We start from the raw sequence: 56,944 nt of genomic DNA, 5'->3' as shown, positions 1-56,944 counted from the left end.
TGCGCTTCGGCGCCACCGACCGGGCGTCGTGGACGGCGTCGCTGGCCAACGCCAGCAGGTCGACGCGGCGTCGCTCCATCGGACGTTGCGCGTCCAACCGCGCCAGCAACAACAAATCCTCCACCAGCAGACCCATCCGCTGGGACTCACTCTCGATGCGGTTCATCAGCAGTTCTACGTCGCGCGCAGCACCCTGTCGGTAGAGCTCGGCGAAACCGCGAATGGTGGTCAGCGGCGTGCGCAGTTCGTGGCTTGCGTCGGTGATGAAGCGCCGCATCCGGTCCTCGGAGGTACGTGCCTTCTCGGCCGAGGCCTCCGAGGAGGCCAGCGCCCGCTGGATCTGGGTGAGCATTCCGTTGAGCGCCAACGACAGTCGGCCCACCTCGGTTCGCGTGTCCCGTTCGGGAATGCGGCGATCCAGCTCGCCGGCCGCGATGGCGGCCGCGGTCTGCTCCACCTCGACCAGCGGCCGCAAGCTGCGGTGCACCACCGCAAACCCGGCGATGCCGAGTATCAGCAACACCGCGACGCCGATGCCCACCTGCGACCAGGTCAACGCACGAACCGTCGACGAAACGTCCGAGAGGTCGATTGCGACGGTGGTCAGCTCGCCGTGCAGACCGCGCACCGTCATCGCGCGCCACTGCACGTGCGAGTCGTCGATCGAACCCACGGTGACGGGCACCGGTCCGACGTCGTTGCTGTCGGGCAGGGCGGGTTCGGCGTCGCGGTCGTTGACCGCCATCCAGATGCGTCCGTCGGAGTCGATGCCACGGACGTAGAAGTCCGACGGCGGACGGGCGGGGTTGGGATCCTCCAGTGGCGTGGCCGGCATCCGGCGGGGAGCCTGGGCCCATCCGCGCGACGCGTCCAGCAGCGTCTCGTCGACTCGGTTGATCAGGGTGTGCCGGATGATGGACGTCACGGCGACTCCAGAGGCGAGCAAGCCGCAGGCCACCAGAACGAGCGTCGCGGCGACCAATCCGACCCGCAACGGGATACCGCGCCTCCGAAGACCCGTCATCCCCACATTGTGCAGAAAGCGCGGCCGTCGACGGGCGAACTCACGCATGTGAGCGCGCTAGCGCGGTTCGCGCAGAACGTATCCCACGCCGCGGAGCGTGTGCAGCAGGCGCTTCTCGCCGGTGTCGATCTTGCGGCGCAGGTAGGACACATAGGACTCGACGACGTTGACGTCGCCGCCGAAGTCGTAGCGCCAGACGTGGTCGAGGATCTTCGGCTTGGACAGCACCGTGCCGGCGTTGATGATGAAGTAGCGCAGCAGCGTGAACTCCGTCGGCGACAGCGATACCGGCTCACCGGCCTTCCACACCTCGTGGGTGTCCTCGTCGAGTTCGATGTCGGCGAAGGTCAGTCGCGCGCTGCGCGGCTCCTCGACGCCACGGCCGGAACGCCGCAGGATGACGCGCAACCGCGCGACGACCTCTTCCAGGCTGAACGGCTTGGTGACGTAGTCGTCGCCACCGAGGGTCAGCCCGGCGATCTTGTCCTGGAGTGAATCGCGGGCGGTGAGGAACAGCGCGGGCGCGTCGATGCCGTCGGCGCGCAGCCGGCGAAGTACGCCGAAGCCATCCATCCCCGGCATCATCACGTCGAGGATCACCGCGTCCGGGCGAATCTCGCGCGCCTTGTCCAGCGCAGCCGGACCGCTGGAGGCGGTGTGGACCTCGAAGCCCTGGAACTTCAGACTCACCGAGAGAAGCTCGACGATGTTGGTCTCGTCGTCGACGACGAGGATCCTCGCTTCGGGGATGAACTCCGGAACTGCAGCCATGGCCATGGGAACAATGTCCTCCCATTCCCATGGAATGACGCTGCAGAGGCGCTGTGAGAATCCTGTGAGTTGATTCCCAGACTCCTCCATGTGACCGTCGCCATAGGATGAGCACCATGAATTTCGGCAAAGCCCTCGTCGACGTGGTGACGGCACCGGCGCGCATCGGGCTCGCCGTCGCCGACATGAGCCTCGGCGTCGCCAGCGAGACCCTTCAGGTGGTCCAGCGAGGGCTCGGCGACGGCACGGTGCCCGCCAGCCGCTCGTCGTTGGCCCAGCTGCTGGGGCTCGAAGACGCCGTCGAACGCGCCAACCGGCTGGCCCGCCTGATGGACGACGACGCCCCACTCGGACGCGCGCTCGCCCCGGACGGACCCGTCAACAGGATGCTTCGACCGGGCGGGCTGGTCGACCAGCTCACCGCCGAAGGGGGCCTGCTCGACCGGCTGACCGCCGAGAACGGCCCCGTCACGCGTGCGGTCGCCCCCGGCGGATTGATCGACCAGCTCACCGCCGAGGGCGGCCTGGTCGACCGACTGACCACCGACGACGGCGCCGTGTCCCGGGTGATCGCACCCGGCGGCCTCGCCGACCAACTGCTCGCCAACGACGGACTGATCGAACGGATCCTGCGCGAGGACGGGGTCGCCGACAAACTGCTCGCCGAGGGCGGTCTGCTCGACACCCTCACCGCCGAGCAAGGCGCCCTCATGAAGCTCGCCGACGTAGCCGACACCCTGAACCGGCTCGCACCGGGACTGGAAGCGCTGACACCGACGATCGACGCGCTGCACGAAGCCGTCATCACGTTGAGCCAAGTCGTGAACCCGTTGAGCAACATCGCCGGCCGCATCCCGCTGCCCCGTGCGCGGGGGCGACGACCCGTCACACGGCCGATTCCCGCCCCGCGGGTCGTCGACGCCGAGGAGTGAGCCGATAGGCTACGGGGGCACAAGCCTCCTTAGCTCAGTGGTAGAGCTCCCGCCTTGTAAGCGGAAGGTCATCGGTTCAATCCCGATAGGGGGCTCCACCCTGACCCCGCCTCGTTGTCGGTGGGCGGTCGTAGCGTCACGCCCGTGAGGCAGTGTCGTCAATGCGGTTCAACGCTCTCCAAGCGCAGCCAGAAGGTCTACTGCGGTAATGCGTGTCAAGCCGCGGCCCGTCGCGACACTGGCGTCAAGCGTTGGCTCGAGACCGGTGAGGCCGCCGTCGACAGTCGCCGAACGCACTACATCCGGCAATACCTCTCCAACGCTCAGAACGGTTGCTGCGCGATCTGCGGAGGCGCGAACACGTGGCGAGGGGAACACCTGGCCCTGGTGCTCGACCACGTCGACGGCAATCCCACCAACAACCGCCGGGAGAATCTGCGGCTGGTCTGCCCCAGCTGCGACTCGCAGCTCGCCACCTACAAGAGCCGCAATCGCGGCAACGGGCGACACCTTCGGCGTCGGCGATATGCCGACGGCCTGTCGTACTAGATACTCACAGGCGGTGGCCGCGTGTCCGCCATAGCCGAGGAGGAATCGATGTCCGAAGCCGGAGTCTGGGTCGCCTGGGGAATACCCGCCCGGGGACGCGAACCGCAGGCGCTGGCGCTGCTGAAGTCGTCGCTCACCGGCTACCTCGAGCAACTGTCGAGCGAAGGCCGTATCGAACGCTATGACGCGGCCGTGCTCAAACCGCAGAGCACCGAGCTCGGCGGGTTCATCCTCATCCAGGGCTCGCACGCGCAGATCGACGCGCTGCGCACCGATCAGGGCTTTCAGGAGTGGGTCACCCAGATTCAGCTGGTGGCCGACAGGGTGGGGATCGTCGACGCCTGGGTCGGCGGCGGGCTGTCCGAGGCGTTCGATCTCTACGAGAAGGCCCTCGAGAAACTGAACTGATCCTGGTGGCCAGGTAACACCGCCGGCGCCCGCAGCGAATGCCCCATCAGTGAAGGTCCGGAAACTCGGCTTTCACCGATGAGCCCGGAGATAGTGCGATTCAATTGCTCTGCTCCATCGGGGAAGAGCAATTCAGCGCATCGGAAGGGCCAGCATGGGAGCCTCCAGGTACATCGGTCGCGTGGGCGGGCTAGCCGTGGCACTGGGGGTGGGCACCGCCGTGGCGACGGGGTACGGCGTCGCCCTAGCCGACGAGGGGTCCACCAACACCTCGAGCAGTCAGTCCTCCAGCACTGCTGGCGCCTCGGCCTCCGGTGCCGACGCCGCGCCGTCGCCGGAACCCGCGACCGGCGGCACGACGACCACGAGCTCGGGCACGTCCACCGGTACGAAGACCGACGACAAGCCCGCGGGCAGCACCGCGAGCACCTCGGGTGCGGCAGCCAGCGGAGTCGTCAGCGCTCAGACCAACACCGGTACTTCGGGCTCTTCAGCCGAACCGACGCCCAAACCGTCCTCCACGCCCGAACCGTCCTCCGCGCCTCAGCCGACGGAGACACCCGAGCCGACGGACTCGTCCGGGCCGGATGACCCACCAACGGCCACCCCTGCCACACCGTCGCCTGCGCCCACGTCGACCAAGAAGGCGAAGCCCGCCACCGCGGCCGCGGCCACCACGGGCACGACGAGCAACGCGCCGACACTCAAGACCGACACGACCACGCCTGGTAACGCCGCGGCCGCGCCGAGCGCGGCCAAGGTGACCGCCACCGACACCGCCCCCACGGTGACCACCAAACTCGCCGTCGTCACGGCGGCCGCCACGCCGAGCGCCGTCGCGTCGACGGCCGCGGTCACTGTCGTTCCCACCGCCCCCGCCCCACTCGCACCGCCGAATCCGCTGGCCGTCATCGGCGGCATGGTGTCCAGCGTCGTCACCTCGCTGCTGGCCCCGTTCATGGGCGCAGGGTCCACCTCACCCGCCGAGCCGCCGCTCGCGTGGTCGCTGCTGGCCTATGCACGCCGCGAGTTCGACGACTTCGTCGACGCCGTCACCGGACGCGTGTCGGCAGCACCAACCGCGGCCGTTCAGCCCGACGCCGCCAGCCTCTCGTTGGCCGCCGCCACCGCGGCCTTCGCGCAGGCGGCGGTACCGGCGGTCAACGTGCCAGGCTTCCCGCTCGCCGGCGCGCAGTTGAGCCCGTCGACCCAGTTCGTCCAGTGGGTCACGGGCAACTATCAGACCGGAAACCCCTTGATCGCCGACACCCTCAACCGCTTCGGCATCACGGGCACCGACGTCGGCGTCATCTGGGACAACGGCATGGTCGACGATCCCAGCACCCCGTACAACGAGCATCAGGTGTTGATGGCGTTCGGCGACACGTTCAGCGGTGCCAACATGACCGGTAACTGGCGCTTCAACGTCCTGCTCCGTAGTGCCGACACCGTTCTGTCCGACGGAATGACCATTCCCAACGGAGAATGGTTCAACGGCAACATGTTTGGCGGCACTCCCCTGAGCAGCCCCACGACTGCACGTCAGATCATCCATCCGGACGGTCTGCCGGCCGGCGTCACGCTGATCCCCACCGCAGGCGTCTCGATACCGACGCCGGGCACGCAGTTCGGGGTCACCCAGTACGTCAACTTCATGTCGGTGTCCAACTGGGGTGCGGCGGGCACGTGGACCACCAACTACTCGGCGATCGCCTATTCCACCGACAACGGCGAGAATTGGACCGTCGCGCCGACGTCGGTCAGGTACAACGACCCGTGGAGCGGCAACGCCAACTTCCAGCAGGGTGCCTACGTCCGCCCCGGCGACGGCTACGTGTACAACTACGGCACCCCGAACGGCCGCCAGGGTGCGGCCTACGTGTCGCGCGTCGCCGAGAAGGACATCCTCGACACCACCAAGTACGAGTACTACAGCGCCGGTACGGCCGGCGGCTGGTTTGGCTGGGGAGCCACCCCGGCGGGGTGGTACAAGAACCAACCAGCCAAGGCCTCGGCGGTCTTCGGTCAGGACACCGGTGCGTGCGGCGTCGCAAATCCTGGCAACCAGGTCAGTGAGATGTCGGTCCAGTACAACAAACAACTCAAGAAGTACGTCGTCCTCTACGGCGACCAGTTCAACAACATCGTGATGCGGACTTCGGACACCCCGCAGGGCGGCTGGTCGGGCGCCAAGGTGCTGATGGCCCAGCAACCAGGAGGCATCTACGCGCCCATGATGCATCCGTGGTCTCCGTCGACGATGGGCACCGGCACCGACCTGTACTGGAACCTCTCGTTGTGGTCTCAGTACAACGTGATGCTGATGAAGACCGACCTCACGAAGGTCTAGGCCGGCTCGTGCTGCGCACCGTCGCACTGGGGACGCTCGCCACGGCGCTCGCGCTGTCGTCGATCGCCGTGGCGAGCGCCGACCCGGCGCAGCCGCCGTGCACCGCGGCGACCAAGGATGCGTTGACCTGGCCGACCGGCGCCGCGGCGCCGCTGACGTGCGACGGCGCCACCTGGCAACCCGTCACCGACCCCTATCCGATGAGCGACGAATGGGCGAGCCCCGGACCGACGATGACGTTGCACGGCCAGGGTCGGCGCAATCCCATGCTCGAGTCCGGCCAGTGGACGGCCACTCCACTGGCACCCGACACAAGCTGTGCGGCAACGCAATTCGCGGTCGTCTCCGGGACGCCCACGCTGAGTGCGCCGCAATCCGACCGCGGCGAGCCGGGCCAACCGCTGAGCCTCGAGATGGTGCCCAGGCTCTTCACCGTGGAACTCAGCGGCGACTGCCTGTGGCGGCGCACGCCGTAAGACCCGTCACGGCGCGAAGAAGACCGAGCCCTCCGAGCAGCCGGTGACGACGTACCCCGGTGGAAACGACTTGGGATCGGCGTCGACGATGACCTCGTCGCGGTAGTAGGCCTGCGTCGCGTCGGCGGAGCATTCGAACGCGGCGTTCAGCACGCCGAAGGTGGCGCCGTCGGCGCCGGGGACGGGCTTGCCCATCCAGTAGCCGCGGCGGGCGTCCCGCGCGAAGGGGCCGTCGAGCACCTCGAAGGAGTCGACGTCGGCGTCGGCGACGCGGTCGGCGAAGTAGAAGACGCGAGAGTCGTCACGCGAGTACCCGCCCCCGAGCACCCGGAAGGTGGCCGGGTCGGCGCCGGCGACGAGGTTGCCGTTTACCTGGACGAAGCGGTCGTCCTTGGTGAAGAGGTAGTAGTCCGAGTCCGAGACGATGGCGAAGTGGGCGGGATCGTCCGACAGCACCCGCCCGTCGGACCAGTACACCGCCGCGGAGTCCTTGGTCAGGTTGCCGTCGAGCAACTCGAAGTTGGCAGGGTCGTCGCTGAGCACCGTGTCGCGCTGGTAGACGCGGGCGTCGTCCTTGGCGAAGTCCGGCCGGCCCAGCAGCTCGAAGGTCGCCGGGTCGGCGTCGGGAAGTTCGCGGCCGTCGACGTAGACCGTGGCTCGGTCCTTGGCGAAGGTCCGGTCGAGCGGCTGGAACGAGCCCGCATCGGCGCCGTCGACCTGAACGGCTCGACCGGGGAAGGCTTGGAGGAAGAAGACCGAATTGCCACGCACGTGGTAACCGGCGGAATCGAACAGCGGATTGGGCGACCCACCCCGGTCACAACCCGCCAGCACCGCCACGACGGCGACGCACAGGGCGGCAGTCAGCCGACGCATCGCGGTGCCGGAGGGGGCGGTCCCGTCATGGGGCAACGGTACTCGGCTCGACCTAGACTCGGGGCGTGCGCGACATTCTCGACGAGCTTCTCGCGGTGTGGCGCGCCGACGAGACCGCGGGCCTGGCGACCGTGGTTCGCACCATGAAGTCCGCACCGCGCGCCCCAGGGGCGGCCATGGTCGTCGCGCACGACGGCTCGGTGGCAGGGTCGGTCTCCGGCGGGTGCGTGGAGGCCGCGGTGTACGACCTGGCCGGCGAGGTCGTACTGACGGGTCGGCCACGGCTTCAGCGCTACGGAATCACCGACGACGACGCCTTCGCGGTGGGCCTGACATGCGGTGGGATCATCGACATCTTCGCAGAACCCGTGTCGCGCAACACATTTCCGCACCTGGGTGCCGTCGCCGACGCCATGGCCACGCACCGCCCGATAGCCGTGGCCACGGTGATCGCGCACCCCGACGTCGACTGGATCGGACGCCGATTGGTCGTCGGCGAGACGACCACCGACGGCACCCTGGGATCGGCCCGCGCCGACGACGCCGTGGCCGACGACGTCCGCGGACTGCTCGCCGCGGGGCGCACCGCGGTGCTGACCTACGGTCCGGACGGTCAGCGCCAAGGCGAGGGCATGGAGGTGTTCGTCGCCAGCCACGCGCCTCGACCGAGGATGATCGTCTTCGGCGCCATCGACTTCGCCGCGGCGCTGACCCGTCAGGGGTCGCTTCTGGGGTATCGCGTCACCGTCTGCGACGCGCGGCCCGTGTTCGCCACGCCGGCCCGTTTTCCCGCCGCTGACGAGGTGGTCGTCGACTGGCCCCACCGCTACCTGGCCGGGCAGCAGGAGTTGGGGGCCGTCGACGCGCGGACCGTCATCTGCGTGCTGACCCATGACCCCAAGTTCGACGTGCCGGTTCTGGCGGTGGCCCTTCGGCTGCCGCGCGTTGGCTACGTCGGCGCGATGGGGTCACGCCAAACCCACGTCGACCGAATCGAACGGCTTCGCGAGGTGGGTCTCACCGACGCCGACTTCGGCCGACTGTCGAGCCCCATCGGCTTGGATCTCGGTGCGCGGACTCCCGAGGAGACGGCGGTGTCGATCACCGCTGAGATCATCGCCAGGCGCTGGGGCGGCGGCGGCCGACCGCTCGCCGACCTGGAGTCCCGCATTCACCACGACGAGGTCGACGCCCGGCGGTAACACCGCCCCGCCACCCGGCGATACCCGGTTGACGCTTTGCTGGCGTAAGGTCGCCGGTACGTTTCGTCCGGATGGGGGTAGGCATGTGAACGCGAGGAACTTTGGTGCGGCGTTGCTCGCCGTGGTCTTGACGTCGGTGCCCCTGGCCGCGGCGGTCCCGGCCCAGGCCGACCCCACCGACGACGCCGGCTCACAACAGACCGACGCCGCGTTCCTCGCCGCCCTCAAGGACAAGAAGCTGAAGCTGTCCTCGGACGCCGACGCGATCGACCTCGCCCACTCGACGTGCGACGTGCTGGTCCGCACCGAGTCGGTCGAGACCGCGTTGCGGCACATTCAGAACGCCACCAAGTGGAAGAACCTCAAGGACATTCAGAACTTTGGCGGCCTTGCCGTGCAGGGTTACTGCCCGAAGTCGATGCCGAAGCAGTAGCGCTAGCCGACGACCCCGCGCAACCCGTCGGCGCCGAAGACGGGCTCGAGCATCGCCGAGTAGTCGGGGCCTCGGCGGACCAGTTGGCCGCCGTCGACGTTGATGACCTGACCGGTGATCCAGCTCGCGGCGTCGCTGAGGAGGAAGACCGAGGCATTGGCGATGTCGTCGACCTCGCCGACGCGAGGCAACGGTGTGCTGACCCGGTAGTCTTCGCTGAGCTCCGGCGAATCTAGTACGAGCGCAACGAGTTCCGTGCGAATCAGCCCCGGCCGGATCGAGTTGACCCGAACCCACGACGCGCCAAGCTCGTCGGCTCCGAGCTGCATCAGGTGATCGATCGCCGACTTGCTGACGCCGTAGGCGCCGAACCAACGATGGGTGTTGCTCGCCGCCACCGACGAGATGCCGACGAACGATCCACCGCCGCCACGCACCATCTGCTTCGCGGTGTGTTTGAGCACGTACATGGTGCCGTTGACGTTGAGGTCGACCGTGCGCCGCCACGCCTCCGAGTCGATCTGCGTGATCGGCCCGATGGTCTCCGACCCGCCCGCGCAGTGGACCACGCCGTCGAGCCGGCCGTTCCACGCGACGGCGGCGTCCACCATCCTCGTGACTTGGTCTTCGTCGGTCACGTCGGAGGGTTCGTACCTCACCCCGCCCGAGCCCTCGACCCCTTGCCCGGCGATCTCCTCCTGCGCGGCGGCGAGGCGGTCGGCGTTGCGCCCGACGAGTACGACGTCTCCACCGGCCGCGGCGATCGCCGCCGCCACGCCCTTGCCGATGCCACTACCGCCACCGGTGACGATGAAGGTCCGATCCGCCAGTGAGATGTGCACCTTTGCTCCCGTCACCAAAACTAGAACACGTTCTCGTCATGAAACCACACCGGCACGCCCCGGTGGCACAGCGAACGGCAAGCCGGCCCACAGAATCCGTACGCCCGCACCACTTCTGCGCCCAATCACGCCTGTTCTGGGGCTCGTCGGCGTATCGTCTGGGTAACGGACGGCTCCCGCGCACGACGGGTCCGCCTAACAGGAAGCGTGGCGATGACGACCCAACAGCTCTCAGCACGACGACTGCTCGTCGCCGGCGGATTCGCCGTCGCGATCGCCGCCGCCCCGGCGGTGGCCGCATTCGCCAGCCCGGCGCTCGCGCCGTCGTTCGGAGCCGCCTGCGCCAACGGCGAGACCGAGGACGTCTACACCAACGACTGCACCCCGGACCTGGTGCCGAACTCGCCGGTGCAGAGCTCGCCGGGCGGCCTTCCGTCGGTCGACGGCGTCCCCTGCACCGGCGGCAACTCGGGTCAGTGCATCGGCTTGTCCGAGGATGCGCCGCAGTACGTGCCACCGACGTCGTCGGTCGGATCCGATCCCACCATCACGGGTTCCACCAACTGACACTCGGCTCGTCGGCCACGAAGACACCTCGCAGTATGTGAGCAGATTCCTGCCAGCTTCCCTACAATCCACGCATGCCGCACATCGAGTTGTCCGCCCGTCGCCTCATCCTCGCCGGCGGGTTCGCCCTGGCCGTCGCCGCGGCGCCGGCCGTAGCCGCGTTCGCCGTTCCGCCGAACGCGGCCGGTATCCATCTGGCTGACGACTGCGCTCCGGGTGAGGACGCCGACGAATTCACCGGTTCGTGCGTCCCGTTCGCGGTGCCCAACTCACCGGCGCCCGACTTCACCACCCCCGCAGGAAACCCCGACATTCCCGAGATCGACGGCGTGCCGTGCACGGGCCGCGACTCGGGTGCGTGCATCGGTCTGGCAGAAGACGCTCCGCAGTACGTTCCCCCCACGTCCTCGGTGGGGTCCGATCCAACGGTCACGGGCTCCACCAACTGAGCGCGGTCACTCGGGGAGGAACGCGCGGAACTCGTGCAGATTCCCGGGGGCTTCCCTACAATTCCTGCGACGCACCGTCAATAAACAGAAAGCGTGACAATGCCGCATCTTGACTTCTCTGCACGACGAATCATCCTTGCCGGCGGATTCGCGCTCGCCTTCGCAGCCGCTCCCGCGGTGGCCGCCTTCACCGTCCCCGTCGCCGCGAACGCCGCGCCGGCCGCGTCGTGCCCGTCCGGTGAGGAGGAGGACCTCTACACCGGTTCCTGCCTGCCGCACACCGTGCCGAACTCGCCGACCAACAACGGCTACCCCGAGTCGAATGTCGACCAGTCCCCCGGCGGGCTGCCGTCCGTCGACGGCGTGCCGTGCACCGGCGGAAACACCGGTCAGTGCATCGGCCTGCAGGAGAACGCGCCCAGGTTCGTGCAGCCGCCGACGAGCATCGACGGCGGGTAACACCCATCGTGGGCGGGGTGGACCGCAGAGTCGCCTAGAGTTGGGTCATGGCTGCAAAACCAGATCCTGCCGAAATCGGTGACGTCGAGCCCCTGGCCGACAGCACCGCCCGCATGGCGAGGCGTGTCGTCGCCGCCTATGCCACCGATGCCGACGAGTGCCGGGTGTTCCTGTCGATGCTGGGCATCGGACCGGCGAAGCTCGAGGCGTAAGTGAGCTCAGGAGGAGGCCAACCAGCCGACTCCGGGCACCCTGAGCTCACGGAGGGCGAGTCCGACTTTGTCGTCGTCGCCAATCGGCTGCCGATCGACATGGAGCGGCGGCCCGACGGCACCACGTCGTACAAGCGAAGTCCCGGTGGACTCGTCACCGCGTTGGAACCTCTGCTGCGCCGACGGCGCGGGGCCTGGGTGGGGTGGCCCGGCATCACCGACGGGGACGAGGACCCGATCTACGAGGACGACCTCGAGATGCGACCGGTGGCCCTGTCCGCCGACGACTTCGCCGACTACTACGAGGGCTTCTCCAACGCCACCCTGTGGCCTCTGTACCACGACGTCATCGTCAAGCCGATCTACCACCGGCAATGGTGGGATTGCTACGTCGAGGTGAACCGGCGCTTCGCGGAGGCGACTGCCAAGGCCGCGGCCCACGGTGCCACGGTGTGGGTTCAGGACTACCAGCTGCAGCTGGTGCCGAAGATGTTGCGCATGTTGCGGCCGGACCTGACCATCGGGTTCTTCCTCCACATCCCGTTTCCCCCGGTCGAACTGTTCATGCAGATGCCGTGGCGCACCGAGATCATCGAGGGGCTGCTCGGCGCCGATTTGGTCGGGTTCCACCTGCCCGGCGGGGCGCAAAACTTCATGATCCTCGCGCGACGCCTTCTCGGCGCCAACACCTCCCGAGCCAACGTCGGCGTGCGCTCACGCCTCGGCGAGATTCAGGTGGGGTTCCGCACGGTGAAGGTGGGCGCCTTCCCCATCTCCATCGACTCCGAGGAACTCGACACCAAGGCTCGCCAGCGCAGCGCTCGCCAGCGGGCGAAGGAGTTGCGCTCCCAGCTCGGAAACCCGCGCAAGATCCTGCTCGGCGTCGACCGGCTGGACTACACGAAGGGCATCGACGTCCGACTGCGCGCCTTCTCGGAGTTGTTGGACGAGGGCCGGATCGACCCCGAGGACACGGTGCTGATCCAGCTGGCGACGCCCAGCCGCGAACGCGTCCAGAGCTACAAGGTGATGCGTGAGGACATCGAGCGGCAGGTCGGCCACATCAACGGCGAGTACGGCAGGGTCGGGCATCCGATCGTGCACTACCTTCATCAGGCGTTGCCCCGGGACGAACTGATCGCATTCTTCGTCGCCGCCGACGTCATGTTGGTGACACCGCTGCGCGACGGCATGAACCTGGTGGCCAAGGAATACGTCGCCTGCCGCAGCGATCTCGGCGGAGCGTTGGTGCTCAGTGAATTCACTGGTGCCGCAGCCGAACTGCGGCAGGCCTACCTGACCAACCCGCATCACATCGACGGCGTCAAGGATGCCATCGAGGCCGCGCTCGCGCAGACTCCCGACGAGGGCCGTCGGCGCATGCGGGCCCTGCGCAGGCAAGTGCTGGCCCACGACGTGGACCGCTGGGCCCGCTCGTTCCTCGACGCATTGGCCGACACCAGGGACGGGGACACTCCTAGATCGGAGTGATGTCCTTGATCCGCCAATCCGTGCCGACCTTCTGGTAGTCGACGCGCAACCGACTGCCGTCGTAGAGCGGTTGCTTGGTCTTGTCGGTCAAAACCCGGTTCATGAAGACCATCACCGACCCGGAATCGCGGTGTGCGTCGAGCATTCCGACGCCCACCACGTTCACCTGGCTGATGAGCTGGCGTTGGCGTGCCGCGGGGATGACGTTCTTGGTGGTGTCGTCCTCGTATTCGCGCCGGAAGTCCGGCGTCAGCAGCCGATAGGCCTCCGTGCGGCTGCGCTCGATCGTCTGATAGTCGAAGCCGAGGATGATCGGGATCTGCTGAGCCGCCAACTGGGGCAGTTCGGCCCTGGCTTCCTGCTCGCCGACCCTCTGGACACGGTTCCAGTACAGCGTGCCCCCGAATCCGGCGAGCGCGACGAAGCCCGCTGCGAGCAGCACGCCGACGAGCACCACGAACCTGGAGCCCCAGCGACCCATCAGTTGCCCCCGTCGGGATATTTGAGGTCGTAACCGGTCATGCGTCCGTTGTCGTCCTCGTGCACGATCACACGCAGCCGGTACGGCTTGGACGGCGCGTTGACACCGTCGATGTTGGTCACCGTCACGCGCACCGACACCAGCACCGAAGCGTTGTCGGCGGTCTCGTCGATCTTCTCCAGCGCGGAGCCGTTGACGACGGCTTCGGAATTGGCGTTGGTGTCGCGAAAGATGGCCTTGAGATTCTCGACGTTGTTGCCCTGACTCATCATGTCCCGCAACGGTCCACTGATGCCGTTGACGAACCGGTTCACGCTGTCGTCGATGTCGTTCTGGGTGTAGCTGAACATGTTGACCACGGTCTGCTGCGCGGTGTCGACGAACCGCTGGTCCCGCTCCGCCTCCGCGTTGCCTTGGCGCTGCTGGTGCAACAGCACCGCCACCACACCTGCCATTGCCGCGACCAGGACCAGTGCCACCCCAAGGGCGAGTCCGGTGACGAGAGTGCGATGCGGCTGACGTCGGGGCGGCGGACCGATCGGCGAGGTGCTGCGCTTCGTGGCCGCGGCAGGCGAGCCGACCACGACGTGCGCGGGCACCTCGGGTGCCGTGCCGGATGCCGGCCCAGCAGCTCGGGACGCACGTCGGCGTGCGGCGCCCTTCCTCGCCGACTCCGGTGTCTGCGTTGCCGTGTCACCGGAAGTCGTGTCCGTCATCAACCCTCCCGAGTCGCTTCGCTCTGCCGTCGGAAAGCCACTCGATCAAGCCTGCCTCGGATCCAACATCAGGTCCACCCACGTCTCTGCAGTGTCGACCTTGTCCATGCCGGCGGCGTAGACGCCGGTGCCCCCGGCGGGGTCGACGAAGACGCCGTTCTTCGAATCGTACGTTGCGGCAGCCGGACCGCTCGCCTGTGGCGGCACGGCCTCCGAGGGCAGCAGCGGCCCCTGGCCGGGCGGCAGCTCGGCCGGCGGTGGCGGTGGTGCGTCCGCCGGCGGTGGTGCGTCCGGTGGTGGTGGCGGGGTCCTGCCGTACGGCGGCACGATCTGATCCGGCGGCGCGTAGTACGGAAGCGGCGGTGGCGGGCCGTTGTCGTTGGGCGGCACCGGCAGCGGGAACGGAGCATTTGGCGCTGGGCCCGGTCCCGGGGGAACACCCGGCGGCAGCTGGACGACGGGCGGACCCGGGTCGTAGTCCGCCCCTGGCGGGATGTTGGGGAACTTGTTGGGCGGGGTGATGTTTCGCGGGTTGGTGACCGGGGTGTCATAGGGCACCGGCGGGCCGCGCCACGGGCTGTTGCCGATGGGTACGTAGCCGCGAGGGTCGCGGCACAACTGCACGGTCGGGGCTCGCTTGCCGGGGAACTCCTGGCACGGATAGTTGCGGGCGCCACGCACCACGGACGGATCGCTCTGGGCGACCTTGCAGTACAGGTCGGTGGGCAGTTCGCGCAGCGTCGTGTCCGCAGGCGACCGGATCAGCTGCGGCGGGATGAAACCCGTCGAGCAGGGCGGCGGATCGTTCAGGTCGACCTTGAAGTCCAGCTTGCCACCCTCGTCGGCGGGCAACCCACCACCGACGGTGATCAGCGCGGCGAACAGCGCAGGCAGGATCACCAGGGCCTGCTCGATCGACTTGCGGTAGATGACGCCGATGCGACCGGCGTTGGCCAGATTCGCCGCCAGCATCGGGAAGTTCGGGCGGATGCCGTCGAAGGTGGTGTTCGCGGCCTGGGCGGCACCCGGGGTGCTCTGCAGCACCGAGCGCAGCTGCGGATCGGCCTTGGCAACCTGGGTGCTGAACCGGGCCAAACCGTCGGCCAGGGACTTGATGTCGTCACCGCTGCGAATCTGCGAGTCGAGGAACGGCCCCGATTGGTCGATCAGCTGCGTGATTTGGCCGTAGTTGTCGTTGGCCTCGTCGACGAGTAGTCGCGTCGAGGAGATCATCCTGGCCAGCTCGGGTCCGGACCCGTTGAAGGCCTTGAACGTCTCCCGGAGCAGGTCCTGCACGCGGGCGTCGCCGATGCTGTTGACCAATGCCTCGGCCTGCGAGAGCAATTGGGCGATGTCCTGGCCGACCGCGGTGCGGTCGAGGCCGATGTTGGCTCCGTCGTGCAGAAGCTTGGACGACGGGTCCTGTGGCGGCACCAGGTCGACGTACTGCTCGCCGACGGCGGACACGCTCTTCACGGTCGCCGTCACGTTGTCGGGCACGTCGGTGTCGGTGTTGAGCCGCATCGTGGCGACCACGCCGGTGTCGTTGAGGCCGACGTTCTCCACCCGGCCGATGGTGACGCCACGGTAGGTGACATTGGCGTTCTGATAGAGCCCGCCGCCGGCCTTGAACTCGGCGGTGACGTGGTAGGCGCCGATTCCCACCGCCGCGGGCAGGTGCAGATAGAACGCCGAGATGGAGCCGACGCAGATGACGGTGACGATCGAGAAGATCGTCAGTTGCACGCGTGTCAGGCGATCCAACATCAGGGCGTCCCCCCGTCGTGTTGCGTCGCGGTTCCCGGCGGAATCTTGAAGGGGTCGGCGGCTTGCCCCGACAAGTTGGCCATCGCGCCGACGAGGAAGTCCGGCGGATTGATGATCTCGGACATGTGCTTCATGTTCGGGTCGAGACCCTTGGAGGTGGTGAACACCGTCTCACCCGTTCGGCGCAGGGTCAGGTCGAAGGTCACGAACACGTTGAGGTAGTCACCGCGGACCGCGTTGCGCAGGTACTTGTAGTGGAAGGGGAACGTCGGCAGGATCTCGAGATCCTTGATGAAGTCGTCGGCATTGTCGTTGAGCGACTTGATCACTGGGTAGAGGTCCTTGAAGTCGGCGACGAGGTCGACCTTGGTCTCCGACAGCACGTGCGACGCCACCCCGGCGAAGGTCCGCAGCGCGGTGAACGCGTCGATGATGTTGCTGCGGTTGTCGTTGAGCACCTTCAGTGCGGCAGGCAGCGAATCCAGCGCCCGGCCCAGGCTGTCCCTGCCGTTGGCGAGAATCCCGGCGAAGCGGTTCAGTCCGTCCAGCGCCGAGATGATGTCACCCGTCTGCTGCTCGAGGGACGAGGTCAGCTCTGCCAACCGTGGGATCAACTCGGCGAACTGGCCGGTGCGGCCCGCCACCGCGGTGTAGAACTCGTCGGTGATGTCCTGCAACGCTCCGAGGTTGCCCTTGTTGACCACCACGCCGAGGGAGGACAGCACTTCTTCGGTGGTGGGATACCGGCCGGCGCGCGCAAGCGGGATGTTGGAGCCCTCCCGCAGCTTGCCCTGTCCCGCCTGGTCCACCGGCGGGGCGAGGTCGATGTGCTGGGATCCGAGTAGCGACGTCTGGGCCACCTTGGCGGTCGAGTTCTCGGGCAGGTCGACGTCACCATCGAGCGACACCTTGACCGCCGCGTAGAACGTGCCGTCGGGCCGCTGCACGGCGTCGATTCCGGAGACGCTGCCGACGGTGACGTCGTCGACCATCACCGGTGAGTTCTGCGGCAACGTGGCCACGTCGGGCAATTCCACGGTGATGGTGTAGGAGCCCTTGCCGTGCCCCGCGGTGCCGGGCATGTCGAGGGAATTCAACCCGCCGAAGGCGCAGCCCGACACGAGGACCGCACCGGAACCGATCGCCACCGTGATGCGCCCGATTCGCAACGCCTTGGCGGAGAACGTGTTTCGCGTGATCGTCACGGCTACCCACCTCCCACTTCGGCTGGCAACGGTGGCCCTGGTGCGGGCGCCGGCGCCGGTCCGGGCAGCGGGCCGCTGCCGTCCGGCGGGGTGCCGTAGCCCTCGGCAGGGGCACCGACCTGTGACACCTGGCCTGGCACCGGTGGGGGCGGCAGCAGCAGATCACTGAGCCTGCCGTCGGGTCCGACGGTCGGCGGCGTCACCCCCGGCGCGGGCTGCCACTGCAGATACGGCACCGGAGTCTGCGCCTTGGCCTCGGTCTCCGGTGTGTCGTAGATGATCTGGCCCTTGTAGGCCGTGATGCTGTTGATCGGGTGGAACAGGATCGGCGGGTAGTTGACCGCCAGACGCTTGAGCACCGGCCCCATGCGCTGGCGGCAGATCTCGGCGCGCTTGTAGTTGTCGGGCGAGGCGCCCACGTCGAACGTGCCGCCGCAGATGAACTGCACCGGGTTGGCGAAGTTGGGCAGCGACAGCAAGCCACCGACGGTGCCCTGGGCTGGGTTGTAGATGTTGTAGAAGTTGGCCAAGCCATTCGGCGTGATGTGCAGAACCTGCTCGATGTCGTCGCTGTGCTCGGTCAAGAGGTTGGTGAAGTCGGTCAACTTGCCGATCTGCGCGATCAACGCCGGGTTGTTGTCGTTGAGGAAGCCCTTGACGTCCGACAGCGCTTGATTCAGTGCCCCGAGGGTTTGGTCCAGATCCTTCGAGCTGTCGGCCAGCACCTGCGACACCGAAGCGACGTGGTTGGAGAACTGGACGATCTGCTCGTTGCTGTTGGCCAGGGCGTTGACCAGCACCTGCAGATTGCGCACGGTGCCGAAGAGGTCGGTGCGGGAGTCCCCGAGCCGGCCGGCCGTCTGCGACAGCTCCCGCAAGGCGTTTCGGAAGGAGTCGCCGTTGCCGTCGAAGGTGTCGGCAGCTTGGTTGACGAACGCCGCCAGCGGCCCCTGCATGTCACCCTGCTTGGGTCCGAGTGAGGCACTGAGCTGGGTGAGCTGCCCCTTGACGTCGTCCCACTCCACCGGCACGCCGGTGCGATCCCGACCAATCTGCGCGCCGTCGGCCAGAGTCGCCCCACCGGTGTAGGCCGGGGTGAACTGAATGAACCTCGCCGACACCAGGTTCGGCGCGATGATGATGGCGCGCGCGTCGGCGGGCAGCTTGACGTTGCCGTCGACGGTCATCGTGACCTTGACGTCCTCGGCACGTGGCTGGATGGACTTGATGGTGCCGACCGGCACACCGACCACGCGCACGTCGTCACCCGGGTACAGGCCGACCGTGGACGGGAAGTAGGCGACGACCTCGTGACCCTTTGCCGACGGCCACACCACGTACACGCCGCCGATCAACGCGGCCGCCAGCATTGCCACCGCGGCGAATCGCAACCACCGATGGCGTGAACCAGTCGAACTTTGATGCGTCATGGCGACTTCGGCCTGATCACGAGGCGCTCGGTGATGAACCCGCGCAGGTAGTCGGCCAGGCTGTCGGGCAGTTTGCCCGGCTGGAAGTAGGTGTCCAGCAAGACCTCCGACAGCGTGGCCGGCGGCAATCCGTACAGGTTGATGTTGAAGCCGGGGCCGTTGCCCACGACCTCGCCGAGCGCGGTGGCGTACGGCGGCAGCCTGCGCAGCGCCTCCCCGATGTGCTCCCGTCGCTCCAAGAGATTGTCGAGCACGGCATTCAGCTTCTGCAGTGCCGGCCCGAACTCGCGCTTGTTGTCGGCGACGAATCCCGAGAGCTGTTCGGAGACGGCCTGAATGCCGCCGATCAAATTGCTCAGCGCCTGTCGCCTGTCGTCGAGTTCGGCGAATAGCAAGTTTCCGTCGGTGATCAGCTGGTTGACCTGGCCAGCCCGCTGGGCGAGTGTGTCGGACACCTTCTTGGCGTGCGCGAGCAACTGCTCGAGCGCCTCGTCGCGCTTGTTGATGCTGCGCGACAGGTTGGCCACGCCGTCGAGCGCCCCGCGCAGCTGGGGGGTCGCATCGCGCAGCGTGTCGGTCAGCACCGCCAAAGCCTGCTCGAACTTGGGCTTGTCGAGCTCACCGGCGTTCTGGCCGAGATCCTGCAGCGCGGTGTTCAGCGTGTACGGAGTGGTGGTGCGGCCCAAGGGAACCACCGTCGTGCTGCCGCCGCCCTTCGGCGTCACGGCAAGCGACTTCTGGCCGAGCACGGTGTCGGTCTTGATCGCGACCAGGGACTGGTCGCCAACCCGAACCTTGCGGTCGACGGTGAACTTCACCAACGCCGAATCCCCGGCCAACTCGACGGAGTCGACCTTGCCGACCTTGATGCCCGACACGCTGACGTCGTTGCCGGGCGTGATTCCACCCGCGTCGGTGAAGTACGCCTCGTAGTTCTTGCCCTGCGGCCAGAACGGCAGACCGGTGTAGCCGAACGACACCAGCACCAGGCACGTCACCAGGGCGATACCAAAGACACCGGTCCGTACGGGGTTGCTCTCGCCGGGCCTAGCCATTCTCCGAACACCTCCCCTTCGTCGGGTCCGAGGGGCCACCGAACGGAATGAGGATGTCGCTGCCCGCAGGTCCGTTGATCTTCATGCGGATCGAGCAGTAATAGATGTTGAAGAACGCACCATAGGCGCCAAGTGCGTTGAGCCGCAAGTAGTTCTCGGCGAGCGGCTCGATGACCTTGTTGACGTCGCCCTTGCGCTCGTCGAGTCGCTGGGCCAGCGGCCGCAGATTCTCCACGACGCCCTGGATGGGACGCCGTCCCGTTTGCAGCAGCTCGGTCAGGTCGTTGGTCGCCGAGGCCAGCGGCGGAATGGCCCCGGCGATCGGATCGCGGTTCTGGGCCAATCCCGTGATGAGCTGTTGCAGCTGGTCGACTGCGGTGTTGAACTGAGCGCCCTTCTCGTCGACTGTGCCCAGCACGGCATTCAGGTTGTTGATCGTGTCGCCGATCAGCTGGTCCCGGTTGGCGAGGTCCTGGGTGAACGTCGACGTGCTGGCCAGCAGCGTCGACAGCGATCCGCCTTGCCCCTGCAGCAGTTCGATCACGGCGTTGCTGACCTCGTTGACCTTGCTGCCGTCCAGTCCCTTGAGCACGGGGCGAAGCCCACCGAGCAGGGCGTCGAGATCCAACGCGGGCTGGGTGTTCTCCTTGGAAATCGTGGCGCCGGCCGGCAGCTTCCGCAGTTCCCCAGGGCCGGAGGTGATTTCGAGGTATCGGTCGCCGACCAGGTTCTGGTAGCGCACCACCGCCCGCGTGGAGGTGTAGAGCTGGTAGCGGCCGTCGACGTCGAAGGCCACGTCGACGGTGTTGTCAGGGTTGAGTTCGACGTCCTTGACCGAACCGACCGGCACACCGGCGATCCGGACGTCCTGGCCCGCCTTGAGACGCGACGCCTCGGTGAACGTGGCGTGGAACGTGTTGCCGGAACCGAAGCGGAACTGACCGAAGACGACGACGAGTCCCGCCGCCACCAGCAGCATGGCGACGGTGAAGATGCTGACGTAGACGACCGTCTTGTCGCGTTTCATCGTTAGAAGTCATCCCTTTCCGCGTACGCGCCGTGGAACAGGAACTGCAGCGTCGAGGGTGCGTCGAACTGCAACTCGGTGTTCGGCTGGAACGGGACGTAGGCGTTGTCGGTGACGAGGAACGGTGAGCGGTACCAGGATCCGCCGTACTGCTTGCTCGGCATGTTGGGCAATCCCCGGCAGTTGGGCCCGCCGGAGGCGTTCACCATGGGCAGGCTCTCCGGGTAGGTGTACGCCGGCGCGCCGGGAATGAAGCTCGAGGCCACGAACAGGCCGGGGCGGATGCCACCGATGACCGGTGCGAACGTGTCGACCGCGGTGGAGATGCCCTGGAGCAGACATCCCAGTTCGGGCGAGTAGTCGCCGAGGACCTTGAGCGGTGCGCGCAGTCGCTGCACCGCGGCGATGAGGTCCTCGGCGCCGGGCTGCAGGGTCGCGGTGCCGTTGTTGGCCAAACCGGTGGCCGCCAACAGCGTCGCATTCAGGTTGTCCTGCTGGTCGACCAGGGTGTTGCTGATCGTCGGAGTGTTGTCGAACACCGTCACCAGGTCGGGTGCCGCATCGGCATAGATGTTGCCGACGACACCGGTCTTCTGGAACACCTGCTGAAGCTGTGGCAGCTTCGGGTTGAATTGGGCGAGATAGCCGTTCAGCCCCGACAGGGTTGCACCGAGGTCGTCACCGTGGCCGCGGAGGCCCTCGCCCAACGCGCTCAGCGTCGCGTTGAGGTTGACCGGGTCGACCTTCTGCAACGTGTCCGTCAGCGACTGGAACAGAGTGTTCACCTCGAGCTGCACATCGGGAGCGTTCACCTGCGTGCCGGGCCGCAGCGAGCCGCCCGTGGGCTCGTCGGGTGTCAAGAATTCGACGGCCTTGGCGCCGAACACGGTCGTGCCCGCAATGCGCACCTTGGCGTTGGACGGCACGAACTTCATCTGACTGCTGTCCATGGCCAGCGTCAGCTTGGCCTGATCCCCGGCGTATTCGATGGACTCGACCTTGCCGATCTGAATGCCCCGGTACTTCACCTTGGCGTCGGTCTCCATCACCAGACCGGCCCGCGGCGCGGTCACCGTCACCGTGTCGGTGCGGGTGAACGCCGCGGTGTAGGACAGGTAGGTGAACACGACCGCCGCCAGCAGGACAGCCGCAAGGATCGCAGCAGCGATCCTCACGTGACTGCGCTTGGCGTTGTGCATGATTCGCCCCGCCTATCCCGACAAGTTGAAGTTGCCCGAGGCGCCGTAGGCGGCCAGGGAGATGAACAGGGTGATGGTGACCACGACGATGAGCGAGGTACGCACGGCTTGACCGACCGCGATGCCCACGCCGACGGGACCGCCGGATGCGTTGTAGCCGTAGTAGGTGTGCACGAGCATCACCGCCACCGACATCACGATGGCTTGCAGGAAGGACCAGAGGAGGTCGGTCGGCACCAGGAACGTGTTGAAGTAGTGGTCGTAGAGGCCGGCGGACTGACCGTTGATGAAGACCGTCGTGAACCGTGCGGCGAAGAACGCCGCCAGCACCGACAGCGAATACAGCGGGACGATCGCAATCAGCCCGGCGATGATTCGGGTCGAGACGAGGTAGGACACCGAGTGCACCGCCATCGCCTCGACGGCGTCGATCTCCTCGGCCACCCGCATGGCCCCCAGTTGCGCGGTGGTGCCGGCACCGATGGTGGCGGCCAGCGCGATCCCCGCGATCACCGGAGCGACGATGCGCACGTTGAGGAATGCCGAGAGGAAGCCCGTCAACGCCTCGATGCCTATGTTCCCCAGCGACGAATACCCCTGGACGGCGATGACGCCACCGGAGGCCAGCGTGAGGAACGCCGCCACGCCGACGGTGCCGCCGATCATCACCAGCGCGCCCGCGCCCATCGTCATCTCGGCGATGAGTCGGATGGTCTCCCTGCGGTACCGGGTCAGCGCGTTGGGGATGTAGCGCACCGACTCGCCGTAGAAGAGCGCCTGCTCCCCGACCGTGTCGATCGCCTTCGGTACGCCGCGGAAGAATCTGCGAATGCGCAGTGTCGCGTCGTAACTCATGGCAGCCCCGTCATCGTCGTCTGCTCCGCGCGAGCGCTCATCATCGCGCCAGCACCCTGACCCCGACCGCGGTCAGAATCACGTTGATGACGAACAGGCAGATGAAGGCATAGACGACCGTTTCGTTCACCGCGACCCCGACGCCCTTGGGACCGCCCTTGACCGTGAGTCCCCGGTAGCACCCGACGAGTCCGGCCATCAGTCCGAAGAGCAGCGCCTTGAACATGGCGAGCACCAGCTCGCCGAGCCCCGTCAGAATGGTCAGCCCGTTGATGAACGCGCCGGGGTTGACGCCCTGCAGGAAGACCGAGAAGACGTAGCCGCCGGCGATGCCGATGGCGCACACCAGACCGTTGAGCAGCAGCGCCACCAAGGTCGAGGCGAGTACGCGAGGGACGACGAGGCGCTGGATCGGGTCGATGCCGAGGACGCGCATTGCGTCGATTTCCTCGCGGATGGTGCGGGCGCCGAGGTCCGCGCAGATCGCGGTGGCGCCGGCGCCCGCGACGACCAGCACCGTCACCACCGGACCGAGCTGCGTGATGGTGCCAAATGCGGTGCCCGCACCGGAGAGGTCGGCGGCGCCAAGTTCACGAAGCAGGATGTTGAGCGTGAACGCCACCAGAACCGTGAAGGGGATGGCGACGAGCAGCGTCGGTACGAGGGAGACGCGCGCGATCATCCACGTTTGTTCGAGGAACTCGCGAAATTGGAATGGCCTGCGAAAGATCTTGACGAACGTGTCCAGCGACATCTCGAAGAATCCGCCGACGGCCCGCGCCGGAGCCGTCAGCTGTTCCTTCAACCTGGACTCCGTTCTCGGGTCGGGGGTCGACATTCGTTGACGGCGAATTCTTCGGGATTACGAGCCGCTACACACTTCGAACCACGCGGTGCTGTGCCGCTCTTAGTGAGCCGGCTCATATTAACTAGAACACGTTCACAGTGTCAAAGAACGGTGAAATTGGATAAAACGGAGGTATCGTTGCAGGTCAGAGCCACTGTGACACAGGTCATTCTGTAACGTGTTCTAGTCCGATTCAGGCCGTGACAATCAAGACTGTCAGTCTCGCGACGACATCAACCCGTTGGCTGAGAATCCCAGCTCGGGGTCACGATCAGCAAAGTACTCCCCCATCGTCGCGTCCAGGTCGTCAATGGCCCAGGCGTCCGATTTCGCAGTGAACTGCTTCTCCGCCGTCGGCGCCGCCACCAGCGTCACGGTTGGACCATAGACGATGAAGAGTTGTCCGTTCACGCCTTCGGACGCCGGCGAGGACAGGTACTGCACCAGGGTCACGACGTGCTCCGGGGAGAGCCCGTCGACCTGGCCCTCGGCCAGCGGCGGTGCGTCCCCGAACACGTCGGCCGTCATCGCCGTCCTTGCCCGCGGCGCGATCGCGTTGGCGCGGACCCCGTAGCGGGCGAGGCCACGGGCCGCGGTCAACGTCAGGGCGGTGATGCCCGCCTTGGCGGCGCCATAGTTGGCCTGCCCCACCGGGCCCGCAAGACCAGCCTCGGACGACGTGTTGACCAGACGGCCGTAGACCGTGCCGCCGTTCTCCTTGGCCTTGGCCCGCCAATACGTCGCGGCGTTGCGGGTCAGCAGGAAGTGGCCACGCAGGTGCACGGCGATCACGGCGTCCCAGTCTTCGTCGGTCATGTTGAACAACATCCGGTCGCGGGTGATGCCCGCGTTGTTCACCACGACCGAGAGTCCGCCGAGGTCGTCGGCGGTCGCGACCAATTCGTCCGCGGTAGTGCGGGCACTGATGTCACCGGCGACCGCGACGCCCTTGGACCCCGTGGCGGCGATCTCGTCGAGCACGTCGGATCGGTCGAGCGCGCCGGCGACGTCGTTGACGACGACCGTCGCGCCGGCCCTTGCCAAGCCGATCGCCTCGGCGCGACCAAGTCCGGCTGCCGCCCCGGTCACCACGGCGACCAGTCCGGACAAGTCAGTGGAGTTGCTCTGCGTCATCGTGCTCCTCGTGTCCGCAGCGTCATGATGCTCCTCGTGTCCGCAGTGTCCTCAATCTACGAATGCCTCTAGTCTCTTCGGATGAGGGCAGCACGCGGACACTCGGCCACCGACTGCTCGGCGAGGTCCTCCTGCCCGGGCGGCACCGGGTCGGCCTTGACCACCGCGTAGTCCTCGTCGTCCAAATCGAACAGGTCCGGGGCGATCCCGACGCACACGGCGTTGCCCTCACAGCGATCACGATCGACTTCGACTCGCATTGACTGCCTTCCTCGAAACCCGGTGCGCACCCGCCCGGCGTCGGATCAGAATAACCACGCCTGGATTCCAAGACTAGAACGTGTTACAACCGGGGAGGGCCATGGGTCTCCCGGACACGTGCGGAACACAGTGAGGACGGCAGCGATGCGGATCGGCTACAGCCCCGAGCAGGAGGAGTTGCGCCGCGAGTTGCGCTCGTACTTCACGAAGTTGATGACACCGGAGCGCACCGAGGCACTCAGCGCCGGGGACGGCGGCGAGATGGGACGCGGCAGCGTCTACCGCGACACCGTCAAGCAGATGGGCTCGGACGGGTGGCTGACCCTCAGTTGGCCCAAGGAGTTCGGCGGCCAGGAACGCTCCCCCATGGACGGTCTCATCTTCAACGACGAGGCGTCGATCGCGAACGTGCCCGTGCCGTTCCTGACGATCAACAGCGTCGCACCGACGATCATGCACTTTGGCTCCGAGGAGCAGAAGAAGTTCTTCTTGCCGAAGATCGCCGCGGGGGAACTGCACTTCTCCATCGGGTACTCCGAGCCGGGAGCGGGCACCGACCTGGCGGCCCTGCGCACGACGGCGGTCCGCGACGGCGATGACTACGTGGTCAACGGTCAGAAGATGTGGACCAGCCTGATCGCGTACGCCGATTACGTGTGGTTGGCGGTGCGCACCAACCCCGAGGCCAAGAAGCACCGCGGCATCTCGATGCTGATCATGCCGACCACCGCCGAGGGGTTTTCCTGGACACCGGTGCACACGATGTCCGGCGTGGACACCAGCGCCACCTACTACCAGGACGTCCGGATCCCGGCGACCAACCTGGTGGGCGAGGAGAACGCCGGCTGGAAGCTCGTCACCAACCAGCTCAACCACGAGCGCGTCGCCCTGGTGTCGGCTCAGCCGATCTTCGCCGCGCTCGGCGCGGTTCGCGAGTGGGCACAGAACACCAAGGACGCCCGCGGCAACCGGCTGATCGACTCCGAGTGGGTGCAGCTGAATCTCGCTCGCGTGCACGCCAAGGGCGAAGTCCTCAAGTTGATCAACTGGGAACTCGCGTCCTCCACCGACGAGGCACCGTCGCCCGCCGACGCGTCGGCGGCCAAGGTCTACGGCACCGAGATGGCCACGGAGGCGTACCGGCTCCTGATGGAGGTGATGGGAACCGCCGCGACGTTGCGCACCGATTCCCCAGGAGCGCAATTGCGTGGGCGGATCGAACGGATGCACCGGTCCTGCCTCATCCTGACCTTTGGCGGTGGCACCAACGAGATTCAGCGCGACATCATCGGCATGGTCGCCCTCGGCCTGCCCCGAGTGAATCGTTAAGGGAGCGAAGACGTCTCATGGACTTCACGACAACTGAGGCAGCGACCGATCTCGGTGGCCTCGCACGTTCGATCGTCGACGCCGTCTGCACCCCCGAACGGCAACGCACGTTGGATCAGCAGGACGAGCGCTTCGACCAAGAGCTGTGGTCGAAGCTCGCCGACGCCGACGTCCTGTCCACCACGGCACCGGAGTCGTTGGGCGGCGGTGGTTTCGGCGCCCTCGAAGAGACGGCGGTACTGGTCGCCCTGGGCCGCCAGCTTGCGGCCGTCCCGTACCTGGAGTCCGTCGTGCTCGGTGCGGGTGCGCTGGCGCGGTTCGGATCGGAGTCGCTGCAGCGCGAGTGGGCCACCCCGGCGGTCGGTGGCGAGAAGATCCTCACCGTCGCACTCGACGGCGACATGGGCGAGGGACCGGTCCAGGCTCAGTCCGTCGGCACCGGATTCCGCCTCACGGGGTCGCGTGCCCTCGTCGGCTTCGGACCGGTGGCCGACGCGTTCCTGGTGCCCGCCGACACCGAGTCCGGCACGAAGGTCTTCCTCGTGTCGGCCTCCGATCCCGGAGTGTCGGTCACCTCGTTGAATACCACCGGGCACGGTAGCGTCGGCCATCTCGACCTGCGGGCCACCGGACTGGATGCCGACCGCATCGTCGGCGACGACGACGTCGTGGCATGGTTGACGACTCGAGCCACGCTCGGGCGCAGCGCATTCCAACTTGGCGTCGTCGAGCGCGCACTGGAGCTGACGGCGCAGTACGCGCGGGAGCGCGAGCAGTTCGACCGACCGATCGGCAGTTTCCAGGCGGTGGGACAACGGCTCGCCGACGGGTACATCGACATCAAAGGTCTGCGCTTGACGGTGACGCAGGCGGCGTGGCGTCTGTCGGAGGACTTGCCCGCCGACCTCGAGGTCGGGACCGCGGCGTTCTGGGCGGCCGAGGCGGGTCACCGGGTCGCCCACACCGCGGTTCACGTGCACGGCGGCGTCGGCATCGACGTCGACCATCCCGTGCACCGGTACTTCCTCGCCGCCAAGCAGGGCGAGTTCGCCGTGGGCGGCGCGACCGGTCAGCTGCTGCGCATCGGTCGCGAGCTGGCCGAGACGCCCGCCTAGCAGCCTGGGCGAGCGAAGCGACGGGGATCAGCAGGTGTTCGACGACCACCCGACCGTCACCGGTCTGCTCGCACCGCTGGTCGACGTCACCGGCCGGGGTATCTACGAAGGTGATTGCTTCGTCCCCTGGCACGATCACCTCCGCGACGGCGCTCGGGTCGCGGCGGCACTGACCGCACGCATGGACCCGGCGAGGCCCATGCACGTCGGGGTCATGCTCGGCAATACGACGTTCTTCTCGTCGGTGCTGGTGGCAGCCGGCCTCTCGGGTCTGGTCACGGTGGGACTCAACCCCACCCGGCGAGGGCCGGCGTTCGCCCGCGACGTCGCCCGTTCGGACTGCCAGCTGGTGCTGACCGACGACCCGGCGGCGCTCGGCGAAGCGGTCCCCGACGGGGTACCCGTGGTCGACGTCGAATCATCGTCGTGGGCAGCAGAACTGGCGACGTATCGAGACACGCCGGTCACGTTCGCCGACACCCGCCCCGACGACCTCTTCATGCTGATCTTCACCTCCGGCACCAGTGGTGAGCCCAAGGCGGTCCGGGTGACGCACGACAAGGTCGCGTTCCCTGGTTCGATGTTGGCCGAGCGGTTTGGGCTGGGCCCGACGGACACCTTCTACCTGGCGATGCCGCTGTTCCACTCCAACGCCATCATGGCGGGCTGGGCCGTGGCCGTCGCCGCCCGCGGTTCGATCGCGTTGCGCCGCAAGTTCTCTGCCTCCGGGTTCATCTCCGACGTTCGCCGGTACGGTGCCACCTACGCCAACTACGTCGGCAAGCCCTTGTCCTACGTCCTGGCCACCCCTCCCCGTGACGACGACGCCGACAACCCCCTGCGCTTCATGTACGGAAACGAAGGCGCGCCGCGCGACCTGCCCCGCTTCGCCGCCCGGTTCGGCGCCTACGTCGTCGACGGCTTCGGCTCGACCGAGGGCGGCATCGCCGTGGCGCGCACACCGGACACGCCAGAGGGCTCCCTGGGGCCGGTGACCGACGAGGTCGCCGTCGTCGACGTCGAGACCGGCGAGCCATGCCCGCCCGGTAGGGTCGGCGAGCTGGTGAACCCCCTGGGACCCGGCTGGTTCCGTGGTTACTACGGCGACGAGGCCGCCGAGCACGAGCGCATGCGCGGGGGGATGTATCACAGCGGCGATCTGGCCTACTACGACGACGGTGGGTATCTCTTCTTCGCCGGTCGCCTAGGCGACTGGATGCGCGTCGACGGGGAGAACTTGGGCACGGCGCCGATCGAACGAATCCTGTTGCGGCACGACGATGTCCTCGAAGCTGCCGTGTACCCCATCCCCGACCCCGCCGTCGGCGACCGGGTAATGGCCGCACTGATACTCGTCGACGGGGCGGTGTTCGACCCGGAGGCCTTCACGACCTTCCTCGCCCAGCAGCCCGACCTGGGTCCCAAGCAGTGGCCGTCCTTCGTACGCGTCGGCACGACGCTGCCACGCACCGAGACGTTCAAGGTGGTCAAGCGCGTGTTGTCGGCCCAGGGACTGGAGTGCGACGACCCGGTCCACCCCTTGTCCGGGCGTGGTGCGAGTGCTCGTAGTCACGCTGAACAGCGGCCGTCTTGAGCTACGCTTCGCTCCGACAGCCCACCGCTCGCCAGCACTCTTCACGCGCGAAGTATCCGAACACAGGAGTCAAGGCATGAGAACTTCGGCACTCGTCGGTGTGGCCGCGGCCGTCACCGCCCTCTGCGTCGCGCTGTCCGGTTGCGGCTCGGACGACGAGACCACCGCGTCCAGCAGCTCCTCGACGCCGACGTCGTCGGCCACCTCCACGACGCGCAGTTCCACCGAGAATCCCGGGCAGGCCGCGGGCCCGCATCAGACGATCGCGGACTACATCAAGGAGAACGGCATCCAGGAGACGGGCGTCAAGATGGGCGATCCCAACGCTCCCGCGGTGAACCTCCCCGTTCCGGACGGGTGGCGGCCCCTCAAGCCGGAGGAGACGCCCGATTACGCCTATGGCGCGATCGTCTTCGACGGTCCGGAATTCAAGGCCGATCCGCCCAACGTCGTCGCCCTCATGTCGAAGCTGAGCGGCGACGTCGACCCCCAGAAGATCATCGACCTGGCGCCGGGCGAGCTCGAGAATTTGCCGGGCTACAAGCCGGGCAACGAAGGTGAGACCAGCACCCTGGGCGACTACCCGGGCTACGTGCTCGGCGGCACCTACACGCGGGACGGCGGGACGCGGTTCATCGCTCAGAAGACGGTCGTGATTCCGACCGCCGACGGTCTGTACGTGCTGCAGCTCAACGCCGACGGACCCGACGCGGCGGGCGACGTGCTGGCCTCGGCGACCGAGAAGATCGACAGCGACACCACGATCGGCTAGCCGCGCATGCCGTCCAGGCGTCTGGTGGCCTCGTCGAAACCACTGACCAGTTCGGCCATGATGTCGGCCACCGGGCGGATCTCGTTCATCCGCCCGACGATCTGACCGACGGGCATGGCGACCGCGGTGGGGTCCTTCGCCTCGTTCATGCGTTGGTGGGCTTCGCTGACGAGGATGTTCTGCAGCGGCATCGGCAGCGGTTCGGGTGCACCCTCGGCGTCCCATGCCTCGGTCCACCGCGACTTCAACAGCCGAGCGGGCTTGCCGGTGTAGATCTTTCGACGGACGGTGTCACTCGAGGTCGCGGCGAGCATCGCCTCCTGGATGACCGACACACCCGACGAGCCACGCACACCGAGGTCGTATTCGGCCGCGGTGAGGAACGCCGAGCCCATCCACACGCCTTGGGCGCCGAGGGCCAACGCCGCCGCCACCTGTCGGCCGGTCCCGATGCCGCCGGCGGCCAATACCGCAGCCGTGCCGTCGAGGGCGTCGACCACTTCGGGGACCAGGACCATCGATGCGATCTCGCCGGTGTGGCCGCCCGCCTCGTGCCCCTGGGCGATGACGATGTCGACCCCGATGTCGCGGTGCCGCAGCGCATGCTTGGCGCTCCCCGCCAACGCCGCCACCGGAACGCCGGCCTCGTGCACCTGGTCGATGACGTCCTTCGGCGGCGTACCCAGCGCGTTGGCGATCAACTTGATCGGATGCTTGAGTGCCACCTCGACGTGCGACCTGGCGACCGAATGAAGCCATCCCAGAACGCCTTCGGACTTCGCCTCGTCGTCGGGCAGCGGCGGCACTCCGAGGTCGGCGAGCGTCTTGTCGACGAATTCGCGATGCGTCTTCGGAATGAGCTTGTCGATGTCGACCGCGGTACCCTCGGTGGGCACCTTGGCGGGCATGACGATGTCCACGCCGTACGGCTTGCCGTCGGTGTTCTCGTCCATCCACTGCAGGACCCGCTCGAGGTCGTCGGCCTGGTTGAACCGCACGCACCCGAGCATGCCGAGACCGCCGGCGCGGGTGACGGCGGCAGCCACCTTCTCCGATGGCGTGAAGACGAAGATCGGGTACTCGATGCCGAAACGTTGGCACAGTTCGGTTTTCACGTGGTTGCTCCTGCATGCTTGGCGTGAACGTCGTCGGCCGGCCGTTCCTCTGTGGTGTCCTTGGCCCAGCGGTAGTCGGGCTTGCCCGCTGGGGACCGCTTCACCTCGTCGACGAGCCACAGGCTGCGCGGCACCTTGTATCCGGCGATCTCGGTGCGCACGAAGGCGTCGAGTTCGGCCAGCGTCGGGCGGGTGCCCTCCCTGGGGTGGACGACGGCCGCGACGTGCTGCCCGAAGCGCGGGTCGGGAACCCCGACCACCAGTGCGTCGAACACGTCGGGGTGACCCTTGAGCGCGGCCTCGACCTCTTCGGGATAGATCTTCTCGCCGCCGCTGTTGATCGACACCGACCCACGGCCCAGCATCGTAACGCTGCCGTCGGCGTCGACCTCAGCGTAATCGCCCGGAATCGCGTACCGCACACCGTTGTACGTGCGGAATGTCTCGGCGGTCTTCTTCTCGTCCTTGAAGTACCCGACCGGAATGTGGCCACACTTGGCGATGATGCCGCGCACACCCGAACCCGGGACGACCTCGTTGCCGTCCTCGTCGAGCACCTTGGTGTTCTTGTCGATGGTGACCCGGGGACCGCCGGTGTGCGACTGCCCCTTGGCCACGATGCTGGTCCCGCCGAACCCGGTCTCCGACGATCCGATCGAATCGGTGATGATCCGGTTGGGCAGCAGCTCGAGGAACTTCTCCTTCAGGCTGGTGGAGAACAGCGCGGCGGTGCTGGCAAGCAGGAACAGGCTTGACAGGTCGATTTGATCGGAACCCTCGGCCTCCTTTTCCTCATGTGCCAGCAGCGCGTCGAGCAGCGGCCGGGCCATCGCGTCACCGGTGAAGAACAGCAGGTTGACCTTGTGCTCGTGGATCATTCGCCACACCTCGTCGGCGTCGAACTCCGGTGCGAGCACCACCGTTTGACCGGAGAACAGCGACATCCACGTGGCCGACTGAGTGGCGCCGTGGATCATCGGCGGGATCGGCAGCCGGATCATGGGCGGATTCGCCGCCGCGGCCTTGGCGAGGTCGTACTCGTCGGCGATGGGCTCGCCGGTGGCAAAGTCGGTGCCGCCGAACAGAACCCGGTAGATGTCCTCGTGGCGCCACATGACGCCCTTCGGGAAGCCGGTGGTGCCACCGGTGTAGAGCAAGTAGATGTCGTCCTCGCTGCGCGGACCGAAGTCGCGCTCGGGTGATCCCTGCTCGAGCGCCGCGTAGAACTCCAGGCCGCCGTACCGCTGGTAGTCGTCATCGGTCCCGTCCTCGACCACCAGGATGGTCTTGACCTTCGGCGTCTCGGGCAGCACGTTCGCCACCCGATCGGAGTAGCGCCGTTCGTGCACCAGCGCGACCATGTCGGAATTGTCGAAGAGGTACTTCAGCTCGCCCTCGACGTAGCGGAAGTTGACGTTCACCAGAATGGCGCCGGCCTTGACGGTGCCCAGCATCGCGATGACGATCTCGATGCGGTTGCGGCAGTAGAGGCCGACCTTGTCGTCCTTCTGAACGCCGTTGTCGATCAGATAGTGCGCGAACCGGTTGGCCTTCTCCTCCAACTCCGCGTACGTGAGTCGCTGGTCACCGGAGATCAGGGCGACGCGGTCTGGCACGGCATCGATCGCGTGCTCGGCTAGGTCGGCGATATTCAGGGCCACGAGACCTAAACTAGAACCTGTTACATTTTCTTTCAAGTGACCCAGTGTGACAAGCTCCGACGCTGAAAGGCAGATCCCCGTGACCGAGCCCAAGAATGAGCCCGATGCACTCATTGAGCAGCGCGGACACACGCTGATCCTGACACTGAACCGGCCGGAGGCGCGCAACGCGCTGTCGACTGAGATGCTCTCGATAATGGTCGAGGCGTGGGACCGCGTCGACTCCGATCCGGAGATCCGTTCGTGCATTCTGACCGGGGCCGGCGGCTACTTTTGCGCGGGCATGGATCTCAAGGCCGCGACCAAGGCGCCACCCGGTGACTCCTTCAAGAGCGGCGGCTTCGACCCCACGCGCATCGACGGACTGCTGAAGGGTCGACGGCTGACCAAGCCCTTGATCGCCGCCGTGGAGGGCCCCGCGATCGCCGGCGGCACGGAGATTTTGCAGGGCACGGACATTCGCATCGCCGGCGAGAGCGCCAAGTTCGGCATCTCCGAGGCGAAGTGGAGCCTGTACCCGATGGGCGGGTCCGCGGTGCGGCTGCCGCGCCAGATCCCGTACACGATCGCCTGCGACCTGCTGCTGACCGGGCGCCACATCACGGCCGCCGAGGCGCTTTCTTACGGCTTGATCGGGTACGTGGTGCCCGACGGGTCGGCGCTGGACAAGGCGCTCGAGATCGCCGAGCTGGTCAACGCGAACGGGCCGCTGGCGGTGCAGGCCATCCTGAAGTCCATCCACGACACCGAGGGCATGCACGAGCTCGACGCCTTCCAGGTGGACACCAAGATCGGCATCGGCGTGTTCATGTCCGCCGACGCCAAGGAAGGTCCGCTCGCGTTCAAGGAGAAACGGGCTCCGAACTTCCAGATGAAGTAGCGCAAGATGGGCGCGTGGCTCAGACGAACGACGCGCTGCTCGCCGACATCGGCCGACGACTCGACGACCTACCGGTCGGCCCCATGCATCGCAGGGTGGTCGTCGCGGTCGGCCTCGGATTGTTCTTCGAGATCTACGAGATCTTCCTGTCGAGCACCATCAGCACGACCCTCAAGACGCAGTACGCCCTTGGCGGCACGGAGCTCAAGCTGCTGCTGTCCTCGACGTTCCTCGGCATGTTCATCGGCTCGGCATTGCTCAGCGGGCTTGCCGACCGCATCGGCCGACGCCGAGCCTTCCTGTTCAACCTGATCTGGTTCTCTCTGTGGAGCCTGATCGGCGCGTTCTCCGTCAGCCCCCTGATGCTGGTCGCGACCCGGTTCCTGGCCGGCCTCGGCGTCGGCGCGGAGTATCCCGTCGCCGACGCTTATCTGTCCGACGTGCTCCCCAAGTCCGATCGCGGTCGGCTGGCAGCGTGGGCGTACACGTGTTCGTTCGTCGCGGTGCCCGTACTGGGCTTCATGTCGCTCGGCCTCACGGAGCACTCCCTGCTCGGCATCCCCGGGTGGCGCGTGCTCCTGGTGATCGGCTCTGTCGGCGCCGTGGCGGTGATGCTGCTGCGCCGCGGCCTGCCGGAGTCGCCACGGTGGCTGGCCGGCGTCGGCAGGTCCGACGAAGCGATGGCAGCGCTGCGCCGGTTCGAGACGAACCCGACGCCGGCGACGGTGACCGCCCCGCCCCGCGAGCCGGCCTCCACGACGCCCGTCGGGACCACCAAACCGTGGCAGCGGCTTGGCATCTCGCCCTACCGCCAGCGGCTCGGCATGCTGGCGGTGTTCCACGTCTTTCAGTCGTTCGGCTACTACGGGTTCGGCACGCTCGCCGCCTTGGTGTTGGTCAGCCGCGGTTACGACGTGACCACCTCGCTGCTCTACACCTCGCTGTCCTACCTCGGTTATCCCGTCGGCTCGGTGCTGGCCATACCGCTGCTGAGATGGTTCGAGCGCAAATACCTCGTGATGGCGTCGATCGGGGCGCTGGCGGCCTTCGGATTGCTGTTCGCCACGGTGCCCCAGACGGTGTTGATCGTGGTGTTCGGCTTCTTGACCACGGCCACCAGCAATGTGTTCTCCAACGTCTACCACGTCTATCAGGCAGAGATATTCCCCACCGACGTGCGGGCGACGGCCGTCGGGTTGACGTACTCGCTGTCGCGATTGTCAAGTGCGGCACTCCCATTCGTGCTGATTCCCGTGCTCGACGACTACGGCGCCACGGCGATGTTCGGCGTCGTGCTCGGGGCGCTGGCGATCGCGACGGCTTCCGTCGCGTGGGTGGGCCCGAAGACGTCGCGCCGCAACCTCGAGGAGATCAATCCCGCCTGAGCGCCGTGCTCGTGAATCCTCTGCGGTTTCACGGCCACTTCACCGCAGAGGGTTCACGACCGCCGAATGTCGGTGCCCGTCGGCAGACTCCGGCCATGGGACAGCCGTTCATCGGTCGCGAGGCACTCGATGCCGGTCGCCTCACGTCGCACCGATTGCGCACGAATCACACCATCCTCTTTCCCGGGGTGTACGTGGCGGCAGACGTTCCGGTCACGGCGCACACGAAGGCACGGGCGGCGCATCTGTGGTCGCGACGTCGCGGCATCATTGCCGGCTGATCGGCAGCGGCACTGCACGGGGCGAAGTGGGTGGATTCCGCGGCGCCTGCACAGTTGATCTACCCCAATCGACACCGACCAAGAGGGCTGCAGACCTGGGCGGATGCATCGGCGACGACGAGATCCAGGTCATCGACGACATCCGTGTGACCACCGCAGCGCGCACTGCCCTCGACATCGCGAGTCGTCAGCCGACCGACCGCGCCGTCCCGGCGATCGACTCCTTGGCCAGGGCCACTCGCCTCCAGGCAGCCGATGTCGAACTGCTGGTGGACCGCTACCGCGGGCGCAATGGAATTCGTCGCGCCAGAGCCACCCTCGACCTCGTCGACGCCGGCGCCGAATCACCCCGAGAGACCTGGCTGCGACTCCTCATCGTGCGATCGGGGCTGCCGCGTCCGCGCACTCAGATACCGGTTCTCGACGAGTACCGCCAACTCGTCGCGCGCGTAGACATGGGTTGGGAAGACTGGAAGATCGCCGTGGAGTACGACGGTGAGCACCATTGGACCGACCGCCGGCAGATGACGCGCGACATTCGCCGGACCGAGCAGCTTGGCGACCTCGGGTGGATCGTCATCAGGGTGACCGCGGACGACACTCCGGCGACGATCTTGCACCGCATCGGCACGGCGATCGCTCGCCGCTCGTCGGTGAGCGCCGCTACTCGAGCACGCGCGCAGTTGGGGTGAACACCACCGGCATCGACTCGGGCCCGCTGACGAAGTTGGCCGGCCGCAGCGGCACCGTCGCGTCGTCGGCCAAACGCAAGTCGGGAAGTCGTTGCAGCACGCGCTTGGTCATCATCGACAGTTCCAGGCGCGCCAGTTGATTTCCGAGACAGAAGTGGGAGCCGAAGCCAAAGGCCAGGTGGCTGTTGGGGGTTCGATCGATCCGGAACGAATCCGGATCCCCGAACACGGCCTCGTCGAAGTTCGCGGACTCGAACATCAACATGATCTTCTCGCCCTCCCGCAGCTCCGTGCCGTGGAAGGTGGTGTCTGCCGTCAACGTTCGGCACATGTTCTTCACCGGTGACGTCCAGCGCAACATCTCCTCGATCGCCGAAGGAAGGAGCCCGGGCCCGGCCTCCTGGTCTTCGCGCAAGCGCTCATCCGCCACCAGCGCGTCCCACTGATCACGATGTCGCAGAAGCTGTTCGGTGCCCCCGGAGAGGGTGTGCCGGGTCGTCTCGTCACCACCGATGAGGATCAGCAGGGTCTCCATGACGATCTCGTCATCGGCCATCCGTTGGCCCTCGACCTCGGCGTTGACCAGGATGGAGAACAGGTCCTCGGTCGGCTCGGCCCGCCGCTTGCCGATGATGTCCATCGTGAACGCCGTGTAGCCGGCGAAGGCCTCCATCATGGCCTGAGCCGAGGTCTCGTCGATGTGGGAGCTGAGACCCTTGACCAGGTCGTCGGACCACTCGAGCAGCATGCCCCGTTCCTCGGGCAGCACACCGAGCATGTCGCCGATGACGGCCATGGGCAGCGGTGCGGCGATGTCGCGGACGAAGTCACACTCCCCCGCTTCGCACACCGAGTCGATCAGGGTGTCGCAGAGCGTGGCGATCGACGGCACCTTGTCCATGACGCGCTTGCGGGTGAATCCGGCGTTGACGAGCTTGCGCCGCAACACATGTGCGGGATCGTCCATGTCGATCATGTAGGGCATGCCCGGCGTCTCGGGCCGGATGCCACCGGTGTTGGAGAACAATTCGGGGTTGCGTTCGGCGTCGAGCACGGACTGGTAGCTGGCCGCGGCGGCCAGCCCGTTGCGGTCGCGGAACACGGGCTGGTTGGCCCGCATCCACCGGTAGGCCTCCCGTGCGCCACCGTCGGCGTAGAAGGTGCCGTCGGTGAAGTCGACGTCGGGCAGGACCTGAGTCATGCGATCTCCTTGGCATCGGCGAACGTCATCTCGACGTTGGCGGCGGAACTCGACACCATCGCGCGTGTCGGAAACCCTAGCGACGCCAGCTCCGCGGCGTAGGGGTGTTGGCCAAGCCGGACCCGCACTCCACCCGGCCGGTACCGGACGCCGGACAGCCTCATCTCCCCCGCGGTCTCCCTGGTGACACCGTCGAGGTGGGAGTAGGTCGGGTGCACCTGGGTCTTCGACGTCAGTGCCGACGGCACGGTAAGGCCAGTACGGAAGTCCATCCCCACCGCGAATTGACCGTCGATCGTCACGTCGAAGGAGAAGCGGCGGCCGTCCCTAATCGTAAAGTCCGCCAGCACCTTTGGATAGCCCCAGATCGTCCTGCCCGCCTCGCACGTGAACGCGCCGTCGACGGGCAGGTGATGGATGAAGGCGCCCGCAGACTGCAGTGCCTTGAGGCCTGTGGCATCCGACCCCGGCGGGTTCACCATCACGTTGGTGCCGTACTCGAGGTACTGCCCGAGATCACCGTCGACGTAGTGCATGAGCATCAGGACGACGGCGGCGCGCCGTGGCCGGTAGCGGCACACCTGCAGACCGCTGTAGTCGATCATCTTCTGCGCCGCGTCGGCGTCCACCGAGAACATCGCCATGTGTTGCGTCGCGGCCCGGATGCGGACGGGCATCTTCACGACTGATCCTGCGATGGTGTGGTCGGTCACGCGCCAAATCTAGAACGCGTTCTAGACACTTAGCAAGAAGTGTCTACACCAGCGCGGCGAGATCCTCGATCTGCTCCGACGAACGGGCGCCCACGACCATCATGGTGACCCCCGCCGCCTCCCACGCCGAGATCTGCTCCTTCACGTAGGCCAGGTCACCGACGATCGCGGAGTCGTCGACGAGCTCGTCGGGGATGATCTTCGCCGCCTCGTCCTTGCGGTCACTGCGGAACAGCTTCGTGACGTCGTCGACCACCTCGGCGTAGCCCATCCGCCGATAGACGTCGGCGTGAAAGTTGGTGTCCTCGGCACCCATTCCGCCCATGTAGAGCGCCAGATGCGGCTTCATCAACTCCATCACCGCGGGCCGGTCGTCGGTGACCACCACTTGCGCCGTCGCGCAGATCTCGAACGTCTCACGCGTGCGCCGCGCGCCCGGCCGGGCGAAGCCCTCGTCGAGCCACTCGTCGTACATCGCACCAATCCGCGGTGAGTAGAAGATCGGCAGCCATCCGTCGCAGATCTCGGCAGCCAGCGCGACGTTCTTGGGGCCCTCGGCACCGAGCATCACGGGGATGTCCGCGCGCAGCGGATGGGTGATTGGTTTGAGGTTCTTCCCGAGGCCGGTGGTGCCCTCCCCGGTCAGCGGCAGCGGGTAGTGCGGGCCGTCGCTGTGCACCGGAGCCTCGCGCGCCCAGACCTGGCGCAGCACGTCGACGTACTCACGGGTGCGGGCCAGCGGCTTGGGAAACTTGGCCCCGTACCAGCCCTCGACGACCTGCGGGCCGGAGACGCCGAGTCCGAGGATGTGCCGTCCGCCGGAGAGGTGGTCGAGGGTCAGGGCCGCCATCGCGCACGCCGTGGGCGTGCGCGCCGACAGCTGCACCACCGACGTACCCAGCCGCATCCGGGTCGTCTCGCGACCCCACCACGCGAGCGGGGTGTAGGCATCCGAACCCCATGCCTCGGCGGTGAAGACGGTGTCGAAGCCCGCTTCCTCGGCAGTCGCGACGAGTTCGGCGTGATTGGTCGGCGGTTGCGCGCCCCAGTATCCGAGTTGCAGTCCGAGTTTCACGAGCTCGCCTTTCGGGACATTCTTGCGACGATTGTTAGAACCTGTTCTACTCGATGCGTGAGCGCCAGCCAAAGTAGCCCGGCCAGTATCGATGAGCACGAGCCGCCTCTTTCGGCTCCTCTCAAACTCTCATTCGACTACACCCGTTCAGTCGGCGACGTCCTCGGTCGGTTCTTCACCGAACTGCGCGGACGGCGCGTCGTCGGGGTGCGCGGATCGGACGGCCGGGTGCTGGTGCCGCCTGCCGAGTTCGACCCCGTCACCTACGAGCGGCTGACCGAGATCGTACCGGTGGCCAGCGTCGGAACCGTGATGTCGTGGGCGTGGCAGCCGGATCCGTTGGACGGTCAGCCGCTGGATCGTCCGTTCGCCTGGGCGCTGGTCAAGCTGGACGGCGCCGACACCCCGCTGATCCACGCCGTCGACGTCGGAGCGGCAGGACCCGCCGGAATTCAGACGGGCGCACGGGTGCACGTCCATTGGGCCGACGAGCCCGTCGGCGCGATCACCGACATCGCGTACTTCGAACTGGGCGACACTCCCGAGGACGTGCCCGAGCAGACCGACGACCGCGAGCCCATCACCATGATCGTCGTCCCGTCGCAGATCGAGATTCAGCACACCGCGTCGCAACCGGAGAGCACCTTCCTGCGCGCGCTGGAGGAGGGCAAGCTCGTCGGCGCCAGCACACCCGGCGGAAAGGTCTACTTCCCTGCGCGCGAAGCGGATCCGGCCACGGGGCAGCAGCTGACCGAGTTCGTCGAGCTCGCCGACAAGGGCACGGTGACGACGTTCGCCATCATCAACATCCCCTTCGCGGGACAGCGCATCAAACCGCCCTACGTCGCGGCGTACGTGCTGCTCGACGGTGCGGACATCCCGTTCCTGCACCTCGTCACCGAGATCGACGCGGCCGACGTTCGCATGGGCATGCGGGTGGAGGCAGTGTGGAAGCCCAAGGAGGAGTGGGGACTTGGCATCGACAACATCGACTACTTCCGGCCGACGGGCGAGCCCGACGCCGATTACGACACCTACAAGCACCACCAGTAAGGGCGGCGCATGACTGAAGTAGCAGTGGTCGGATTCGCCCATGCCCCGCACGTGCGACGCACCGACGGCACCACCAACGGCGTCGAGATGCTCATGCCGTGTTTCGCCGAGTTGTACGCGGACTTGGGCATCGAGCAGACCGACATCGGGTTCTGGTGCTCAGGCTCCTCCGATTACCTGGCCGGGCGGGCATTCTCCTTCCTCTCGGCCATCGACTCCATCGGTGCCGTGCCGCCCATCAACGAGTCGCACGTCGAGATGGACGCCGCGTGGGCGCTGTACGAGGCGTACATCAAGATCCTGACCGGGTCGGTCGAGACGGCGCTGGTGTACGGCTTCGGCAAGTCCTCGGCCGGCGTGCTGCGCCGGGTCCTGGCCCTGCAAACCGACCCCTACACCGTGGCACCGCTGTGGCCCGACGCAGTGTCCACCGCCGGTCTGCAAGCCCGCCTCGGACTGGACTCGGGCAAGTGGACCGCCGAGCAGATGGCGCAGGTAGCACTGGACGCCATGAACGCCGCGCCGCGCACCGACTCGCTCGAATCGGCGTCCACCGTCGAAGAGCTGCTGGAGCGGCCGTACTTCGCCGATCCGTTGCGCCGCCATGACATCGCCCCCATCACCGACGGCGCGTCGGCGGTCGTGCTGGCCTCCGGCGACAAAGCGCGCGAGCTGCGCGAGAACCCGGCCTGGATAACGGGTTTCGAGCACCGCATCGAGACTCCCGTCCTCGGCGCCCGTGACCTCACCACCTCGCCGTCGACTGCGGCGTCCGCCGCGGCGGCCACCGGCGGTGACCTGGGCTCGATCGACGTCGTCGAGCTGTACGCGCCGTTCAGCCACCAGCAGCTGATCCTCACCGAAGCGATCGGGCTGAACGGGTCGACCCGGATGAACCCGTCGGGCGGAGCGCTGGCAGCCAACCCCATGTTCTCGACGGGCTTGGAGCGCATCGGCTTCGCGGCCCGGCACATCTTCGACGGCAGCGCCAGACGGGTGCTCGCGCATGCGACGAGTGGCGCTGCGCTGCAACAGAATCTGGTCGCGGTCATGGAGGGCAAATAACATGGCGGGACAACGCGCGGCGGTGCTCGGCACCGGGCAGACGAAGTACGTCGCCAAGCGCAAGGACGTGTCGATGAACGGCCTCGTCCGCGAGGCGATCGACCGCGCTCTGGAGGATTCCGGCTCGACCTTCGACGACATCGACGCCGTCGTGGTCGGCAAGGCACCCGACTTCTTCGAGGGCGTCATGATGCCCGAGCTCTTCATGGCCGACGCCGTGGGTGCGACGGGTAAGCCTCTGATCCGGGTGCACACCGCCGGTTCGGTCGGCGGGTCGACCGCGATCGTGGCGGCCAGTCTGGTGCAGTCGGGCAAGTACCGGCGGGTGCTGACGATGGCGTGGGAGAAGCAGTCGGAGTCGAACGCCATGTGGGCGTTGAGCATTCCGGTGCCGTTCACCAAGCCGGTCGGCGCGGGCGCGGGTGGTTACTTCGCCCCGCACATTCGGTCCTACATTCGCCGCTCGGGCGCACCGAACCACATCGGCGCGATGGTCGCGGTGAAGGACCGGCTCAACGGGGCGAAGAACCCGCTGGCCCACCTGCACCAGCCAGACATCACCCTGGAGAAGGTGATGGCGTCGCAGATGCTGTGGGATCCGATCCGCTTCGACGAGACCTGCCCGTCGTCCGACGGCGCCTGCGCGCTGGTCATCGGCGACGAGGAAACCTCCGACCGGCGCGTAGCCGACGGCCACCCGGTGGCGTGGATCCACGCCACCGCATTGCGCACCGAACCGCTCGCATACTCCGGCCGCGACCAGGTCAACCCGCAGGCCGGCCGCGACGCGTCCGCCGCCCTGTGGCGCGACGCGGGCATCACCTCCCCCATCGACGAGATCGACGTCGCGGAGGTGTACGTCCCCTTCTCGTGGTTCGAGCCGATGTGGTTGGAAAATCTCGGCTTCGCCGCCGAGGGCGAGGGCTGGAAGCTCACCGAAGCCGGCGAGACGGCGATCGGCGGGCGCATCCCGTTCAACCCGTCGGGCGGCGTGCTGTCGAGCAACCCGATCGGCGCCTCGGGCATGATCCGGTTCGCCGAGTCGGCCATTCAGGTGATGGGCAAGGCCGGGGACCATCAGGTCGACGGCGCCCGCAAGGCCATGGGTCACGCGTACGGCGGCGGTTCGCAGTACTACTCGATGTGGGTGGTGTCGGCCGACAAGCGGTGACGCGTAGGTTGGAGGGGGATGTCGTTCTCCAACCCGCGCGCGCTCCTGCCCACGTTCTTCCTCGCCGTCGTGTCGACCGTCCTGGTCGTCGGAGTCGGCGGTTGTACGCCCCCCGACAACGGCAGCGGGACGACCGCGCAGAGCAGCACTGCGCCCACCCTGCCGACCATCCCCTACGCGCCGACCACGTCGACGACGACTGCGGCGTCGGCCGACGTCGACTACCGCAGCTTGCTCCTGACGGCTTCCGACCTCACCGACGCCGAAGACACGTTCGTAGAGCGCTCGCGGGAGTCGCAGCCCGACGGCAGCCCGGGTGCCAGCGCCTTCTTCGTCAACGGGGATGACAACCGGGCGATCATCGACACCTTCATGGTCTATCCGGACGCGGCGACGGCCACTTCCACCTTGAAGCAGGCGGCAGGCACCCTGCCGACGCTGGTTACGGGCGGCCAACCGCAGCCGTTCCCCGTCGGCACCGACGGGGTGGTCGTGTCCGGTACGGCGCCCGACCAGGACAAGGCGATCACGCTGATCTTCTTCGCCGAAGGCAAGGCGTTGGTCCGGCTGGAGTTCCAGAGCGCGGTCGGTGACGACACGACGAGTCAGTTCGTGACCAACGTCGCGAAGATGCAGCAGATCGCCCTTCGAGTCGGATTGCCCGACGCGAAGTAGACCTACGGGTCGATCGGCTCCAGACCGTCGAGGTAACGCCGCGCCAGCTCCTGGTAGGCCGCGGGATTGGCGTCGACCCATAGTTCGGCGCCCGTGCCCGCGATCGGGCCGCGGACCTTGGCCGGCGATCCGGTGACGAACACCTCGTCGGGAATCTTGGTGCCGCCGGTGACCAGGGAATGCGCGGCGACCAGGCTGCGCCTGCCGACCACGGCCCCGTCGAGCACGGTCGCGTGGTTGGCGATGACCGCCTCCTGGCCGACGTGGACGCCGTGGATGACGCAGGCGTGCGCGATGGTCGCACCGGGTCCGATGTCCACCGGGATGCCCGGCGGTGCGTGCAGCACGCTGCAGTCCTGCACGTTGGCACCCTCGCGGACGATGATGGGAGCGAAGTCGGCCCTGAGCACGGCGTTGAACCACACCGATGCACCCGCCGCCACGTGGACGTCGCCGATCAGGGTGGCGGTCGGAGCCACGAAGGCACCGGGGTCCACGACGGGTGACCGGCCTTCGAAGGCAAACAGCGGCATCGTCTAGATATACCTCAGCCAGCGACACTCACATTGCGCGTACTGCGCCGAAAACTGTAACGTGTTCTAGTTAGAGGGCAATCGAACGGGAGGCCAACCGTGAGTACCGAGACAACCGCGGTGTCCGCGAACATTCGCGAGATCGACACCGGAGCTCTGCCGGACCGCTACGCGCGGGGTTGGCACTGCCTCGGACCGGTCGCCAACTTTGCCGACGGCTCGCCGCACTCGGTCGAGATATTCGGCACCAAGCTGGTGGTCTTCGCCGATTCGCACGGTGACCTCAAGATCCTCGACGGCTACTGCCGCCACATGGGCGGGGACCTGTCGCAGGGCACGGTCAAGGGCGACGAGGTCGCCTGCCCGTTCCACGACTGGCGGTGGGGCGGCGATGGCAAGTGCAAGCTGGTGCCCTACGCCAAGCGCACCCCTCGGCTGGCCCGCACGCGCGCCTGGGAGACCGACGTCCGCAATGGGCTGCTCTACGTCTGGCACGACCACGAGGGCAATCCACCGCCGCCGGAGCTGCGCATCCCGGAGCTGCCCGAGTACGGCAGCGCCGACTGGACGGACTGGCGCTGGAACTCGATGCTCATCGAGGGTTCCAACTGCCGCGAGATCATCGACAACGTCACCGACATGGCGCACTTCTTCTACATCCACTTCGGCTTGCCGACGTACTTCAAGAACGTCTTCGAGGGCCACGTCGCCTCGCAGTATCTGCACAACGTGGGCAGGCCCGACGTCGACGACCTCGGCACCGCCTACGGCGAGGCGCATCTCGACTCCGAGGCGTCGTACTTCGGCCCGTCGTTCATGATCAACTGGCTGCACAACAATTACGGCGGCTTCAAGGCCGAGTCCATCCTGATCAACTGCCATTACCCCGTCACACAGGATTCGTTCGTCCTGCAGTGGGGCGTCATCGTCGAGAAGCCCAAGGGCATGGACGAGAAGATGACCGAGAAGCTGTCCAAGGCGTTCACCGAGGGCGTCAGCAAGGGCTTCCTGCAGGACGTGGAGATCTGGAAGCACAAGACCCGGATCGACAATCCGCTCCTGGTCGAAGAGGACGGCGCGGTCTACCAGATGCGCCGGTGGTACCAGCAGTTCTACGTCGACGTCGCCGACGTCACCGCCGACATGACCGATCGGTTCGAAATCGAGGTGGACACCACGGCGGCCAACGAGAAGTGGGCCGTGGAAGTCGACGAGAATCTGCGCAAACGCGCGGAGGAACAGCCGGCGACATGACCGACGCGCCGGATGCCGACCAGCTGGCGCGCTCCATGCTCTCCCTCCTCGGTCATGATGACGACGAGCATCCCGCCGCGGACGGTCGAGCTGCCGGAACCTGGTCGAAGGCACCGGATTTCGCCTCCGACCCGGCCCGCGCGGCGGCCGTGAAGGAGGCGTCCGCGCGGGACCGCGAGCGCTACCTGACGGCCGGGTTGGTCCCGGTCGACTGCCGGTTCTGCCACGTCACCGTGGCCGTCAAGAAGCTTGGTCCGCAACACACCGCCGTGCAGTGGAGTTCGGAGGCCACCGCGCGCTGCGCAACGTTCGCCGAGGTGCGGGCCTCCGGCGGAGACAGCAGTCGCGCCCGGTCGTGCCCCCGACTCACCGACAGCATCCGCCACGCCGTCGCCGAGGGTTGTCTCGAGGAGCAGTCGACCGCACCGTCACCCGGCGACGGCTAGTCCACTTCTCGGCTACAGCCCCGCGAAGCGTTCCTTGACCTGCTCGTCGGTCAGCCCATAGTCGGCCAGGGAGTAGGTGTGCTTGGGCGCCCGCGGACCTTGCTGACTCTCGGCGTGCATCGCCATCATCGACTCCCGTGCGGCGTCGGTGAATTCGAGCCCAAACTGCCGGTAGATCTTCTCGACGACTGGGATCGGATCCTTGATGAACTCGAAGTAGTCCAGGTCGTAGAACTGCGCCGCATCGTGTTTGGCCCGCTCGGCGTTGAACAACTCGAGCCCACGCGACCAGGTCTCCAGGGAGTCCTGTCCGATGACGTCACCGGTGAAGACGGTCGACCAGCCCTCGGTCGTGTGCTGCGCCAGCGAGCACATCGACGCCATGATCGTCTCGGCAGGCCGATGGCACTGCACCACCAACGCGTCGGGGTACGTGGCGAACAGTGCGTCGAGGGCGAACAGGTGGCTTGGATTCTTCAACACCCAGCGCTTGTCGGCGTCGTTCAGCCCGATCAGCTGGAGGTTCTTCCGATGACGCTCATAGGGTTTGGTCCAGTCCTGCTGGGAAAGCCATCGCGAGTAGGTAGGTACGTGCGCCAGCGTCTCGTAGGAGACCGAGTGCAATGACTGGCGGAGCAGTTGCCAGCATTCCTCCACTTCGTCGGCCGTCATGTAGTGCAGTCCGGTGTAGTCCGGGTTCTCCTCGTGCGCCTTGCTGAACTGCGCGTCGAGCCGTTGAAACACCGGGTTGTCCGACCAGGTCTCGCGCGGCGGCCGGGGCTGCGGGAACTCGGCCAGCCACAGCTCGAGCCCCTGGTGCGCGGGATCGGCGGTCAGCAGGCGGTGGATGGCAGTGGTTCCGGTGCGCGGCAGCCCGGTGACGAAGATCGGACGCTCGACCGGCACGTCCACGTGCTGCGGGTACTGCTCGAAGGCCGCCTCCGACACCAGCCTGGCCACCAGGGCGTTGCGGACGAAGAAGCGTTGCATCTTGCTGCCGAATTCGGTCAGTTCGGCGTCGCGGGCGAACGAATCCAGCAGCACGCCAAGGGCTTCGCGATAGTTGTCGTCGTCCACCCCGAAGTCCTCGAGCCCACAGGCCTTCACCGCCGAAGCGTGAAGGTCGTCGACCGTTCCCACGTTGGTCCTCATGCCTTGTACTCCCCGCAGTTGACGTCGAGGGCCTGGCCGGTGATGCCGCTGGACAGATCGCTCGCCATGAACAGGATCGCCGAGGCGACCTCATCCTCGGTGGGCAGCCGCTTGAGGTCGCTGTTGACCGCTGCCGCCTTGTAGATGTCGTCGACGGTGGTGCCGTACTTGCTTGCCTGATGTTCGAAGTAGCCCTGCAGTGTGCCGCCCCAGATATAGCCCGGCAGAATGGAATTGACGCGGATGCCGTCGTCACCAAGCTCGGTAGCCAGGGATTGCGACATCGCCAGCAGGGCCGATTTCGCCATCTTGTACGCCCCGTACTTGGCCTGAGAATGGCGGACCACCATCGAGTTGACGTTGACGATCGACCCCTTCGACTCGGCCAATGCCGGGGTGAAGCCCTGAATCATGCGCAGGGCGCCGAAGACCGTCAACTCGATTGCGTCCCGCATGTGCTCGAAGGTCGTGTCGGCCAGCGGCCGCATCGACGGCACGCGAAATGCGTTGTTGACCAACACGTCCACTCGACCGTAGGCCGAGAGTGACTGCTCTACGAGATTGCCCACCTGAGCTTCGTCGGTGATGTCGGTGCCCACCGACAGAGCGCGGCGGCCCAGGTCCGTGACCTGCTTGGCGACGTCGTCGAGCCGCTCCACGGTGCGCGCGGCGAGAACCAGATCGGCCCCCTGTTCGGCGCACCGCCTGGCGAGCGTCGTCCCCAGCGCGGGTCCGACACCGCTGATGACGACGACCTTGTCCTCGAGAAGTCCGGCCATGCTATCCCACCATCCTTTCGCCAATTTGGCGCTGCCGAAGGGCAATTCGCGCCCTCCAGTCGTCGTCGGAGATCCGGTTGTCGTCGTAGTACGGGAGCGCGCTGGGGACGTCGGCGACGTCGAGCAGCTCGACGGTGGGTCCGTCGGCCTCGGTCAGCTGACGGGACACCCGCTGCCAGCGGAACTGCAGATAGCCCTTCCGATGGCCGAGCGTCTCCACCCAGTTGACGACGCCCGGATTGCGGTCGGAGACGACGATGCGAATCTTGTCGTCCGGATCTGCCTGCGCCTGCGTGCCGTTGAGTGAGGTCTGATGGTTGATGTAGTCCAGCGAGATGTACCACAGACTGCCCAGCTGGAAGCCGAGGTAGGGCGCATCGGTGACGGGCAGGGTGATGAGCAGCGCCTGGTCCTCCGCCAAGTCGAACTGTCCGGCGGAGGAGTACTGCGTCGCCAGGCCACCGGGGGTCAGCCGCGGTGAGACCATGGAGTTGGCGGGGGCGTCGGTGTAGAACCATTGCGGAAACTGCAGCCACGTCTTGACGCGTTGCACCAGTTGCTTGCCGGCGACGGCGTAGCGCTTTTCGATCAACTCCTTGGTCAACGCCGGTGGTGCCGTGCCTTCGGTGTCCGTGCGGGCGATGGCGAAGGTGCCCCGCTTCGCGGACCAATCGTTGTAGACCTCGCGGATTACCAACTGCGCGGGCGTGGCTGGCGTGAAGCGCCACTCGAAGGTGCCGTCGGAGGCGATGTCGAGCTTGCGGTCGTCGAAGGCGGTCTCGCTGTCGGGTACTTCGGAGTCGGTGTACTCGCCACCCAGCAACTGGAAGCTGACGTCGGTGGTGGTACCGCGCGTGCCGGTCACGACATACTCGTGCCCGGGCTGAACCCGAGTGCCGAAGTACATGGTGTCGGGATTGTCCAGCCCCATCTTGGTGAACGGCCCAGTGCCGCTGTGCAGGAACGGGTGGTCCCTGTCGTAGTCGAATGCGACGTGGGTGCAGCCAGAGATGCAGCCGGCGAGGTACTGCAGTCCCTCGAGCAGGTCGGCCTCGGATTCGATGAATGGCGCTGCGGCGACGAGCTTCTCGGCCTCTGCTATGGCGTCGGCCAACGGCTGTGCGTACATGTGAACTGCGGCCTCCCGGTGATCCCGATGCATCAGCGGTCCATTATTGGACCGACCTGGTACATTTACCGACCTGACACTAGAACGTGTTCCAATTCGAGTCAACGTGCAGGAGGGCGGCCTCGTGACCGACAGGACGTCACCCCCGACGCAACGGGTCATCGCGATCCTCGACTTCCTGGCGCGGCATCCGCACGATCGGTTCGGGTTGTCCGATCTGGCCCGCCGTGTCGAGCTGAGCAAGCCGACCTGCCTCGGCATCCTGACCACGTTGGTCGACTCCGACTACCTGATCCGCGACGGCCAGGACAAGACCTACCGCCTGGGACCGCGTCTCATCTCCCTTGGACACACCGCACAGGAGTCGATGCGCGTGAGCCCCACAGCGCGTGACGAATTGACCCGTCTGGCCTCTGCCTACGACACCACCGCCGCGTTGTCCGCGGTGATCGACGACCGCATCACCCTGCTGGAGTTGGTCGGCTCGCAGAGCGCGGACGTCGGGGTGCGGGTGGGCCAAAGCTATCCATTCGCCCCACCGGTCGGGTTGATGTTCGTGCTGTGGGACGACGAGGCGCTGCGCAGTTGGCTGGCCAAGGAGCCGACCATTCCGCTGCGCACCGACTCCGAACGCCTCGACCGGGTGGTGACCGAATGCCGGCGGGAGGGGTATCTGGTCGAGCGGCTAACCCCCAGTGGGCGTCGGCTCTACGCCCTGATGGCCGGCATGTCGAGCACCATGCCGCAGGAATTGCGCGCGTTGCTGGGCGAGATGATCTCCGACATCGGCGAGCGGGTCTACCTCAGCAGTGAGGTGTCGGCGGCTGGGCCGGGGCGGTCGAGGCGGCATGACATCAGCGTCATCTCCGCCCCCGTCTTCGATCACCACCGCAGGCAGGCGATGGTGATGTCACTTCAGATCGGTCGGGCGCTGACGGATACCGAGATCACCAAGCGTGCGCGCAGTCTGATCGCGAGTGCGCAGGTTTTGACCGCGCAGCTGGGCGGGCTCGTCTAGCACTCGCCACCGACATTTCCGGGGCCCGGGGCGGAGTTGTCCACACTGCGGCGTTCATCCACAGAATGCATGTAGCAGAACAACTTTCGTCGGTGGTGAGGCCTAAACTGGGTTCATGTTCGACGATCTGGTCAACGCGACGACCGGCACCCGCGGCGCCGGGGCCCTGTCGACGTGGTCGCGAGTGGAGAACGCGGCCTGCGCTCACCGGGTCGCGACGATGGCCGCCATGCTCGACGAGGCCCATGCGCTGTCCGGGTCCGCCGATCGCGACCAGTGGTGCCTGGACAACCTCGACGCCGTCGCCGCCCACATCGGCGCCGCCCAGAACATCACCCCCGGCACGGCCTCTCACCAACTGTTGATCGCGGTGGCGTTGCACGACCGGTTCCCCCGCGTGGCCGCGGTGTTCGCCGAGGGGTTGATCACGTATGCGTTGGTGAAGACTGTCGTGCACCGCGGGGCCCTGGTCATCGACCCCGACGCCCTACGTGCACTCGACGGCCTGCTGGCTGAGGCATTCGGCGACTGGGAACCGAGGTCGGTCGACAAGACCGAGAAGGCCATCGACGTCTTCGTCCACCAGGTCGACCCGCACGCCGTGCGCCGCAGCGAGACGAAGGCCCGAGGCCGGTCGGTGGAGGTGCACATCGAGGAGGACGGCAGCGGAATGGCCACGGTGTTGGCCACCCTGTTCGCCCACGACGCCAAGGCATTCGAAACACGATTGAAGAACCTGGCCGCCACCGTGTGCCCGGCCGACCCCCGAACCGCCGACCAACTCCGCGCCGACGCCATCGGGGCCATCGGGACCGACCGCATGGCGTGCCTGTGCGGCGCCGATGACTGCGCGGCCGCGCAGAACCCGCCCGCCACCGGCGTGGTGGTCTACGTTATTGCCAGCGAAGAGACGTTGGCTGATCCGACCGCGACGCCCGAGTCCGAGCCGCCTGCGCCACGGCCCGAGAGCCCCGCGCCGCGACCGGAAGCCCCCAAAGAGGCCGACGCCGAGGAGTCCACCGCGCCAGCCCTCGACAAAGCAGATGCCTCGCCGAAATCCGATGATCTTGCGCCTCAGGGCGAGTCGCCGCCGACCAGGCCCACTCCCTCCTCAGCGGCCGATGAGCGAGCCGCCATCGACGGGGAAGAGCCACCGCTCTTCGACAAGCCCCTTCGCGACCTCACCCTTACCGAGGCCCTCACCCCGGCACCCGGATACTTCGCGAAGCTACGCCCCGCGGCGATGATGGGAGGCCAATTCCTCCCCGGTGCCGTCGCGTGCCGCGCCGCCATTGGGGCCACCATCACCCGGATCGTGCACCCCGGGCAAGCCCCGCCGGAGAACCGGTACCGACCATCCAAGAAGCTGGCCGACTTCATTCGCTGCCGCGACATGACCTGCCGCTTCCCGGGCTGCCGCGTGCCCGCCACCCAGACCGACATCGACCATACGATTCCGTGGCCGCACGGACCGACTGCCGCGTCCAACCTCAAGTGCGTCTGCCGTCGACACCACTTGCTCAAGACCTTTTGGGGTGGTGAGAATGGTTGGCGCGACAGACAACTCGAGGACGGCACCGTCATCTGGACCGCACCCGACGGACGAGAGTTCGTCACCACACCGGGCAGCCGGCTGCTGTTGCCCGAACTATCTAGACCCACCGCCACGGTCACGACGAACGGACGACCCACGCCGCACACGGCCGGGCTCACCATGCCGCAGCGCAGCACCACCCGCCCCCAAGACCACGCGGACCGCGTCCGACGCGAACGCGAAGACGAACGCGAACCCGGCGGGCACTAGCTGGTGCTGGCCAGCGCGAACGGCAGCACCTCCGACGCCCCCGCCGACCTGACGACGCGCGCCGCCATGGTGATGGTCCAGCCGGTGTCGGTCATGTCGTCGACCAACAACACAGGCCCACCCGCACCGGCGATGACAGCGGGATCTGGTGCGAGCCAACCACCGTCGAGCGACGCCACGCGGTAGGCGGAGTTGGCAGCCGTCACCGGTCGGCGCTCCGGCGCGTACTGCAGCGTCCCGAGGTCGGTCAACCGCCCGAGCCGCGCCAGCTCTCGAGCCAGCGAACCGATCAAGACCGGGTGTCGATCGGAGTCCATTGCGAGCACGGCGGTCGGCCGGGTCGTCCAGTTCCACGACGCCAGTACCTTCACCGCCGCCTGCACCACCTCCTGGGGCACCTCGGCGTCCGGCTCGTCGAGCAGGCGGCGCAGCCGCGCCCCCCAACCCAGATCGGTCAGCCGTCCGATGACCCGCCCCGGCTCCGGACCGTCGCCGATCTTGCCGCTCAGCTGGACCCCGAGCTTCGCCAGGCCGGAGGGCCACTGCTTGCGCGGCGCGATCTCGACGCCAGGGCGCATCAACCGCTGGCGGGTGTCCTCCGCCGACGAGGGGTCTACCGAGGCGTCGTACCGCTTGCCGGTGCAGTTGTCGCAACGACCGCACCGTTCACCGTCGCCGAGTTCCGGGTCGTCGAGCTGACCCCGGAGGAAGGCCATCCGGCAGCCCTCGGTGACCTGGTAGTCGAGCATCGCCTGTTGCTCGCGCTTGCGGGCCTCGTCGAGCTTTCGATAACGGGCCTCGTCGTACTCCCACGGCACGCCGGTGCCGATCCAGCCGCCCTTCACCCGCCGCACCGCACCGTCGACGTCGAGCACCTTGAGCACCATCTCCAGCCGGGTCCGCCCCAGGTCGACCAGCGGTTCCAGCGCGGGCGTGGACTGCGGCCGCTCGGGCTCGAGTGCGTCGATCACGTTGCGCACCATGGCCTCCGACGGGAATGCGACCGACGAGAAGTAGCGCCACACGTCCTGATCTTCGTGACCCGGCAACAGCACCACCTCGGCACTGGCCGTCGAGCGGCCCGCGCGGCCCACCTGCTGGTAGTACGCGATCGGCGAGGACGGCGCACCCAGGTGCACGACGAATCCCAGATCCGGCTTGTCGAAACCCATTCCAAGGGCCGACGTCGCGATCAACGCCTTGACGCGATTGCCCAACAGGTCGGCTTCGAGCTGCTCGCGCTCGGAGGTCTCGGTGGCTCCGGTGTAGGCCGCGACGGGGTGTCCCTGATCGCGCAACAGTGCCGCGACGTCGTTGGCCTGCGCCACGGTCAGTGTGTAGACGATTCCCGAACCCGGCAGCGAATCGATATGCGCGGCAAGCCACGCCGCACGCTGGGCCGGGTTGCCCGCTTTGACGACCGACAGCCGCAACGACTCGCGGTCCAGCCCACCGCGCAACACCAGCGTGTCCTGAGCCCCATCTTGCTCCTCACGTGCGCGGCCACCCACCCCGAGCTGGCTCGCCACGTCGTCGACCACGCGGTCGTTGGCGGTGGCCGTGGTGGCGAGCACCGGGACGTCGGTGCCCAGCTCGGCGATCAGTGTGCGAATGCGGCGGTAGTCCGGCCGGAAGTCGTGGCCCCAGTCCGACACGCAGTGCGCCTCGTCGACGACCACCAGCCCGGCGTCGTGTGCCAGGGCGGGCAGCACCTGGTCGCGAAAGTCTGGATTGTTCAACCGCTCTGGGCTCACCAGCAGCACGTCGAGGTCACCGGTGCGCACTCGCTCGTGGACGTCGGCCCAATCGGTGACGTTGCTCGAGTTGATGGTGGCCGCACGGACGCCGGCCCGGTCGGCCGCCTGTACCTGGTTGCGCATCAGCGCCAGCAGCGGCGAGACGATTACCGTCGGGCCGTGGCCGGTGGCCCGCAGCAGCTTGGCGGCGATGAAGTACACCGCCGACTTGCCCCAGCCGGTGCGTTGCACGACCAGCGCGCGGCGGCGCTGCACGACGAGTGCCTCGATTGCGGTCCACTGATCGTCGCGCAGGACGGCCTGGGGCCCGGCCAGCTGCTCGAGGATGGTCTGCGCCTGCTCGCGGGTCACCATGAAGTACATGGTGCCGGTACGGTCCGACGCGCTAGAGACCGAGGCACCGTCGCAGCGCCGCGGACAGGTTGTTCGCGCGGTGATCACGCGGCGCGATGAGGTTGTTGACGTAGCCGAAGCCCGTCCTGCTCTCGGCGTCGGCGAAGCCGAGGCTGCCGCTGGCGCCGTCGTGTCCGAACGACGACTTCGAGAGCAACGGGCGAAACGGAATTCCGTCGACCAGGAACCCCGTGGAGAAGCGGATTCCCGGCGGGCTGAGCGCGGCCGACCAGCCGTCGCCCACCGAGCGCACGGTGACCGCGTCGGCGATCGACGCCTCGGACAGCAGGGGCGCGCCGGTCACGGGGGCCACCGCCGAGGCGTAGATCGTCGCCAGAGCGCGAGCGTCGAGGATGCCGTTGGCGGCGGGAATCTGCGCGGCGTGCACGGCTGGGGTGTTGAAGTCCCCCGCACACCCGTCGATCAACGAGAACGGAAATGCCGAACCCAGGGTGACGGCGCGGACGGCGGGCCCCTTTCCGATGCGCCGCAGGATGGCCGGCATCGCGCGGTAGCCGGTCCTCAGCAGGCGCGATCGTGGGGCGTGCATCCGGGCCACCCGGTGCTCCACGTCCGCAGGCACTCCGATCCAGGCGTCCACCCCGAGTCGATCGGTGAAGTACGCACGCAGCAGCGCTCCCGGCATCATCCCGGTCGCCCGGCGCAGGATTTCGCCGGTGAGCCAGCCGAACGTCAGCGCGTGATAGGCGAACGCCGTGCCCGGGGTCCACAGCGGGCGCTGCGCCTCGATCGCGCGGATCACCGGATCCCAGGCCAGCACGTCGTCCAGGGTTAAATCGGCGTCGAGTGCCATCAGACCCGCGCGATGGGCGAACACGTCGCGAATCACGATGTCCTGCTTGCCCCCTGCGGCGAACTCCGGCCATACCGAAGTGACGGGGGCGTCGAAGTCCAGCAGCCCACGCTGATGCGCAAGGTAACCGCACAGCGCCATCAGCCCCTTGGTGACCGAGAAGCCGACGGTCAGCGTGTCGGCCGTCCACCGCCGCCCGGTGTGCGCGTCGGCGACGCCGCCGTGCAGGTCGACCACCAGCCGGCCGTCGTGGTGCACCGCGCACGCGGCACCGATCTCCGGTCCGCGACGGAAGTTGTCGGCGAACGCGTCGGCGACCGGACCGAAGCCTTCGTCGGCGAATCCGGTGACGTCAGTAGGCATAGGTGTTGGCCGGCTTCTCGACGGGCGTGACGCTGGTGACCGTCATGGTCGGGATGTACCCGTCGTTCGCATGGGATGACCCTGGCACGATCTGACCTTCGATCTTCAACCAGGTGTCCTCGGGGTGCTCGGCGGCGGTCGACGCCTCCGGTCCGGTCAGGTGTACGCGGGCGAGCTGCGCGTCGGCCGCGCAGCACACGATCACCACGCGCCCAAGGTCGACGCCTCCCGATTGGTGCAGCGTGAATCCGGTCAGTGTGATCGACCGTCCGGCAAGGGAATTCGTCGAGTCGGCGGCGGCCCGCATCACCACCTCGGGTAGCGACACCGTCGGCGCGTCACCGGGGGGCAGCGGCGGAAAGGCACGCCGCTGCGGTGCGCTCACGGCCGCCGGGGTCGCACCGCGGGCGTCGAGCGCAGGCGGGACGACGAAGGCCACCATGGCGATGGGGATCAACAGCAGCCAACCCAGCCACGGTTGGTGCCGGTGACCGTGCTCATCGTGGTCGTGGTCGTGGTCGTGGTCGTGGGCCGAGGCCTGGCGGAGATCGCGCGCGATGGAGACCGCGCCGAGTACCACCAGCGCGGCCGACGCCACTGCCAGCCACGGCAGCAGGCCGGGCTTGACGTAGTTCAGATAGGTGCCCTTGACCAGCATCACCGCGGTGCTCAGCCCGACGAGCAACAGCACCAGGTTCTGCGTGCTCCGGTTCACGCGCCACCACCCAGGATCGCCAATCCGACGATGGTCGCGACGACGCTCGCCACGACCAACGTGGCCGGCCCGAAGCGCACCGCGAACGGGCGGCCGAACATACCCGCGTGCATCGCCGACAGCTTCACGTCGAACGCCGGGCCGACCACGAGGAACACCAACCGCGGCACCAGCGGAACCATCGTCAGGCTCGCGACGACGAACGCGTCGGCCTCCGAGCACAGGGCCAGGACCGCGGCGAGCAGAGCCATCGTCACCACCCCGACGACGAGGTGGCCCGCGAGATGCTCGAACATCCACGCAGGCACCAGCACGTGCAGTGCCGCCGCCGCGGCCGCCCCCACCACCAGGTACGACGCTGCCTGCAAGAAGTCGTGCCGCGCCGCCTCGGTGAACACGACCCACCTCGACGATCCGTCGGGCGCCGCCTCGGGCAGATCACGCGTCACCCACTCGTCCTTGCCGAAGCGCGACCACAGCAGACCCATGACGACGGCGGTCACCAGCGAGGCCACGCACCGCGCGAGCACCATCGCCGGCTGCCCGGGGAACGCCACTGCCGTCGCGACGAGCACCACCGGATTGATCGCGGGCGCCGACAGCATGAAGGTCAGCGCGGCCGCACCGTTGGTGCCCGGGCCGAACAACCTCCTGGCGACCGGAACCGAACCGCATTCGCATCCGGGGAGGGCGGCACCGCCGACGCCGGCCACGGCCACCGCCAGGGCCGGCCGACGGGGCAGCCACCGCTGCAGTCGTTCGGCGCTGACGAACGCCGCGATCAACCCGCTGACCACCACACCGAGCACCAAGAACGGAAGGGCCTGGACGAAGACTCCGCAGAACACCGTCGCGGAGGTCCGCAACGCCGAGCTGTTGGCGACGAAGCCGCTGACCACCCCGGCCGACGACGCCAGCACGATCAAGCCGAGCAGCAGTACCTCGAGGGAGCCGACGCGCCGCCGACTCTTGGGTGGGGCCGAAGTCACGGCCCCATCCTGCCGTGGGTTTCTGTCAGGCTTCCTGTTCGCGTTTGAGTTCTAGGGCGATGTCGATGAGTTGGTCTTCCTGACCGCCGATGAGCTTGCGCTGCCCGGCCCGGTGCAACAGCTGATGGGCGGGCACCCCGTAACGGTCGGCCTGACGGATGGCGTGCTTGAGGAAGCTGGAATACACCCCCGAATAGCCCATCACCAACGCGTTGCGGTCCAACAGGCACTCCTGCGGCATCGCCGGGCGCACCACGTCCTCGGCGGCGTCGGCTATCTCGAAGAAGTCGATCCCGGTCTTCACCCCGATCTTGTCGAACACCCCGATCATCGCCTCCACCGGCGCATTACCCGCACCCGCACCGAAGCGCCGGGTGGACCCGTCGATCTGCTTGGCCCCGGCCCGCACCGCCGCCACCGAATTCGCCACCCCAAGCCCCAAGTTCTCGTGACCGTGGAAACCAACCTGAGCATCCGATCCCAATTCGGCGACCAACGCCTCCACCCGCTCGGAGACCCCCTCCAGCACCAGCGCACCCGCGGAATCCACGACGTAGACGCACTGACAGCCCGCGTCGGCCATGATGCGGGCCTGGGCGGCGAGCTTCTCCGGGGGGATGGTGTGGGCCATCATCAGGAAGCCGACGGTCTCCAGGCCGCGGTCGCGGGCGAACCCGAAGTGCTGGACCGACACGTCGGCCTCGGTGCAGTGCGTCGCGATCCGGCAGATCGACCCGCCGTTCTGCTGCGCCTCGGCGATGTCGTCCTTCGTGCCCAACCCCGGCAGCATCAGGAACGCGATCTTCGACGTCGTCGCCGTCCGGGCCGCCAACGCGATGAGCTCCTGCTCCGGGGTCTTGGAGAACCCGTAGTTGAAACTCGACCCCCCCAGGCCGTCGCCGTGGGTGACCTCGATGACCGGCACCCCCGCGGCGTCCAACGCCGCCACGATGGACCGAACCTCCTCGGCGGTGAACTGGTGACGCTTGTGATGGGACCCGTC

Annotated in this window: 56 protein-coding genes, 1 tRNA gene and 1 pseudogene (2 of these 58 running past the window's edge); 28 read left to right on the top strand and 30 right to left on the bottom strand. The window is 67.2% G+C overall.

Going from position 1 to position 56,944, the window contains the following annotated elements:
• Positions 1–1,024, bottom strand: partial view of a sensor histidine kinase gene (locus H7K45_RS00565; protein WP_263993755.1) — the 5' portion only. It extends 437 nt beyond the left edge of the window; the window shows 1,024 of its 1,461 coding nt (coding positions 1–1,024); its start codon is at positions 1,022–1,024; its stop codon lies off the left edge, out of view.
• A gap of 57 nt (positions 1,025–1,081) precedes the next feature.
• Positions 1,082–1,801 carry a response regulator transcription factor gene (locus H7K45_RS00560; RefSeq protein WP_263993754.1) on the bottom strand — a complete coding sequence of 240 codons (720 nt, stop codon included), beginning with the start codon at positions 1,799–1,801 and terminating at the stop codon, positions 1,082–1,084.
• Between the two features lie 110 nt (positions 1,802–1,911).
• On the opposite strand from H7K45_RS00560, the gene H7K45_RS00555 reads away from it, so the two are divergent.
• From H7K45_RS00555 to H7K45_RS00530, 6 genes are all read left to right on the top strand, one after another.
• Positions 1,912–2,727: a hypothetical protein gene (locus H7K45_RS00555; RefSeq protein ID WP_263993753.1), complete on the top strand. Its 816-nt coding sequence runs from the start codon at positions 1,912–1,914 to the stop codon at positions 2,725–2,727.
• Between the two features lie 23 nt (positions 2,728–2,750).
• Positions 2,751–2,825, top strand: a tRNA-Thr gene (locus H7K45_RS00550).
• Positions 2,826–2,871: 46 nt separating this feature from the next.
• On the top strand, positions 2,872–3,276 hold the full coding sequence (locus H7K45_RS00545) for an HNH endonuclease (RefSeq protein ID WP_263993752.1): 405 nt from the start codon (positions 2,872–2,874) through the stop codon (positions 3,274–3,276).
• 48 nt (positions 3,277–3,324) lie between these two features.
• Positions 3,325–3,684, top strand: a complete 360-nt coding sequence (locus H7K45_RS00540) for a hypothetical protein (RefSeq protein WP_263993751.1) — start codon at positions 3,325–3,327, stop codon at positions 3,682–3,684.
• Positions 3,685–3,838: 154 nt separating this feature from the next.
• A complete protein-coding gene (locus H7K45_RS00535; protein WP_263993750.1) occupies positions 3,839–6,034 on the top strand; it encodes a DUF4185 domain-containing protein in 2,196 nt (731 codons plus the stop codon).
• Positions 6,035–6,042: 8 nt separating this feature from the next.
• Positions 6,043–6,510: a hypothetical protein gene (locus H7K45_RS00530; protein WP_263993749.1), complete on the top strand. Its 468-nt coding sequence runs from the start codon at positions 6,043–6,045 to the stop codon at positions 6,508–6,510.
• 6 nt (positions 6,511–6,516) lie between these two features.
• Here the strand turns inward: H7K45_RS00530 and H7K45_RS00525 are convergent, their stop codons facing one another.
• The gene (locus tag H7K45_RS00525) at positions 6,517–7,422 is read right to left on the bottom strand and encodes a DKNYY domain-containing protein (RefSeq protein ID WP_263993748.1); all 906 of its coding nucleotides are present in this window, start codon (positions 7,420–7,422) and stop codon (positions 6,517–6,519) included.
• Between the two features lie 29 nt (positions 7,423–7,451).
• Here H7K45_RS00525 and H7K45_RS00520 point away from each other — a divergent pair, with 29 nt between their 5' ends.
• On the top strand, positions 7,452–8,588 hold the full coding sequence (locus H7K45_RS00520) for an XdhC family protein (protein ID WP_263993747.1): 1,137 nt from the start codon (positions 7,452–7,454) through the stop codon (positions 8,586–8,588).
• Positions 8,589–8,673: 85 nt separating this feature from the next.
• Complete coding sequence (locus H7K45_RS00515; RefSeq protein WP_263993746.1) at positions 8,674–9,021, top strand: DUF732 domain-containing protein; 348 nt, start codon at positions 8,674–8,676, stop codon at positions 9,019–9,021.
• Between the two features lie 2 nt (positions 9,022–9,023).
• Here the strand turns inward: H7K45_RS00515 and H7K45_RS00510 are convergent, their stop codons facing one another.
• Entirely contained in the window at positions 9,024–9,863 is an 840-nt protein-coding gene (locus H7K45_RS00510) for an SDR family oxidoreductase (RefSeq protein WP_263994221.1), read from the bottom strand.
• A gap of 213 nt (positions 9,864–10,076) precedes the next feature.
• On the opposite strand from H7K45_RS00510, the gene H7K45_RS00505 reads away from it, so the two are divergent.
• The 5 genes from H7K45_RS00505 to H7K45_RS00485 all read left to right on the top strand — a co-directional run bounded on the left by H7K45_RS00505 (position 10,077) and on the right by H7K45_RS00485 (position 13,041).
• Positions 10,077–10,430 carry an intersectin-EH binding protein Ibp1 gene (locus H7K45_RS00505; RefSeq protein WP_263993745.1) on the top strand — a complete coding sequence of 118 codons (354 nt, stop codon included), beginning with the start codon at positions 10,077–10,079 and terminating at the stop codon, positions 10,428–10,430.
• A 74-nt stretch (positions 10,431–10,504) separates the two neighbouring features.
• Positions 10,505–10,879, top strand: a complete 375-nt coding sequence (locus H7K45_RS00500) for an intersectin-EH binding protein Ibp1 (RefSeq protein WP_263993744.1) — start codon at positions 10,505–10,507, stop codon at positions 10,877–10,879.
• A gap of 99 nt (positions 10,880–10,978) precedes the next feature.
• The gene (locus H7K45_RS00495) at positions 10,979–11,338 is read left to right on the top strand and encodes an intersectin-EH binding protein Ibp1 (RefSeq protein WP_263994220.1); all 360 of its coding nucleotides are present in this window, start codon (positions 10,979–10,981) and stop codon (positions 11,336–11,338) included.
• A gap of 47 nt (positions 11,339–11,385) precedes the next feature.
• The gene (locus H7K45_RS00490; RefSeq protein WP_170220004.1) at positions 11,386–11,550 is read left to right on the top strand and encodes a hypothetical protein; all 165 of its coding nucleotides are present in this window, start codon (positions 11,386–11,388) and stop codon (positions 11,548–11,550) included.
• Entirely contained in the window at positions 11,551–13,041 is a 1,491-nt protein-coding gene (locus H7K45_RS00485; protein ID WP_263993743.1) for an alpha,alpha-trehalose-phosphate synthase (UDP-forming), read from the top strand.
• On the opposite strand, the gene H7K45_RS00480 is transcribed toward H7K45_RS00485, so the two are convergent.
• From H7K45_RS00480 to H7K45_RS00425, 12 genes are all read right to left on the bottom strand, one after another.
• Positions 13,028–13,522, bottom strand: a complete 495-nt coding sequence (locus H7K45_RS00480) for a mammalian cell entry protein (RefSeq protein ID WP_263993742.1) — start codon at positions 13,520–13,522, stop codon at positions 13,028–13,030. The genes H7K45_RS00485 and H7K45_RS00480 overlap by 14 nt on opposite strands.
• Complete coding sequence (locus tag H7K45_RS00475; protein WP_263993741.1) at positions 13,522–14,238, bottom strand: Rv1363c family protein; 717 nt, start codon at positions 14,236–14,238, stop codon at positions 13,522–13,524. The genes H7K45_RS00480 and H7K45_RS00475 overlap by 1 nt, the downstream gene beginning before the upstream one ends.
• Before the next feature lie 45 nt (positions 14,239–14,283).
• Positions 14,284–16,005 carry a virulence factor Mce family protein gene (locus H7K45_RS00470; protein WP_263993740.1) on the bottom strand — a complete coding sequence of 574 codons (1,722 nt, stop codon included), beginning with the start codon at positions 16,003–16,005 and terminating at the stop codon, positions 14,284–14,286.
• Positions 16,005–17,168: an MCE family protein gene (locus tag H7K45_RS00465; RefSeq protein ID WP_263994219.1), complete on the bottom strand. Its 1,164-nt coding sequence runs from the start codon at positions 17,166–17,168 to the stop codon at positions 16,005–16,007. Before H7K45_RS00465 ends, H7K45_RS00470 begins: the two co-directional genes overlap by 1 nt.
• Before the next feature lie 44 nt (positions 17,169–17,212).
• Positions 17,213–18,640, bottom strand: a complete 1,428-nt coding sequence (locus tag H7K45_RS00460) for an MCE family protein (RefSeq protein WP_263993739.1) — start codon at positions 18,638–18,640, stop codon at positions 17,213–17,215.
• Positions 18,637–19,695 carry a virulence factor Mce family protein gene (locus H7K45_RS00455; protein ID WP_263993738.1) on the bottom strand — a complete coding sequence of 353 codons (1,059 nt, stop codon included), beginning with the start codon at positions 19,693–19,695 and terminating at the stop codon, positions 18,637–18,639. The genes H7K45_RS00460 and H7K45_RS00455 overlap by 4 nt, the downstream gene beginning before the upstream one ends.
• Positions 19,688–20,722, bottom strand: coding sequence for an MCE family protein (locus H7K45_RS00450; RefSeq protein ID WP_263993736.1), 1,035 nt, complete (start codon positions 20,720–20,722; stop codon positions 19,688–19,690). The genes H7K45_RS00455 and H7K45_RS00450 overlap by 8 nt, the downstream gene beginning before the upstream one ends.
• A gap of 2 nt (positions 20,723–20,724) precedes the next feature.
• The gene (locus tag H7K45_RS00445) at positions 20,725–21,921 is read right to left on the bottom strand and encodes an MCE family protein (RefSeq protein ID WP_263993735.1); all 1,197 of its coding nucleotides are present in this window, start codon (positions 21,919–21,921) and stop codon (positions 20,725–20,727) included.
• 12 nt (positions 21,922–21,933) lie between these two features.
• Positions 21,934–22,776: an MlaE family ABC transporter permease gene (locus tag H7K45_RS00440; RefSeq protein ID WP_263993734.1), complete on the bottom strand. Its 843-nt coding sequence runs from the start codon at positions 22,774–22,776 to the stop codon at positions 21,934–21,936.
• Between the two features lie 40 nt (positions 22,777–22,816).
• Entirely contained in the window at positions 22,817–23,614 is a 798-nt protein-coding gene (locus H7K45_RS00435; RefSeq protein ID WP_372512473.1) for an MlaE family ABC transporter permease, read from the bottom strand.
• Between the two features lie 225 nt (positions 23,615–23,839).
• Positions 23,840–24,757: a 3-oxoacyl-ACP reductase gene (locus H7K45_RS00430; protein ID WP_263993732.1), complete on the bottom strand. Its 918-nt coding sequence runs from the start codon at positions 24,755–24,757 to the stop codon at positions 23,840–23,842.
• Positions 24,758–24,825: 68 nt separating this feature from the next.
• The gene (locus tag H7K45_RS00425) at positions 24,826–25,017 is read right to left on the bottom strand and encodes a ferredoxin (RefSeq protein WP_263993731.1); all 192 of its coding nucleotides are present in this window, start codon (positions 25,015–25,017) and stop codon (positions 24,826–24,828) included.
• 145 nt (positions 25,018–25,162) lie between these two features.
• Between H7K45_RS00425 and H7K45_RS00420 the strand changes: the two genes are divergently transcribed.
• From H7K45_RS00420 to lpqN, 4 genes are all read left to right on the top strand, one after another.
• Entirely contained in the window at positions 25,163–26,347 is a 1,185-nt protein-coding gene (locus H7K45_RS00420) for an acyl-CoA dehydrogenase family protein (protein ID WP_263993730.1), read from the top strand.
• Between the two features lie 17 nt (positions 26,348–26,364).
• Positions 26,365–27,462 (top strand): acyl-CoA dehydrogenase family protein, encoded by a 1,098-nt coding sequence (locus H7K45_RS00415; RefSeq protein ID WP_263993729.1) that lies wholly within the window; start codon positions 26,365–26,367, stop codon positions 27,460–27,462.
• Positions 27,463–27,496: 34 nt separating this feature from the next.
• The gene (fadD17, locus tag H7K45_RS00410) at positions 27,497–29,056 is read left to right on the top strand and encodes a long-chain-fatty-acid--CoA ligase FadD17 (protein WP_263993728.1); all 1,560 of its coding nucleotides are present in this window, start codon (positions 27,497–27,499) and stop codon (positions 29,054–29,056) included.
• A gap of 76 nt (positions 29,057–29,132) precedes the next feature.
• Entirely contained in the window at positions 29,133–29,828 is a 696-nt protein-coding gene (lpqN, locus tag H7K45_RS00405; RefSeq protein ID WP_263993727.1) for an envelope biogenesis lipoprotein LpqN, read from the top strand.
• Here lpqN and H7K45_RS00400 read toward each other — a convergent pair.
• Both H7K45_RS00400 and H7K45_RS00395 read right to left on the bottom strand, forming a co-directional pair.
• Complete coding sequence (locus H7K45_RS00400; RefSeq protein WP_263993726.1) at positions 29,825–30,943, bottom strand: NAD(P)H-dependent flavin oxidoreductase; 1,119 nt, start codon at positions 30,941–30,943, stop codon at positions 29,825–29,827. The two genes, lpqN and H7K45_RS00400, sit on opposite strands and share 4 nt — an antisense overlap.
• Positions 30,940–32,604 (bottom strand): acyl-CoA synthetase, encoded by a 1,665-nt coding sequence (locus H7K45_RS00395; RefSeq protein ID WP_263993725.1) that lies wholly within the window; start codon positions 32,602–32,604, stop codon positions 30,940–30,942. Before H7K45_RS00395 ends, H7K45_RS00400 begins: the two co-directional genes overlap by 4 nt.
• A 79-nt stretch (positions 32,605–32,683) precedes the next feature.
• On the opposite strand from H7K45_RS00395, the gene H7K45_RS00390 reads away from it, so the two are divergent.
• From H7K45_RS00390 to H7K45_RS00380, 3 genes and pseudogenes are all read left to right on the top strand, one after another.
• A complete protein-coding gene (locus tag H7K45_RS00390; RefSeq protein ID WP_263993724.1) occupies positions 32,684–33,484 on the top strand; it encodes a crotonase/enoyl-CoA hydratase family protein in 801 nt (266 codons plus the stop codon).
• Positions 33,485–33,498: 14 nt separating this feature from the next.
• Complete coding sequence (locus tag H7K45_RS00385; RefSeq protein ID WP_263993723.1) at positions 33,499–34,869, top strand: MFS transporter; 1,371 nt, start codon at positions 33,499–33,501, stop codon at positions 34,867–34,869.
• Positions 34,870–34,964: 95 nt separating this feature from the next.
• Positions 34,965–35,842: pseudogene (locus H7K45_RS00380) on the top strand (DUF559 domain-containing protein).
• Here H7K45_RS00380 and H7K45_RS00375 read toward each other — a convergent pair.
• From H7K45_RS00375 to H7K45_RS00365, 3 genes are read right to left on the bottom strand one after another with little or no spacing between them, the layout of a single operon-like run.
• Positions 35,814–37,043, bottom strand: a complete 1,230-nt coding sequence (locus tag H7K45_RS00375) for a cytochrome P450 (RefSeq protein ID WP_263993722.1) — start codon at positions 37,041–37,043, stop codon at positions 35,814–35,816. The pseudogene H7K45_RS00380 and the gene H7K45_RS00375 sit on opposite strands and share 29 nt — an antisense overlap.
• On the bottom strand, positions 37,040–37,756 hold the full coding sequence (locus H7K45_RS00370; protein ID WP_263993721.1) for an acetoacetate decarboxylase family protein: 717 nt from the start codon (positions 37,754–37,756) through the stop codon (positions 37,040–37,042). The genes H7K45_RS00375 and H7K45_RS00370 overlap by 4 nt, the downstream gene beginning before the upstream one ends.
• A 43-nt stretch (positions 37,757–37,799) precedes the next feature.
• Positions 37,800–38,831, bottom strand: coding sequence for an LLM class F420-dependent oxidoreductase (locus tag H7K45_RS00365; RefSeq protein ID WP_263993720.1), 1,032 nt, complete (start codon positions 38,829–38,831; stop codon positions 37,800–37,802).
• Positions 38,832–38,888: 57 nt separating this feature from the next.
• On the opposite strand from H7K45_RS00365, the gene H7K45_RS00360 reads away from it, so the two are divergent.
• The 4 genes from H7K45_RS00360 to H7K45_RS00345 are packed head-to-tail and all read left to right on the top strand — an operon-like array spanning position 38,889 to position 42,795.
• The gene (locus tag H7K45_RS00360) at positions 38,889–39,884 is read left to right on the top strand and encodes a Zn-ribbon domain-containing OB-fold protein (protein ID WP_263993719.1); all 996 of its coding nucleotides are present in this window, start codon (positions 38,889–38,891) and stop codon (positions 39,882–39,884) included.
• A gap of 9 nt (positions 39,885–39,893) precedes the next feature.
• Positions 39,894–40,949 (top strand): thiolase family protein, encoded by a 1,056-nt coding sequence (locus tag H7K45_RS00355; protein WP_263993718.1) that lies wholly within the window; start codon positions 39,894–39,896, stop codon positions 40,947–40,949.
• 1 nt (position 40,950) lies between these two features.
• Positions 40,951–42,120 carry a thiolase family protein gene (locus tag H7K45_RS00350; RefSeq protein ID WP_263993717.1) on the top strand — a complete coding sequence of 390 codons (1,170 nt, stop codon included), beginning with the start codon at positions 40,951–40,953 and terminating at the stop codon, positions 42,118–42,120.
• Between the two features lie 18 nt (positions 42,121–42,138).
• Positions 42,139–42,795, top strand: coding sequence for a hypothetical protein (locus H7K45_RS00345; protein ID WP_263993716.1), 657 nt, complete (start codon positions 42,139–42,141; stop codon positions 42,793–42,795).
• A gap of 2 nt (positions 42,796–42,797) precedes the next feature.
• Here the strand turns inward: H7K45_RS00345 and H7K45_RS00340 are convergent, their stop codons facing one another.
• Positions 42,798–43,328 carry a gamma carbonic anhydrase family protein gene (locus H7K45_RS00340; RefSeq protein ID WP_263993715.1) on the bottom strand — a complete coding sequence of 177 codons (531 nt, stop codon included), beginning with the start codon at positions 43,326–43,328 and terminating at the stop codon, positions 42,798–42,800.
• A gap of 120 nt (positions 43,329–43,448) precedes the next feature.
• Here H7K45_RS00340 and H7K45_RS00335 point away from each other — a divergent pair, with 120 nt between their 5' ends.
• Complete coding sequence (locus tag H7K45_RS00335; RefSeq protein WP_372512489.1) at positions 43,449–44,582, top strand: 3-ketosteroid-9-alpha-monooxygenase, oxygenase component; 1,134 nt, start codon at positions 43,449–43,451, stop codon at positions 44,580–44,582.
• Positions 44,579–45,028: a hypothetical protein gene (locus H7K45_RS00330; protein WP_263993713.1), complete on the top strand. Its 450-nt coding sequence runs from the start codon at positions 44,579–44,581 to the stop codon at positions 45,026–45,028. Before H7K45_RS00335 ends, H7K45_RS00330 begins: the two co-directional genes overlap by 4 nt.
• Before the next feature lie 12 nt (positions 45,029–45,040).
• On the opposite strand, the gene H7K45_RS00325 is transcribed toward H7K45_RS00330, so the two are convergent.
• Genes H7K45_RS00325 through H7K45_RS00315 form a run of 3 tightly spaced genes read right to left on the bottom strand, consistent with a single transcriptional unit; the run spans position 45,041 to position 48,088 of the window.
• A complete protein-coding gene (locus H7K45_RS00325) occupies positions 45,041–46,180 on the bottom strand; it encodes a sulfotransferase family protein (RefSeq protein ID WP_263993712.1) in 1,140 nt (379 codons plus the stop codon).
• The gene (locus H7K45_RS00320) at positions 46,177–46,959 is read right to left on the bottom strand and encodes an SDR family oxidoreductase (protein WP_263993711.1); all 783 of its coding nucleotides are present in this window, start codon (positions 46,957–46,959) and stop codon (positions 46,177–46,179) included. Before H7K45_RS00320 ends, H7K45_RS00325 begins: the two co-directional genes overlap by 4 nt.
• A gap of 1 nt (position 46,960) precedes the next feature.
• Complete coding sequence (locus tag H7K45_RS00315) at positions 46,961–48,088, bottom strand: hypothetical protein (RefSeq protein WP_263994218.1); 1,128 nt, start codon at positions 48,086–48,088, stop codon at positions 46,961–46,963.
• Between the two features lie 124 nt (positions 48,089–48,212).
• Between H7K45_RS00315 and H7K45_RS00310 the strand changes: the two genes are divergently transcribed.
• Together H7K45_RS00310 and H7K45_RS00305 are read left to right on the top strand one after the other, a co-directional pair.
• Positions 48,213–49,106: an IclR family transcriptional regulator gene (locus tag H7K45_RS00310; protein WP_263993710.1), complete on the top strand. Its 894-nt coding sequence runs from the start codon at positions 48,213–48,215 to the stop codon at positions 49,104–49,106.
• Positions 49,107–49,221: 115 nt separating this feature from the next.
• A complete protein-coding gene (locus H7K45_RS00305; RefSeq protein ID WP_263993709.1) occupies positions 49,222–50,910 on the top strand; it encodes a DUF222 domain-containing protein in 1,689 nt (562 codons plus the stop codon).
• On the opposite strand, the gene H7K45_RS00300 is transcribed toward H7K45_RS00305, so the two are convergent.
• The 5 genes in view from H7K45_RS00300 to dmpG are tightly spaced (at most 31 nt apart) and all read right to left on the bottom strand, a layout consistent with a single transcriptional unit that may run on beyond the window.
• Complete coding sequence (locus H7K45_RS00300) at positions 50,907–53,021, bottom strand: RecQ family ATP-dependent DNA helicase (protein WP_263993708.1); 2,115 nt, start codon at positions 53,019–53,021, stop codon at positions 50,907–50,909. The genes H7K45_RS00305 and H7K45_RS00300 overlap by 4 nt on opposite strands.
• A gap of 31 nt (positions 53,022–53,052) precedes the next feature.
• The gene (locus H7K45_RS00295; RefSeq protein WP_263993707.1) at positions 53,053–54,237 is read right to left on the bottom strand and encodes a serine hydrolase domain-containing protein; all 1,185 of its coding nucleotides are present in this window, start codon (positions 54,235–54,237) and stop codon (positions 53,053–53,055) included.
• Positions 54,227–54,952 (bottom strand): TIGR03943 family putative permease subunit, encoded by a 726-nt coding sequence (locus tag H7K45_RS00290; RefSeq protein ID WP_263993705.1) that lies wholly within the window; start codon positions 54,950–54,952, stop codon positions 54,227–54,229. The genes H7K45_RS00295 and H7K45_RS00290 overlap by 11 nt, the downstream gene beginning before the upstream one ends.
• Positions 54,949–55,941 (bottom strand): permease, encoded by a 993-nt coding sequence (locus H7K45_RS00285; protein ID WP_263993704.1) that lies wholly within the window; start codon positions 55,939–55,941, stop codon positions 54,949–54,951. The genes H7K45_RS00290 and H7K45_RS00285 overlap by 4 nt, the downstream gene beginning before the upstream one ends.
• 25 nt (positions 55,942–55,966) lie before the next feature.
• A protein-coding gene (dmpG, locus tag H7K45_RS00280; protein ID WP_263993702.1) for a 4-hydroxy-2-oxovalerate aldolase crosses the window boundary here: on the bottom strand, positions 55,967–56,944 show its 3' portion. Its footprint extends 69 nt past the window's final position; 978 of the gene's 1,047 nt are visible here — the last part of the coding sequence; its start codon lies beyond the right edge, outside the window; its stop codon occupies positions 55,967–55,969.

This window comes from Mycobacterium yunnanensis, from assembly GCF_025823185.1.
Classification (GTDB): domain Bacteria; phylum Actinomycetota; class Actinomycetes; order Mycobacteriales; family Mycobacteriaceae; genus Mycobacterium; species Mycobacterium yunnanensis.
This window is presented reverse-complemented; position numbering and strand designations above follow the sequence as displayed.

Bases quoted from the DNA above. Each gene is read 5' to 3' on its own strand.
- H7K45_RS00330 (WP_263993713.1), top strand. From the start codon at position 44,579: ATGACCGACGCGCCGGATGCCGACCAGCTGGCGCGCTCCATGCTCTCC.
- H7K45_RS00300 (WP_263993708.1), bottom strand. From the start codon at position 53,021: ATGGTGACCCGCGAGCAGGCGCAGACCATCCTCGAGCAGCTGGCCGGG.
- H7K45_RS00315 (WP_263994218.1), bottom strand. From the start codon at position 48,088: ATGTACGCACAGCCGTTGGCCGACGCCATAGCAGAGGCCGAGAAGCTC.
- H7K45_RS00295 (WP_263993707.1), bottom strand. From the start codon at position 54,237: ATGCCTACTGACGTCACCGGATTCGCCGACGAAGGCTTCGGTCCGGTC.
- H7K45_RS00375 (WP_263993722.1), bottom strand. From the start codon at position 37,043: ATGACTCAGGTCCTGCCCGACGTCGACTTCACCGACGGCACCTTCTAC.
- H7K45_RS00455 (WP_263993738.1), bottom strand. From the start codon at position 19,695: ATGGCTAGGCCCGGCGAGAGCAACCCCGTACGGACCGGTGTCTTTGGT.
- H7K45_RS00430 (WP_263993732.1), bottom strand. From the start codon at position 24,757: ATGACGCAGAGCAACTCCACTGACTTGTCCGGACTGGTCGCCGTGGTG.
- H7K45_RS00480 (WP_263993742.1), bottom strand. From the start codon at position 13,522: ATGGGTCGCTGGGGCTCCAGGTTCGTGGTGCTCGTCGGCGTGCTGCTC.
- H7K45_RS00450 (WP_263993736.1), bottom strand. From the start codon at position 20,722: ATGAAACGCGACAAGACGGTCGTCTACGTCAGCATCTTCACCGTCGCC.
- H7K45_RS00320 (WP_263993711.1), bottom strand. From the start codon at position 46,959: ATGGCCGGACTTCTCGAGGACAAGGTCGTCGTCATCAGCGGTGTCGGA.
- H7K45_RS00555 (WP_263993753.1), top strand. From the start codon at position 1,912: ATGAATTTCGGCAAAGCCCTCGTCGACGTGGTGACGGCACCGGCGCGC.
- H7K45_RS00340 (WP_263993715.1), bottom strand. From the start codon at position 43,328: ATGCCGCTGTTTGCCTTCGAAGGCCGGTCACCCGTCGTGGACCCCGGT.
- H7K45_RS00460 (WP_263993739.1), bottom strand. From the start codon at position 18,640: ATGACGCATCAAAGTTCGACTGGTTCACGCCATCGGTGGTTGCGATTC.
- H7K45_RS00445 (WP_263993735.1), bottom strand. From the start codon at position 21,921: ATGCACAACGCCAAGCGCAGTCACGTGAGGATCGCTGCTGCGATCCTT.
- H7K45_RS00440 (WP_263993734.1), bottom strand. From the start codon at position 22,776: ATGAGTTACGACGCGACACTGCGCATTCGCAGATTCTTCCGCGGCGTA.
- lpqN (WP_263993727.1), top strand. From the start codon at position 29,133: ATGAGAACTTCGGCACTCGTCGGTGTGGCCGCGGCCGTCACCGCCCTC.
- H7K45_RS00420 (WP_263993730.1), top strand. From the start codon at position 25,163: ATGCGGATCGGCTACAGCCCCGAGCAGGAGGAGTTGCGCCGCGAGTTG.
- H7K45_RS00470 (WP_263993740.1), bottom strand. From the start codon at position 16,005: ATGTTGGATCGCCTGACACGCGTGCAACTGACGATCTTCTCGATCGTC.
- H7K45_RS00350 (WP_263993717.1), top strand. From the start codon at position 40,951: ATGGCGGGACAACGCGCGGCGGTGCTCGGCACCGGGCAGACGAAGTAC.
- H7K45_RS00415 (WP_263993729.1), top strand. From the start codon at position 26,365: ATGGACTTCACGACAACTGAGGCAGCGACCGATCTCGGTGGCCTCGCA.
- H7K45_RS00435 (WP_372512473.1), bottom strand. From the start codon at position 23,614: ATGTCGACCCCCGACCCGAGAACGGAGTCCAGGTTGAAGGAACAGCTG.
- H7K45_RS00560 (WP_263993754.1), bottom strand. From the start codon at position 1,801: ATGGCCATGGCTGCAGTTCCGGAGTTCATCCCCGAAGCGAGGATCCTC.
- H7K45_RS00345 (WP_263993716.1), top strand. From the start codon at position 42,139: ATGTCGTTCTCCAACCCGCGCGCGCTCCTGCCCACGTTCTTCCTCGCC.
- H7K45_RS00500 (WP_263993744.1), top strand. From the start codon at position 10,505: ATGCCGCACATCGAGTTGTCCGCCCGTCGCCTCATCCTCGCCGGCGGG.
- H7K45_RS00355 (WP_263993718.1), top strand. From the start codon at position 39,894: ATGACTGAAGTAGCAGTGGTCGGATTCGCCCATGCCCCGCACGTGCGA.
- H7K45_RS00325 (WP_263993712.1), bottom strand. From the start codon at position 46,180: ATGAGGACCAACGTGGGAACGGTCGACGACCTTCACGCTTCGGCGGTG.
- H7K45_RS00535 (WP_263993750.1), top strand. From the start codon at position 3,839: ATGGGAGCCTCCAGGTACATCGGTCGCGTGGGCGGGCTAGCCGTGGCA.
- H7K45_RS00505 (WP_263993745.1), top strand. From the start codon at position 10,077: ATGACGACCCAACAGCTCTCAGCACGACGACTGCTCGTCGCCGGCGGA.
- H7K45_RS00490 (WP_170220004.1), top strand. From the start codon at position 11,386: ATGGCTGCAAAACCAGATCCTGCCGAAATCGGTGACGTCGAGCCCCTG.
- H7K45_RS00495 (WP_263994220.1), top strand. From the start codon at position 10,979: ATGCCGCATCTTGACTTCTCTGCACGACGAATCATCCTTGCCGGCGGA.
- H7K45_RS00540 (WP_263993751.1), top strand. From the start codon at position 3,325: ATGTCCGAAGCCGGAGTCTGGGTCGCCTGGGGAATACCCGCCCGGGGA.
- H7K45_RS00305 (WP_263993709.1), top strand. From the start codon at position 49,222: ATGTTCGACGATCTGGTCAACGCGACGACCGGCACCCGCGGCGCCGGG.
- H7K45_RS00425 (WP_263993731.1), bottom strand. From the start codon at position 25,017: ATGCGAGTCGAAGTCGATCGTGATCGCTGTGAGGGCAACGCCGTGTGC.
- H7K45_RS00475 (WP_263993741.1), bottom strand. From the start codon at position 14,238: ATGACGGACACGACTTCCGGTGACACGGCAACGCAGACACCGGAGTCG.